Genomic DNA, 57,671 nt, shown 5'->3' with positions numbered 1-57,671 from the left:
TTCATACTTCGCAAAACTAGTACCGAAAGAATCTGCAAATGAATTCTTCGGATTCTATAATATCTTCGGTAAATTCGCAGCAATTATGGGTCCGGTATTAGTTGGTGTCACAACACAATTAACGGGAAAAACTAACGCTGGTGTCCTTAGTGTTATTGTCCTATTTATTATCGGGGGATTCCTATTAACTAGAGTGCCTGAAAATGATACGTCCGTTACGCCACCTAACCCTAAAACTAAAACAATATAAGAAAAAGATCCTCTTCACACAAGAAGAGGATCTTTTTCTTTATTTTTAACGATAACGCCTTACAATTAAAAACTCTATAGCTGGCTTTACAACTATAGCAGCGCATAACGCAAACAGAAGCGGTATGTTATGAAAATCAATCCATTTATTAAAACCTACCGATGCGAAAAACAAACCAAAAATTAATACAACTAGTACATAATATGTAACATTTGCACTTGTTTTTAATACATGTTTTTCTAAATCTTCGTTCTCCTCAGTTGCCCCTTCAACATTATGCGATACCAAACTTTTAAACATATAATGTAATGCGATACTACAAATAAATAGTGCATACCAGTTTACTTGAAGTTCAGTTAACCAATAGTAAAGTGCAAACGCTAGCGTACTTATAGCTACTAATGCCGTAACTAAAAGACTTATTTTCTCTTTCCCCAACAACTACTCCCCCTACAATTTATACAAAAATAGTTTATCGACAGTTGTTCCTAATACTTCGGCTAAACGGAATGCTAATGCTAAACTTGGGTCATATTTATTATTCTCAATTGCATTTATCGTCTGTCTTGATACGCTACACTTATCAGCTAATGCACCTTGTGAAATATTATTTTCAGTGCGTAATTCATAGATTTGATTTTTCACATTATTTCCCCTAACCTGTAAAATTATTTTTACAACATCAGTATATAGTTGGTACATATAGTTGTCAAAAAGTTGCCAAAGAAAAAGGGAGCAGATATCGCTCCCTTTCGATAATTATTTCGACACTAATAAAGTGAAACTTTAATCAAACGTTTGTTTAAAAAGAAATACGCCCGTATAAGGCGTATTTCTCATCAATCACCACCGCCGCCTCCATCGCAGCTACCTCCACTATCTCCGCCAAAAGATCCTCCGCAATCATGCGAATGACCACCATCATGTGAACTATTACTATCAGATCCAGCAAAGAAAAATGATGGTGATGAGGTGTTAGAAATATTATGTGCATTACTTTTTTTAGTAAGGTTTACTCTTCGGTTATTTGATTTAACTGATGCTGCAATCATCCAAATTAAAATACAAAATAGTAATGCTGCAATAACAAATCCCATATAAAAACCTCCCTTATTTTTCTAACAATTGAAGTACTCTCTCTATATTTTCAAGTGAAATAAAGCGAGATTCCCGAAGAATCTCCTTCCCTTCATGAAATAATAGAACTGTCGGCCCTGTAAATACTAAATATCGACCCGCAATCTCTTGCATGTCTTGTAGTAAAACCTCTACTTTCTTTACGTAATCATAATCCTCTAATACATAATTTACTTTCCTTAACATAACATCACAAACACCACAATTTTCCGTTTTTATAAACAGAAGTACTAATTGCTGTTCTTCAATATATGTCGCTAATTCTTCTACCGTTTGAAAATGATTCATCTTATCCCTCTTAACGTAATTTACGAAATACTTTATCTTGATACATACGAAATGCTGAATTGTCTTTAATCTTTCGCTTTTCCATTAACTGCTGAAAACGCAAAGTTTTTGCTGTTAATTCTTCTTGTAATTGTATTCTCTCAACCTCATCATAACAGCAAGCGATTAAATCCTCTATTTTTAATATATCTTTTTGCAATTCCATTTCTGGTGGAATCATACCCGCATTTTTCAATATTTTATAACTCATTCTTAATTCTGGAGGTACCATTGAAAGGTCTTCTAATTGTAGTGGTTTTCCTTTTCCCGGAATATTATTGAGATCTCCATTCCGTATTGCTTGACGAATTTTTTCTTCAGCAATATTCAAAAACACATCCACACCATTCCCTCCTTTACATATTTTTACTATTATTTTACATGAAATTGCAATTTTCTGCTACATTACGCAATAGCAAAGACACACAAGTTTTGGATTCTAAAATTAGTAGTAAAACAAATAATCGTTATGTAATTACTAATGTAGGATGGAGTGGCGAAATTCCTCCGGGTGGATCCGTTACAATCAGAGGCGCGGGAACAGGAAATCCTGCTGAACTTTTAAATGCAGTCATTAGTGAAAACTAAACGTAACCTTATTTAATTATTTCAATAAGGTTACGTTTAGGTTTTAACGTTAATTCCTAAATTCAAACTTTTAATTTTATAAAAAGTAAAAAAACAACATTCTAATAATCTATTATATTTATATTTAGTTTCTAATATGAAGTTTGTATGAAGCTCAGCTGAATTTTACATGAATTTCCTTTAATTGCTATTGTCTTCCCATACTAATCACATTATCCTTTACATATAGGAATAATTTTTATTCCACTTCAAACTATCTATATATATACAAAGAAAGATAGTGGCCTATTAGGGAAAGGCATCTAGTATTATTATAAATATAATCGCAGAAAAAGCACGCTTATAAGCGCACCATAAGAGTGCTTCTTCATACAATTCTCATGTAAGAGTTCTCGAAAATCATGTTAATTACAAAGAAAAGGCATTAGCTCATAAAAGCTAATGCCTTTTCTTTGTGATTATTTTTAAACGTTCCATTCTTCAATATTCCATACTTTTGTTATCCACGCTTTATAGAAAGAGGGCTCATGTGAAACAATTAAAACCGTACCTTTATATTGTTTTAACGCTTCCTGCAAAGCCATCTTAGTCTCTGTATCTAAATGGTTAGTTGGTTCATCTAAAATTAAAACATTGCTTTGAGTTACGATAAGTTCGCATAATCGTACTTTCGTTTGTTCCCCTCCACTTAATAAATGGATAGGTTTTAAAACATGATCTTCTTTCAATCCGCACTTTGCTAATGCTTGTCGGATTTCTTTTCTTGTCATATCTGGTCTCCCTGCCCATACTCTTTCTAGTGCAGTTATTTCTGAAGCGAATTCCTCTTGTGCAAAATAAGCTGGTTTTACCCGTTCACCAATAAAAACTGAACCGCTTAACGGCTTTATTTGTCCTAGTAATGTTTTTAACACTGTTGTTTTTCCAACCCCATTATGACCAACAATTGCAATCTTTTCCCCTTTTTTCACTTGAAAATCCAATTCTGGAAATAACGGTTCACCATAACCAATTTTCAATTTCTCTACCTGTAATATACGACTCACTGGCTCAGTATAAACATTAAAATCAAAACGCGCACGAGGTACATCGTTAACCTTTTCGACCTTTTGCATTTTCTCTAATACCTTCTCACGACTTTTTGCTTGTTTCGCTTTTCGAATTTTATTTTTTTGAATAAAGGTTTCTAAATGTGCAATTTCTTTTTGTTGTTTCGCATACGCCGCTTGTAATTGTTTCCTTTGTAATTGATAACTTTGCAAAAAGGCTTCATAATCTCCTACATAGCGCTTAACCTTTCGTTCTTCTAGATGATAAATAACATTCGTAATATTGTTCAAAAATGCCTCGTCGTGCGAAATGATAATATAAGCTTTTTCATACATTTTTAAATACGATTGCAACCATTCTATATGCGCTGTATCTAAATAGTTAGTTGGCTCATCTAATAATAAAACATCCGCTTTCTCTAAAAGGAGTTTTCCAAGTAATAACTTTGTCCGCTGACCACCACTTAACTTTGAAACATCCTTTTCCATCCCTATTTCAAACAAGCCTAAACCGGTTGCTACTTCTTCAATTTCTGTATGAATTTGATAAAAATTAGAACCTTCAAGTATCGTTTGTAGCTCGCCATACTTTACTAATAGCTTCCCTATCTCTTCCGTTGTAGCCATCTCTTCTGTAATTTTTAACATTTCACATTCAATCGCATACAAATTAGAAAATGCACTTTGCAAGTATTCTTCAATTGTTATACCTTCTTGTAAATCCATATGTTGCTGTAAAAAGCCAACCTTCACATGTGGAAACCATTCAATTTTCCCATCATCATGTATAAGCTCTCCTGTTAACAGGCGTAACAATGTTGATTTTCCAATTCCATTTTTCCCTACTAACCCAACATGTTCGCCCTTTAATAATCGAAAACATGCATTATATAAAATAGTTTTCTCACCATATGAATGGCTTACATTTTCTACTGTTAATATACTCATTTTATCTCTCTCCTCTACTTATAGTTCATAAGCTAAATAGAGAGAACAACAGTATAAAGCCTTATTTAGTTGTACATATAAAAATGGGTAAGGTGAATACACCTTACCCATTACAATTTATTATCGTAAAAAAGGATTAAGGTTCTTTACCTGCTGTCTTCAATTTAGCTTAATCTTTAAAAATGGGCAGACTTCTCCCATATCAAGCTAAAACCATTTGAAGAACAGTCGATAAAGTCATTTTATCCTTTCACTCCTTTTACATTTGTTATATTACGAGTATAAACTACTCTGTTATATTCTATTCGCTATTTTTCCTTTTGTTCCTTCTTATTCATTTCATGTTTTGCAAAAAAGCCTCTTAACAGTAATTATACTAAAACTGTTAAGAGGCTTTTTCTATTTTTTCATATAAGGAGCCAATACTCTTAAAATTTCTTCCTTATCTTTCTTTAACTCCAGAGATGTTAACATATCCATCGTTCGCGGTCGAGGTAATTTCACTTGTACCTCTCCAACAATTGATGCCGGTCTTTGAGATAAAATAAATACGCGATCAGAAAGCAAAATTGCCTCATCTAAGTCATGTGTAACCATAACAATTGTCTGCTTTTCTTGATGCCAAGAATTTAAAAGCCAACTGTGCACTTCCATTTTTGTAAATGCATCTAATTTTCCAAAAGGCTCATCGAGTAGCATAATTGGCTTTTCACATAAATATGTGCGAAGGAAACTAATTCTTTGACGCATTCCACCTGATAGCTCATCTGGATAATGATTTGCATATTCATCTAGCTCAAACTGCTTTAATGCTTCCATTCCTTCTGTCAGCCTTTGTTTTTTAGGCTTCCCTTCGATTTCTAATGGAAGAACTATATTTTGCAAAGCAGATCGCCACGGTAGTAATAAATCTTGTTGTGGCATATAACTAACAACATCTTGTTTTTTTACATGATTCTCGTTATAAAACACTTCTCCGTTCGTTGGTTGTTCAACACTCGCAATCATATTTAATAATGTGCTTTTTCCACAACCACTTGGGCCTACAAAGGAGACAAACTCTCCCTCTTGTATGGAAGCACTAATATTTGCTAATACATTCTTTCCATCGAAAGCTTTTACAATATCTTTTATTTGTAATCCACTCATTTTTCACTTGGAAGGAATTCATTTGTAAAAGCATCTTTTACATCAATTTTCTTTTTAATAACTTTGTTGTCATATAAGAAATTCATGTAATTCGTCCAAATCTCTTCCTTCTGTACTCCCCACGCTTTTGCATCATCTTGATACTTTGTACTTAACCACTTTTGACTTTCTTGTACTAATTCTTTATTCACATCTGGAACAGCTTTAATTAAAATATCAGCAGCTTCTTTCGGTTCTTTAATTGCAAAATTATAACCTTCCGTCGTTGCAGTCATAAACTTTTTCACAAAATCTTTATCTTGCTTCGTATGTTTTTCACTTGTAATAATGACAGGACTATAGAAATCGAGCGCTGGATCTAAGTCTTTCACCATAATTGTATTTAACTCTTTTCCTTGACGCTTCGCTTCAATTCCATCCCATCCATAATAAATCCATTCAAAGTCTGCATCACGACCGATTGATTTAAAGAAATCTGTTTGTCCAAGAATAATTTTTTCAACTTTATTAAAATCAGCTTGATGTTTATCCATAATTGTCTTTAACGTCGCTTCTTCTGCTGGTCCTCCCCAGCCACCATAACGTTTACCTTCAAAATCTTTCGCTGAAGCAATATTATCTTTCTTTAACGATGCAAAAGCAGATGTATTATGTTGAATAATTGCACCGACCGAAACAACAGGAATACCTTCAACGCGAGCCAATGTTACATTTTCTTGTGCACTTATCGCAAAATCCGCTTTTCCTGAAGCTATCATTTGTTCGGCCGTAACATTATCACCTGGTTGAATGATTTCTACATCTAACCCTTGTTTTTTATAATAATCTTTAGTCTTCGCCACATATAAACCAGTATGGTTTGTATTTGGGAACCAATCTAAAACGACTTTCACTTTCTTTTCTTTGCTTGTGCTCTCTTCTTTCTTCGCCGCATTACATCCGGCAACACCAACTGCTAATAATGCAGCTAACATAATTTTTAAACCTTTTTTCATTTTCTGCCGCCCTTTCTGTATATCCATGGTGCTGTTATTCTTGCCATAAATTCAACAATAAAGTACAGGAATAATGTCACCATGACGATAATCGCTGCAACACCAAATACACGAGCTGTTAAAAAGGATTTTGTCGCTCTTGTGAGCATAACACCTAACCCTTCACTCGCTCCAAGCCACTCCCCAATAATCGCTCCCATCACACTATATGTAACGGCAATTTTTAAACCTGAGAAAAAGTATGGAAGCACTGCTGGAAATTTCACTTTCTGATAAATTTGCCACTTTGTCGCCTTCATCGTTTGTAACAACTTCAGCATATTTTTATCTACCGTTTGGAAGCCTTCTAAAATGCTAAGCGCAATTGGGAAGAAACAAACAAGAATAACAACCATTACCTTTGGCAACATTCCGTACCCAAACCAAATAATAAATAATGGCGCGAGCACAACGATTGGAATTGTTTGCGAAATAACAAGCAACGGATTCATTAAAATCCGAAATAAAGGAATAACATCCATAATGATAGCAATGCTCGTTCCGAGTAATATCGCAAAAAACAATCCAATAACAACTTCTTGTAACGTTTGTATTGTGTTTGGTAATAATAAATCTTTCATTCCAATTAATTCTTGTACAATTGCAGAAGGCTTTGGTAAAATCCACGGCTCAATTTTAAATAACGAAACAGATCCTTCCCATATAGCAATGAGAAGGATAAGCCAAATTGTTGTAATTATTTTAGATCGCTTCTGGTTTTGCATATTCATCACGGTACTTCCAAACCTTTTCGTCAATCGTTACGCCCGTACTTGGACGATAGTGAATTTTAATAGAAGTGATAACTTCTTCTGCTCCAGCATCGACGCAAGCTTGTTGTGCACGTTTAACGACATCAAGAAGTACATCTAATTCTCCTTCCAGCGTTGTTTCCATTGCCCCTACTTCATAACGAACTCCCGATTGTTGTACAACTTCAATTGCTTTATCAACAACAGAATATACATCTTTTGTTTTCGCTTGCGGTACTACTGAAAATGACATTGTAACTTGTTGTGACATATTAAAATCCCCCTTATGAAATTAAATTTTAAAACAAGAAAAGGCTTTCCTACTGCGTAGGAAAGCCTTGTATGCAAGTTATTATAGAATAACATATGCTACATCACTTTAAGTAACTCCCTACGCTGGCATTATCCAGATCAGGTTGAGGGTCGATGTTTATTTACATCCTCTCAGCCAATTGGCTCCCCGGTCATTAATTCATTTTCATTGTAGCATGATTTATTTTATTGAACAAACAAAAGCATGCATAATCATTTCATTTAAATTTTAACTTTTAAATTCCCCAATTAACTCTTGTAACTCCTGTGAAAGCCAGCTTAAAGAAGTAGCTAATTCGGCAATATCTTGTACAGACATTTCCTGTTCTTTCATCCCCTCTTCAATATTACTACTACTATTCGCATACGTATTTGCGACATGTGATAGTTCATTTACAACACGAACAATATTTTGGCTATTTTGCAGTATATCACTTGAATTGCTAGAAACAGCTCTAACTTGATTTGTAACGGATTGTGCTGATTTTGAAATTTTTTCAAAGAAAGCACCACTACTTTGAACAAGTTTAATTCCAGATTCTACTTCTTTTGAACCTTTTTGCATTAAAACAACAGCTTCTTCCGTTTCATCTTGTGTTTCTCCTATTAATTTTGCTATATCTTTTGCTGATGCTTCCGTCTGCTCTGCTAATTTACGCACTTCATCAGCAACAACGGCAAATCCCCTTCCGGTTACCTCAGCACGTGAAGCTTCAATAGAAGCATTTAAAGCTAGCGAATTAGTTTGATTTGAAATACCTGTAATTACAGTTACAATATCACTAATTTCTTTCGATCTTGTTTCCAAAGAATAAATGATAGAAGATAAATCTTGTACTGCATTTTGTATTATGCTCATTTGATTAATCGCCTGTTCAATAACACCATTTCCTTTTACTGAATGATGCTCCATACCTTCAGACGCTGTCGCCATTTGTTTTGCAGCATTCGCTATCTCTTCCATCTTATCTTCCATTTCATATACAATACCTAAATACTGTTGTACTGAAATTTCTTGAGACTGAGCGCCAGCTCTTAACCCAACCATAGAACTTATGATTTCTTGAACTGCCATGCTATTCTCTTTCGTACTCACTGACAATTCTTGTGAAGATGAGGAAACCTGTTCTGCTGTCTGCTTCACTTTATCTATAATTCCTTTAAACTTCTCGATTGTATTATTAAAATAGGTATTAATAATACCAATATCATCTGCTCTTTCCTCTAATTTAATACTTAAATCTCCTTCCCCCACTTTGCGCAAGCCTTCACGTAAATCTCGCAATGGAGCAAGTGCGTTACGCACAATTAAGAATTGAATAACAGTTGCAATTAAAACAGAAATACAAATAAACATTAAACCTTGTATAATAAATTTTTTCTTTGTACTAGGAACAATAGAGGCATCTACATCAGCGGCAACAATTGCGACAATATTTTCTTCTCCATCTTTAATTGGCTCTAATATCGTTACCCATGATCCTAATTCGTCTTCATATACTTCTGTCATGTTTGCTTTTTTCGTGCTCATTACTTTATCATATGCTTTCATCCAACGATCTGGTTGTTTATAATAGTCTCCTGGCTTTACTTGAACAACATTTGCTAATCCTGTAGCCAAACCGACGATTTGTAACTCACCTTTTTCATTTGTTTTTGCTCCAACAACATACGTTTGTCCAACACTGTTCAATTCTTTCGTTACTTCATCTAATTGCTCTGTTAACTTCTCTCTCTTTTCTCTTTGTGCCGTTGGGTCTTTTTCAACATCTCTCACTATTTCTGCGTCTAATTTATGTAATACCGTATCTCCTGTTTCAAAAGAATGCCGTTCAAATAAAGACATCATACTATTTTGAAACATGTTAAAGCTTAACGCTCCCATAGTACCAACAAGCGTCAAAATAACTAATACAGTTAAAAATACATTTTTTTGAAGAAATGATATCTTGTGCCAATATCTTTTCATTAACATCACCTTTCTTAATTAACTTAATATAAAGTAAAACTATTAAAATATAAACCTTAATAAATGATAATCATTCTCATTTGCTTACAAATAAAAAAAGACCAATGTAAAAAGCATTGGTCAAGACCAACCCTATCCGTCCGGTAACTGGCTAGCTTAGCCTCTCGACCTTAGCCCCTGTAGTTTTGCGTCCTCATGTTTCCATCAGTTTGCCTTTCTCGCTGAACGAGTTGAACGATATGGGAGTTCTATGAGAATTAAAATATTCTCTTTCAAAGATTACAACATAAGCATTAAAATGTCCACTTATTTAGAGATATAAATATGAAGTTTTAATGTATTATTTTTTCGAAATAATTTAACAAAATGCGTGAATGTTACTTTTTTTGTGTTATATAATAAAAAATGTATATAATTCAAGGATTACTTCGAATAATTATTTAATTTTCATTCAAATTAAACTATTCGAATATATCTTAACTTACGAATTTCGGAGGTAGTTTATCATGTTTTGGCTACAATTTCTTACCTTACTACTCTGCATTTTTATTGGCGCACGCCTAGGTGGAGTTGGTTTAGGAGTAATGGGTGGAGTTGGTATGGCAATACTCGTTTTTGTCTTCCACTTACAACCTACAGCTCCTCCTATTGATGTAATGCTTATGATTTTAGCAGTAATTACAGCTGCCGGCGCCCTGCAAGCTGCTGGAGGAATGGATTATCTTGTCCACCTTGCCGAGAAAGCATTACGAAAAAATCCAAAGCGCATTACATTTTTTGCTCCTATTGTCACTTATTTATTTACGCTATGCGCAGGAACTGGTCACGTTGCTTATTCTGTACTTCCTGTTATCGCCGAAGTATCTCGTGAATCAGGAATTAGACCTGAACGACCGATGTCAATTGCCGTAATTGCTTCCCAGCAGGCAATTACAGCTAGTCCAATATCGGCTGCAACTGTTGCGCTTTTAGCAATGTTAGCCGACTATAAAATCACTTTATTAGATATTTTAAAAGTCAGTATCCCTTCTACCTTCATCGCTTGTATGGTAGCTGCATTCGTTGCTAGTAAAATGGGAAAGGAATTAAATGAAGACCCTGAATACTTGAAGCGATTAAAAGAAGGAATGATTCCTAAACTTGAAGAGAAAAAAGAGTTTGTAGGTACAAAGGGCGCGAAATTATCAGTTATCCTTTTCCTAGTCTCAACTTTCCTTGTTGTACTTCTCGGCTCATTTGAAACACTGCGTCCAGGGTGGATGGTGGATGGAAAATTAGTTCATCTTTCAATGCCAAACACAATTGAAATGGTTATGTTAACCATTGCTGCTCTTATTATTATTTTCTGTAAACCAAATGTGGAAAGCATTGTATCTGGTAACGTCTTTAAAGCAGGCGCAACAGCCGTTGTTGCCATTTTCGGTATCGCTTGGATGGGAGATACTTTCTTCAACGGTAACTTAAATATGATTCAAGGATCAATTCAACACTTAGTAACAAGTGCACCGTGGCTATTTGCTATCGCATTATTCATTCTATCTATCTTACTGTATAGCCAAGCAGCAACAGTTCGTGCATTAATACCACTCGGATTATCTCTTGGCATTCCACCAGCATTACTTATTGCGATGTTCCCTGCAGTAAATGGATACTTCTTCATTCCAAACTACGGAACAATCGTTGCTGCAATCAACTTTGATCGTACTGGTACAACTGGTATCGGTAAATATGTTTTAAATCATAGCTTTATGATTCCTGGCTTGATCGCAACCTTTACTTCTATCGGAATTGGGATGCTCTTAATTTCAATTATGTTTTAAAGAAAAAGCACAAACCTATGATTTTAAGGGGTTTGTGCTTTTTTAATCAAACGTTTGTTTAAATACTTTTAACCGTCCATTCTTCCATTATGTTCTTTAATATTTGTGTAAAATCCTCTGGGAAAAGATGACCTAAGCCTTCTCTCACAATTAATTTACAGTTCACATTATATTTCTCGAACATAGACATTAATTGAAGTGTGTTTTCATAAAATGGATCTTTATCTCCCGTGACAATATATCCTTTCACATTCGTTATATCATTTGATACGACAATCCTTTCAATTGCCTCTATATCTCGAATAGCAGGTATAACCGCAATAAACTTTTGAGTCGCTAACATATTCTTTAACGCTAACTCTATTGCTATATTCCCCCCTTGAGAAGCTCCAGCGATGATGATGTCTTCCAAGTTATATTTATCTGTAAAATCATTAAAACTTTTCATAGCATCTTTTATAGCTATATCATGATTATCCCAGCTATAAGAATTTATTCCATATATTTGTGAGGATTGAGAAAAACCTAACATATACTCACGTAGTATTTCTTCTTCACACCAATACGGTGCAAAATCATTTATGTTTGATCCTCTCCAATGTAAAGAAAATAGACCTGCCTTCGCTTTTTCATTTCCATAAGTAAATAACTTCGGATGAGCTGTTAACTGCTGTTTCTTAAAAATTTCTTCACATTTTTGTACTATCGTTTTAAAACCTATTTTATCTCGTAATCCCTTTAAATCCTCATCATATATGAGCGTATGTGGATTCCACCAAATTCCTTTTTGTAAAGCTTCGTTTAAAATAACAATTGCCTCTTCATACTTACCTTCTACCGAAAATGCACATGCTTCCCAAAAGCTCGTTTTATCTATTCTTTCAGGAAACTCTCTTTTTGCTTCATCTATGCATCTATAAATAGCATCAAATTCCCCTTTTTCAAATAAACGAAACAATTCATTTTGCAACTCTACAAACCTTTTCCGTTTCAAAAAACCCCCTCCCCTTCTCTAAATTATACCATCAGAAAAATCAGAAAATAAAAAAGATCATGTAGCATATTCATACTACAGGATCTTTTTTATAAGTTCTTATTTACTTCCTCATAAAAAGGCTTGTATAAATCATTTCAATCAATAACTTCTACAGCATACCCTTTCTTTTTTAAACCACTCAATACCTCTTCAATATGATTTCTATCTTTAGTTTCTAATGATAAGTGCAATTGCGCATATCCTGGAAATACCTTTGTACCAATTCGTTCTAAATATATATTTAATACATTCGCTTCAAAACTTGTTACAACCTCGAGTAAGCGTTGCAAATACCCTGGCTTATCTTTAATCGTTGTCGCAATATGAACGAAACGCCCTGCTTCAACCATTCCATGCTCAATAATACGTGAAATAAAGTTTACATCGACATTTCCACCGCTTAGTACGGATACGACCTTTTTTTCTCTTATTGGGATTTTTTGATAAAGCAAAGCAGCCAATGAACTCGCACCGGACCCTTCAACCAACAATTTATTCCGCTCAAGAAGCATTAACATCGTCCGAGCGATTTCCATTTCATCTACACAAAACACATCATCCACATAACGTTGTACAAGTTCAAAAGTTAAATCTCCTGGCCTTTTAACTGCAATTCCATCTGCCATGGTTGGCGCCGAATCTACCGTTATTACTTTCTTTTCCTCAAGTGATTGTTTCATTCCTGGACAAGCAAGTGTCTGCACACCATATATTTTTACTGATGGTTTTTGTTCTTTAATTGCCATCGCAACTCCTGCAATTAATCCCCCGCCTCCAATAGGACAAATAACAGCTTCTACGTCTTCAAGCTGTTGTAATATTTCCAATCCGACTGTCCCTTGACCCGCAATTACTGCTTCATCATCAAATGGATGTACAAATTTTGCTCCTGTCTTCTCTTTTAAATCTAGTGCGTAAGCTAATGCATCGTCAAATACATCACCTTGTAATTCCACATGAGCACCATACCTTTTCGTCGCAAGCACCTTACTTAACGGTGCACCTTTTGGCATTACAATCGTACAAGGAATACTGAGCATATTACTAGAATACGCAACCCCTTGTGCATGATTTCCAGCAGACGCCGCAACAACACCATTTTCTAAATCACCTTTCTCAAGAGAAACCATTTTATTATAAGAGCCACGTACTTTAAAGGAACCTGTCTTTTGTAAATTCTCAAGCTTTAAATAAACATCATTCTGTGATAATTCACTAAATGTGCTCGAATAATCTAGCGGTGTCATATGTACAATACCCTTCATTTTCTCATAAGCAGTTATAATATCCTGGAATACAATCATACCTTCGCCTCCGAAACAATATATGTTTATACATACTAGTTTAAGCGGCATATTTTGTTTTATACGACAAAAGATCACGTAGCATTTTATGCTACATGATCTTCTCTTACAAACTCTTATTTACTTCATCAGCTAATTTCTTCGTACTTTCATACGCAGAATCAGCTAAGCTAATTGCAGAAATAGCCGAAATACCATCCGCACCGGCATCTATAACAGAAGCTGTATTTTCAATTGTAATTCCGCCAATACCAACAATCGGTATTGTAATCTCATGTTCTCTAAAATACTTTAGCCCTTTCGTTCCTTGAACTGCTTTCGTATCTTTTTTCGTACTCGTTGGGAAAATAGGACCAACTCCTAAATAATCAGCTCCGTTTTCAATCGCCCAGCGTGCTTCTTCAATTGTATGTGTAGATACCCCAACAATTTTATCTCCCATTTTTTCACGAACAGATGTTATTCCTTCATCATCTTGTCCAACATGTACACCGTCTGCATCTAATTCAAGAGCTAATTCAACGTCATCATTCACAATAAACGGTACATTATACTCTTTGCAAAGTGTTTGTAGTTCTTTCGCAAAACGAATACGTTTCTCACCAGTTAAAGCCCCTTCTCCCTTTTCACGAAATTGAAAAAGTGTTATACCGCCTTCTAGTGCCTCTCTCAATACTTGCAGTGGCTCCTTCGTACAATTGTTACTACCCATAATAAAATATACTGGTAGTAATTTAGACATTTCATCCATTGTAATACGCGACATCTATTTCCCCTCCTTACTGTACAAATTCAATCTTTCCATACTTCTCAATATCCTCTGAAGTTGTATTCGCTAATTGATTTAAAAACTCAATTTGGAAGCTACCAGGTCCTTTTTCTACCGTTTTGGCTGCTGCCAGTTCCGCAGCTACTCCATAAAATGTTACTGCTGCGACAGCTGCCTTCACATAATCTTTTTCAACTGCTGCAAATGCTCCTATTACAGAAGTTAATAAACAGCCTGTTCCAGTAACTTTCGTTAAAATGCTATGGCCATTGCGAATAAGAACTACCCGCTCTCCATCTGTAATGATATCCTCTTTTCCAGTGATCACAGCAACTGTATTTAATTCATCCGCTGCCTGTTTTGCAATACTTACAACATTACCATTTCCAGTACCAGCGTCTACACCTTTGATTTCCCATTTTTCATTAATGACATTAGCTATTTCTGCTGCATTTCCACGAATTATCGCTAAATTTATTTCAGCTGGAATATGTCTCGCAACTTCTGTTCGATAAGAAGTTGCTCCTGCACCGACTGGATCAAACAATACCGGTACATCATTTGTATTTGCTGATTTACCAGCAAGTAACATCGCTTCTACCTCTTCAGGACGAAGTGTACCCATATTTAAAACAAGAGCTCCAGCAATACTAGCCATTTCTGCTACTTCTTCTTTTGCATATGCCATTACAGGCGATGCTCCTAATGCTAACAAACCGTTTGCTGTAAAGTTTGTTACAACGACATTTGTAATATTATGCACGAGTGGATTAGACTCTATTACCAGTTCCACTACTTTACTAATTTTTTGTACATTCATTCTATTCATCTCCTAACTTTAATGATGGGAGATACACAAAAAGACACTTTGCGTACGCAAAGTGTCTGAACATGTGCTTTTACACTCTCCCTACGCTGGCATTATCCAACAGGTTCAAATGGTCAATGACGGGTTAGTCATACTCTCAGTTTGCATCCGCAAACTCCCATGTGCTTTGTTATTCATCTACTTCAAAGTCTACTCTCATTCTAGTGAAATAACAAGTTCTTTACTTTCTTATACAGAAAGAGTGATAGGGAATACTATCACTCTTTTCATACTATTATTTTATAGCTTTTGATACTTCTTTCACCATTGCTGATACAGACTCAAGTCCGCCACCAGATAAGTACCAGTAGTTTGCATCAAGGTAAACTACGTTTTTGTTTTTCACAGCGTTTGTTTTACTTACCAGTTCATTTTCAACAACTTGCTTAGCAGAAGATTTCCCGCCAGTTACTACGCCTCTATCAATTACAAATAAGTAATCAGGGTTCTTCTCAAGGATGTACTCAAATGAAACTTTATTACCATGTGTATCTGCTTTAATTTCTGGGTCAACAGGAGTTACGCCAAACACATCATGAATAATACCGAAGCGGGATTGAGGGCCGTATGCACTTACTTGACCATCGTTCGCTAAAATAACTAAAGCTTTTTTATCGCTTTTCTTCGCTTTTTCATTTAATTCTGCCACGTCTTTTTCAACTGCTGCAATTTCTTTTTTCGCTTTATCTTCTTTACCGAAGATTTTTGCCAATGTTTCTGTGTTTTCTTTAAATGATTTCATGTATTCTTTTGTATCTTGTTCTACGTAAATTGTTGGAGCAATTTTTTCGAATTCTTTATATGAATCAGCTTGACGTCCAGAAATGATAATTAATTCCGGATTCATTTCATTGATTTTTTCGAAGTCTGGTTCTTTTAAACCACCAACGTTTTTATACTTTTTATCTTTATATTTAGAAAGGTATTCTGGTACACTCTTTTGCGGCACACCAGCCACGTCAACACCTAGTTTATCTAATGTATCTAATGAACCGAAGTCGAATACTACAACGTTTTTCGGATTCGTTTTAACTTTCGTTTCGCCTAATTTGTGCTTAATCGTAATTTCTTTTGATTTACTTTCACTTGCCTCGGTCTTCTTGTCAGTAGAGGCACTATTACTACATGCCACAGCGACAACAGCAAGCATGAAAGTTAATAATAGCATCGCTAATTTCTTCACTTCAATCACCTCAATAAAATTTTTAAAATTATTTAAATCGATAGCGCATTTACACCATCAAAAATAACTTCCTCTTATGAAAAATAAATACAAATGTTGTTTCCAGATATCTCTTCTATATGGATGTCCATATCATAAATATCTTTTAAAACAGCTTTATCAATAATTTCACTCGTTGGGCCTTCTTTCATTACTTTTCCATCTTTCAAAGCAACGATATGATCGGAATAACAAGAAGCAAAATTAATATCATGAATTACGATAACAACCGTTTTTCCAAGCTCTTCAACAAGTCGTCTCAGTACTTTCATAATTTGTACAGAATGTTTCATATCTAGATTATTCAGTGGCTCGTCCAATAAAATGTATTCTGTATTTTGAGCAATAACCATTGCGATATACGCTCTTTGCCTCTGCCCACCACTAAGTTGGTCTAAATACTTATGCTGGATGTCCTCAAGTTCCATATAGCGAATAGCTTCCTCAATATGGCTCCAGTCTTCCTTTGTCAGATTACCTTGTGAATATGGAAATCTACCGAAACTAACTAATTCTCGAATGCTAAGCCTTAAATTAATATGATTCGTTTGCTTTAAAATTGAGATTTTCTTAGCAAGTTCATCGCTCTTCCATTCCCCAATTTCTTTATCTTCAATGTAGATTTCACCAGCATCTTTTTTTAATAACCTACTAATCATAGAAAGAACCGTACTTTTCCCTGCTCCATTTGGACCAATAAAAGATGTGATCTTTCCTTTTGCTATTTTAATAGAGACATCTTCAACAACATTTTTATTACCATATTGCTTTGATATGTTTCTTACTTCTACCATGACTTGCTCTCCTTTAATAGAAGATAAATGAAGTACACGCCACCAACAAAGTTAACAATGACACTTAAAGTCGTGTTAAATTCAAACACTCTTTCAACAATCAATTGTCCTCCTACTAAGGCGATAATACTAATAAGGATAGAACCTATTATTAAATATTTGTGTTTGTATGTATGCAAACATTCACGTGCAACGTTTACTACAAGCAGTCCTAAAAATGTAATTGGTCCTACTAACGCTGTGGAAATAGATACTAAAATTGCAATTACAATTAAAAGCTTCTTCACGACTTTGTCATAATCTACTCCTAAATTAATTGCCTCATCTCTTCCGAGTGATAGTACATCTAATAATTTCAGCTCTTTATACACATAAGCAATAACTAATACAATTCCAATGATAGACGTTACAAGTAGCTCTGTTTTTACATTATTTACACTTGCAAACATTTTCCCTTGTACAATTTGGAACTCATTTGGATCAATGAGCACTTGCATAAAGGACGATAAACTTTGGAAGAATGTACCGAATATTAATCCGATTAAAAGTAGGAAGTAAATATTATTCCCTTCTCTTTTAAACAGAAACTTATAAAGAAATAGTGAGAAAATCACCATTAAACTTACTGATATAAGGAAGTTTACGTTTGTGTTCATCATCGTAAAATGTTGTGATCCAAATACAAACACAACAAACGTTTGAATAAACATATAAAGTGAATCTAAACCGATAACACTCGGTGTTAAAATACGGTTATTACTAATCGTTTGGAAGATCATTGACGAAAATGCAATCGCTCCGCCTGTTATGATCATCGCTAACAATTTCTTACCTCTTCTTGGTAAGGCATAATCTAACGTGTTCATATTTAAGTTAATAAATAAAAATATCCCAATGACTATAACTGACACAAGGGCTAGTAATCCCAAAATCATCTTATAATTTCTTTGTTTTCTAAGCTGCATATGCGTTTCTCCTCATCAATAAATAAAGGAAAATTCCGCTTCCGATTACTCCTACTGTAAGACCAATAGAAATCTCGTACGGATAAATTACGACCCGGCCAAGTATATCGCAAGCTAGTACGAAAACTGCTCCTAGCAAGGCAGTGTGTGGCAAACTATTTTTCAAATTATCTCCGCGGTAAATAGAAACAATATTCGGAATAATAAGCCCTAAAAATGGAATCATTCCTACAGTTAAAACAACTAACGCGGAAATTAAAGAAACGATAACAAGTCCAATATTTAGTACTCGATTATAATTCATCCCTAAATTTGCAGCAAAGTCTTCTCCCATTCCAGCAACGGTAAAGCGATTTGCATATAAAAAGGCGATGATTACAAGCGGGATACTTAAATATAAAATCTCATATCTTCCTTTCATAATCATTGAAAAATCACCTTGTAGCCAGGAATTGATATTTTGAATTAAGTCATATTTATAAGCAAAGAATGTTGTAACAGAACTAATAATGTTCCCAAACATAATTCCTACAAGTGGAATAAATATCGCATCCTTAAACTTAATTCTCTTTAAAATTTGCATAAATAAAAATGTACCAGCTAATGCAAAGACAAATGCAACAAGCATTTTCTCAAGAGGACTCGCTGTCGTAAATAACATTAACGACACTAACACCCCAAGCTTTGCACTATCCATCGTACCCGCAGTTGTCGGAGATACAAATTTATTTCTGCTCAATTGCTGCATAATTAAGCCACTTATACTTAAGCTCACACCAGCAACGATAATACTGATTAAACGTGGCAACCTACTAATGAATACAACCTGCATTTTATCTTGATCCCAATGCACAATATCCATGAGGCTTATATCTTTTACACCAATGAAAATAGAAGCAATCGATAAAACAATAAGCATAATAAACAAATATCTTTTTTTCATAGTTATTCATGGTGTAGATTATGTTCTGTCGCCATCATCTGATTTTAAACAGATTATAATCCTATCATTTTATCCCCCTCATCTATTTATAGAATGATAGAAATCATAACTCTTTTGGTAAAACCTTTTCTTGCCTTCTTATGGTTAAAATGAATTTCATTATCAATTAAGAACATAATTCATATGTATTAATCAACTTTCCCATATATTATTTTGGCAATATTTTGGCAACCTCCTTTAATGATAATGAAATTCATTTACAATGTCAACGTATACGCTCAAAAATCTGATATTTATATCAATCTTTTATTCATATACGTAAATCCCCCCTCATTCATTTAATCAGAAATATTTCAAACCTGTAGCATAACTGAATCCAGCAAAGATGTATGCTATATTTAACGTATGGAAATTTGAAAGGATGTTTTTAATATGGCAAAAAGTATTGTAATTGCTGAAAAGCCTTCTGTTGCACGTGATATCGCACGTGTACTGAAATGTGATAAAAAAGGAAACGGCTACCTTGAAGGTAGTAAATATATTGTTACTTGGGCTTTAGGCCATCTCGTTACATTAGCAGATCCAGAAAGCTATGATGTAAAATATAAAAAGTGGAATTTAGAAGATTTACCAATGCTACCTGAGCGTTTAAAACTAACGGTAATTAAACAAACAGGAAAACAATTTAACGCTGTGAAAAGCCAGCTACTTAGAAAAGATGTAAGTGAGATCATTATAGCTACAGACGCTGGCCGTGAAGGTGAATTAGTAGCGCGCTGGATTATCGATAAAGTTAAAATGAACAAACCGATTAAGCGTTTATGGATTTCATCGGTTACTGATAAAGCAATTAAAGATGGCTTCGCAAATTTAAAGCCTGGCAAAGCATACGACAATTTATACGCTTCAGCTGTCGCACGTTCAGAAGCTGACTGGTATATTGGTCTTAATGCGACTCGAGCATTAACTACCCGCTTTAATGCTCAACTAAATTGTGGTCGTGTCCAAACACCTACTGTAGCCATTATTGCTGGCCGTGAAGACGAAATAAAGAATTTTAAAGCTCAAACATACTACGGTATCGAAGCTCAAACAGCGGAGAGATTAAAGCTAACTTGGCAGGATATAAAAGGAAATAGTCGCAACTTTAATAAAGAAAAAATTGATGCACTTGTGAACAAAATCAGTAAACAAAATGCTACTGTTGTAGATATTGATAAAAAGCAAAAGAAGTCGTTCGCTCCTGGTCTTTACGATTTAACTGAACTACAACGTGATGCGAATAAAATCTTTGGTTACTCTGCAAAAGAAACATTAAACATTATGCAAAAACTATATGAGCAACATAAAGTTTTAACGTATCCTCGTACAGATTCACGCTACATTTCATCTGATATCGTCGGAACGCTTCCAGAGCGTCTCAAGGCATGTGGCGTCGGAGAATACCGTCCTTTAGCGCATAAAGTATTGCAAAAACCTGTAAAATCTAATAAATCATTTGTTGATGATAGTAAAGTAAGCGATCATCACGCAATTATCCCTACAGAAAGCTATGTAAATTTCTCAGCTTTCACAGATAAAGAACGTAAAATTTATGATTTAGTTGTGAAACGTTTCTTAGCAGTTTTATTCCCGGCCTTTGAATATGAACAACTAACATTACGTACAAGAATTGGTGACGAAACGTTCATCGCACGCGGAAAAACAATTTTAAATTCAGGTTGGAAAGAAGTATATGCGAATCGATTTGAAGATGACGATGCAGTAGACGATTTGAAAGAACAAATCTTACCTCGCATCGAAAAAGGCGATACATTAAACATAAAACTAATTGTCCAAACATCAGGTCAAACGAAAGCACCTGCACGTTTTAATGAAGCAACGTTACTTTCAGCGATGGAAAACCCAACAAAATACATGGATACGCAAAACAAACAACTTGCTGATACATTAAAATCAACTGGTGGATTAGGTACTGTAGCTACACGTGCGGATATCATCGATAAGCTCTTCAATTCATTCTTAATTGAAAAACGTGGTAAAGACATTCACATTACATCAAAAGGGCGTCAGTTACTTGATTTAGTGCCAGAAGAACTAAAATCTCCTACACTAACTGGTGAATGGGAGCAAAAGCTTGAGGCGATCGCAAAAGGTAAATTAAGAAAAGAAGTATTTATTTCAGAAATGAAAAACTATACGAAAGAAATTGTTGCTGAAATTAAATCGAGCGATAAAAAATATAAACACGACAATATCTCAACGAAGTCTTGTCCAGACTGCGGTAAATCAATGTTAGAAGTAAACGGTAAAAAAGGTAAAATGCTTGTATGCCAAGATCGCGAGTGTGGTCATCGTAAAAACGTATCCCGCACTACAAACGCACGCTGCCCTCAGTGTAAAAAGAAACTAGAACTACGTGGTGAGGGATCTGGCCAAATTTTCGCATGTAAATGTGGCTATCGGGAGAAACTTTCTACGTTCCAAGAAAGACGTAAGAAAGAATCTGGAAACAAAGCTGATAAACGTGACGTCCAAAAATATATGAAACACCAGCAGAAAGAAGAAGAACCATTAAACAATCCATTCGCAGAAGCATTAAAGAAATTAAAATTTGATTAAACCTATCTTTAAATACAAAAAGGTTCCTACCACTTTCGGTAGGAACCTTTTATTTTTAATGAATAATTTTACTTCCTTTTGCGTTCTCAACAAACTTTTCACTTGATTTGTTAATTGGTGTTTTTAGTAATATCGCAGCAACAACCATGACTACTACGAAAGCACTTAACACGAGTAAATCTCTAATTACTATATCCCAAAGCATTCCACCTACAGTTTCACGAATTGCACTAATTGCATATGTGAATGGTAAGAACGGATAAATTGCTTGGAAGAACGGTGGTGTCATTTGAATTGGGAATGTTCCGCCCGATCCTGCTACTTGCAGTACAAGTAAAATGATCGCCATCGATTTCCCAACGTTTCCGAAAATAGAAACGAGTGAGTATACGATACAAACAAATACTCCCCCAATAAATAAACTAAATAACACAAACCAGAATTTATCGACTACGTACGTACCGAGTAAGAATATATCCCCCATCGATACGATAAACGCTTGCGAAAGACCTATCGTTAAGAATGTTAATAAACGTCCGAAGTATATTTCATGGCTCTTATAATTCGCGCCCTCCTCATGTACTTCTACCGTTAATAATGAAACCATTAATAGTGCGCCTACCCATAATGCAAGCACTGTGTAGAATGGTGACATCGCTGAACCGTAGTTCGGCATCGCAAATAATTTATTCTCTTTTAAATTTACTGGATTTGCGAAGTAATCACTTTGCTTTTCAACATCATTTTTTAATAAGCGTATGATGTCTTTTATATCCTCTTCTGATTCAAAATCACGAATTTTATTTGCTAATTCTTTAATCTTTTTCTCAGTAGCTGGCATTTCAGCTTTAATGTCTACTAATTTCTTTTGACCATCTACTAAGCCTTTTGATGAATCTTCTAGTAATTTTTTAACATCTGGAAGCTTTTTGTTTGTCTCGTTTAAAATTTGAGATGTGTTTTTAGACATCTCTTTTGTACGGGCAATTGCTGTATTGAAGTTTGGTACAATTTCTGCATCATACGTCGATAATACATCTGCTAATTGAGCTGATCCGCCTTTCGCAGCATTGTTAATACTTTCAATTACATCTTTTGTAGGTTTCTGACCATTGTTAATAAGTGTAATTCCCTTATTCGTTGCATCTACACCTTTTTGTAAACTACTTTTCGCTTTATTTAACTTTGTGATTCCATTATTAAGGTTTTTATCACTATTCACATCTGCTAAAACCTTATTTGTGCTATCTAGAACCGGAATCATATCATCAATTAAACTGATGCCAGATTGGAATTGACCATTTAAGCTGTTTAAAGCTACTTTTGTTGAATCTAAGCCGTTAACACCTTTAGTTTGTATGTCTTCTTTTGCTTTTTGTAAATCTGCTTTAGCGCCTTCAAGGCCATTTTTTGCTTTATCGTATTCTGCCTTCACTTTGTCGTATTCTTCATTTAACTTATTACTCGCATCAGCTTTTGTCTGATCTATAGTACTCACTGCTTTTTGATAATCCGCTACAAATGTTTCATTATAATCTTTTTCAGCTTGAGTAATTAAACCATCTACAGCATTTAACTTTTGGTTAATCGAGTCTTTTACATCTTGTTTTACTTCCTGCCCTGTACTAATTAAATCACCAAGATGTTTAAAGCGATCATTTAAATCTTGCTGCCCATCTTTAATCGCTGTTAAGTGACTTACTCTTTTTCCGAAGAAGTCCTTACCAAAATCAGTTGTTGCATTATTTTGAAGTGTAGACATCATTGTAATAATGGAAGATAGATTATCAATATGTGTTTGATAATTTTTAGAAATAGTATCTATATTACTTTTCGCTTTTTCTGGATCAATATTACCATTTTCTAATCCGTCCATAACACTTTTCGCATATACATTTCCTGCACGAGCAGAATCGAATACATTATTCACCGTTTTATTAATATTTTGCGCAATATTTCTATAACCTTGATCGTTCAACTTCGGAAGGTCTGGCCTTGCTGGGAATTCAGGTAATCCATTCATTCCAGACAAGTCAGGGATATTTAAATCCACACCCGGATTCATTAAAAAGTCAGTAAATGCAGCTGCACTATCCATAACACCTTTTGCTGCTACTAAATCATTTCTTATCGTCCCTGGAGCATTTTTTAATGTTTGGTCTTGATTCGCAAAGAACTTATCTAAATTTGTTAATGCTTCCTGCCCATCGTTAATAACACTTTCCACAACCGGTAACTCTTTTTGTGCTACTTTCACAACATCTTCTGCTCGAGTTGCATCATCTAACGCCTTATCCATAAGTGTATTCATTTCTGGGAACTGCGCTTCTAACTTAAATACAAGATCTTTTACCTTCTCGATACTTGGTAAGTTAGTTTCTAAATCGATTCCAAGGTCATTGAAGATTTCAAAAATCTCGCCGTTTGCTGTTTTAACAAAGTTTTTACTAATTTCTTCAGTAAGACCTGATGCACCTTTAGCTGTAATCTTCGGTGCAATGGCATTCACCTTTTCATTTACGTAATACTCAATTTCCGGTTTCTCTGGATTTTCATTCAAGACTGTTGCAATCTTTTCAGAAAAATCTTTTGGAATAGTAATACTTGCGGAATAATCTCCACGCTCTACTCCATAAATTGCTTGCTTTTCATCGACAAACTTCCACCCAAAATTTTTGTCCTTCTTAAGTGAATCTACAATTTCTTTCCCGATGTTAATATCTTTCCCTCTTAAATTTGATCCAACATCTTGGTTAGAAACTGCAATTTGGATTCCTTTCGTATTTCCGTAAGGATCCCAAGAGGCTTTAATGTTAAACCATGCATATAACGATGGTAGAACCATCAAGCCTATTACAATAACAATTGCAGCCCAATGTTTGGCTACATTCCGTAAATCTGTCTTATAAATACGCCAAATCTGTTTCATATAAGCTATCACCTAATTATATATTTTTCCTTCTTTAGAAAATGATACATACATTTTGCAATTATATCACTTTCTACATCGTGGATTAAACGAAAATGCACTATTTTTTCCATTAATTTCTTTACTTACTTCATTATATAACGAAGTAAAAAAAGTATGCATACAAAATGACCAAATTAGTTTTACATTCAATAATAACAAATATATAGGAAATGTCATAAAAAGTACAAGTATTTTCTCTTGGAAATACTTGTATTCATCAAAAAAATCCTCACAGTTTTTCATTATCTGTGAGGATTTCTTCTATTATATATCTAATTGTACCTCTACACCGAAATGATCTGAAATTACATTTCGATTTGTACCGTTAAAAATAACTTTTGAAGAACTAACCGTTTTACTTTGGTTACATAATATTAGATCGATTCGTAAGTTTTGTTTATTTTCATCCCAACCAGCAATCTCACCTTGGACAGTTGTTCCTTCATCCTTCTCCATTGCTAGTTCATATGTGTCATATAAACCTTTTTTCATAATATACTCATAACCCTCTCCTTGCAGACGAGCGTTGTTATTAAAATCACCCATTAAGAAGGAGAGTTCATTGCTATCTACACGCTCTATTAAACGATCAACCTGGCCTTTGAATGATTCTTCTTCATCATTCCACCAACCGAGATGACAAGAGTAAAACGTTATATTCTTACCATTATAAGCAATTGTTGCACTTACAATTTTGCGTGTTTTCCAATACGCTGTATCCTTATTTTCTGAAATAAAGAACGTATCTTCTTTTACAACGTTATGCTTTGTTATAATTGCTAATCCTTCCTCGTACACATCATATCCAATATGAGAGAAGTCCCAAATAATATTGTACTCTTTTACATGTAAGGCTCTTAACTCTTCTAGTAGTAATAGTCCAAAATTATCTTTTTTCTTGTTACCGCATACATTTTCAGCTTGTATAGATTGACTTACTTCTTGCAATGCGATCACATCATAATCTTCTTCTTGAATTACTTTGGCAAGATACTTTATTTTTTCAATTTGATTCTCTTCTTGCCAAGAGTGACAATTTAAAGTTAGCAATTTCATATTATTACGCACCTAACATATCTTGAATGTCTGACTTTAATACGTCAGCTTTCGGGCCATATACTGCTTGTACACCTTTATCTTTTACGATAAGTCCTAAAGCACCATTTTGTTTCCACTGTGCTTCTGGCGCAACAACGTCTAAATTTTTTACTGTTACACGTAAACGTGTCATACAAGCATCTACGTCAGCAATATTATCTTTTCCCCCCAATAAATCAATAACTTTTGTTGCTAATGAACCATCCTGTACATTTCCTGTTCCTTCTGATGACTCATCTTCATTATCAATATAGTTACCTGCACGCCCTGGTGTTGGTAAATTGAATTTTTTAATTAAGAAGTTGAATAATGTAAAGTTAAGACCGAAGAACACTAATGAAACAATGACAAAGTTGATTAAATCTCTCGTTAAACCTGCATTGACCATCATTGGTGTACGTGTAATTAACTCAATAAATCCAAATGCATGAACACGTAAATGAATTAAATCCGCTAATGCGAATGCAAGTCCTGTTGTAATTGCATACACAACATATAATACTGGTGCAATAAACATGAACATGAATTCAATTGGTTCTGTAACACCTGTTAAGAATACCGCTAATGCTGCTGATAAGAACATCGGTTTATACTTTGCACGCTTATCTTTATCAACGTTACGGAACATTGCAAACGCAATACCCATTAATGCTGCTGTTGAACCGATAACTTGTCCAGCTTTGAAACGAGCTGGTACAACATTATTTAATAAATCATTATACGCTTTCGTGTCTCCATTTGCTAACAAGTTATTTAAATCTGTAATCCATGCAAGCCATAATGGATCCTGTCCTGCTACAACTTGTCCAACTTTTGAACCAGTTAACATCGTATATGTTCCGCCTAGCTCTGTGTAGTTCATCGGAATTGTTAACATATGATGTAATCCAAACGGTAATAATAAACGTTCTAATGTTCCATATACAAATGGTGCAATAACTGGTGCACTATCTTTAGATGCTGCAATCCAGCGACCAAATTCATTTAATCCACTTTGGATAAATGGCCATAAAAGTGATAATACAATCGCAGTAACTGTAGACCAAACAATTACAACGAATGGCACGAAGCGTTTTCCATTAAAGAATGCTAATGCCTGTGGTAGTTTATTATAGTTATAGTATTTGTTGTATAAAGTAGCCCCTAAGAAACCAGTAATAATCCCTACGAAAACTCCCATGTTTAATGCTGGTGCACCAAGTACAGAAGTGAAATAATCTTTTACAAGTAAATCTCCTGCTAAAAATGAAGAAACTGTCGCTTTTGAATCCGTTAACATTTGAGCGTTTACGCCAAATATAGCTCCTGTAATTCGATTTGTTAAGACGAATGCTAATAGTGCTGCAAATGCACCACCTGCGCGATCCTTCGCCCAAGATCCCCCAATTGCTACTGCAAATAAAATATGAAGATTTGTAATAATTGCCCAACCGATGTCTTCCATTACTCGAGCAATGGTATGAACTGCGTTAACATCCCCAGCAGACATCCCAATTAACTTACCGATGGAAATCATTAAACCAGCTGCTGGCATTACAGCTACAACAACTAGTAACGCTTTCCCGAACTTTTGCCAAAAATCAAAAGACGTAATTTTCATCTGTTCTTCCTCCCCTTTATTTATAACAACATAATGATTTAAATTATAATTTCTGTTTCTCTTATGAAAACGATTCCTCGTATTGCTTTATCTTTTTTTATTACGCAACCGTTTTCATAAATCTATTTTAATAAAAGCGTTTTCACATTGCAATAGAAATTTATTTTTTTTCATAAAAAAAGATGCTCAAGGAGCATCCTTTTTTATTATGAAATGCGATAAACCCTTGTTTCATAAGGTTTTAACGTAATTGTAGTTAATTGATCATGTTCGGCAACTTCATAGTTATTTAAGAGCAAACGTTTGCGTTCTAGTGCGAATGTACTCTCATTATATACAGCTTCCTGGTTCGAAATGTTACTAATTACAATTACTTTTTCACCCTGCAATGTACGTGTATACGCATAAATTTGCGAATCATCTTCTAAAAGTAAATCATACGTACCATAATTCAATACATCGTGCTTTTTTTTCAAGGCAATCATTTTTTTATAGAAATTGAAAATAGAGTCCTCTTCATTTTTCTGCTTTTCAACATTAATTTCCTTGTAGTTTGGATTCATCCCAAACCAAGGTGTTCCTGTTGTGAAGCCAGCATTATTTTCAGCATTCCACTGCATAGGTGTACGTGAATTATCACGGCAAGAAGCCCATATAATTTCCATCATATCTTGATGAGATACTCCTTCTGCAATTTTCTCGCGATATAAATTTTTAATTGCTACATCATCATAATCTTCAATATTTTGGAATTGAACATTCGTCATACCAATTTCTTGTCCTTGATAAATAAACGGTGTACCGTGCATAAAGAAATACATCGCTCCTAAAGCTGTTGCACTTTCACGCCAATATTCTTTATCATTTCCCCAAGTAGACACAATACGTGGCTTATCATGATTCTCAATGTATAAAGCATTCCAGCCCTTATTTTCTAAACCTTTTTGCCACTTTGTTAATACTTTTTTCAACTCAACAACATCAAGATCTTTCTTCTTTTCTGCATCCCATAAGCTTAAATGCTCAAATTGGAATACCATATTGAATTTACCGTTCTCTTCTCCAACCCAAAGATCAGCATCTTCAACTTTCACACCATTTGCTTCTCCAACAGTCATAATATCGTATTTAGCAAATGTGTTTTCTTTTAATTCTTCTAGTAATGGCTGAATACCATTGACATTCATATGTTTGTCAAAGGAAGGCACATACTTTAACCCTTTTGGGTTTGGCATATCCTTTAAACCATCTTCTTTTTTTATGTGGCTAATCGCATCGACGCGGAAACCATCAATACCTTTATCAAGCCACCAATTAACAGTATCATATAAAACTTCACGAACTTCTTTATTCTCCCAGTTCAAATCTGGTTGTTTACGCGAGAATAAATGTAAATAATATTGCTCTGTCACTTCATCATATTCCCATGCAGAACCATTAAAGATACTTTCCCAATTGTTTGGTTCCACGCCATCTTTACCATCACGCCAAATATACCAATCACGCTTCGGATTGTCTTTAGAAGAACGTGATTCAATAAACCACGGATGTTCATCACTCGTATGATTAATAACTAAATCAATAATAAGCTTCATATCACGCTTATGAACTTCATCTAGTAAAGCATCAAAATCTTCCATCGTACCAAACTCATCCATAATATCTTGATAATCACTAATATCATAACCATTATCATCATTAGGTGACTTATACATTGGACAAATCCAAATTACATCTATACCTAAATCTTTTAAATAATCCAGTTTTGCAATAATACCTTGTAAATCTCCAATGCCATCACCATTTGAATCCATAAAGCTTCGTGGATAAATTTGATAAGCAACTGCTTCTTTCCACCATGTCTTATTCATAGTCATTCTCTCCTTTTGCATCCCATCGGAAAATTTATGCAAACGTTTTCGTAACACTATCATAACAAAATATGAATAGTTTGCAACTGTTTTCATTGAACTCTATGTAGATTCCTTATTCTTATGCTTTATTTATTTCTCACAAAGGAAAATCTCATTCCTCACCTACTCTTGTCCACACACGTTACATACGCTTTTCATATATTAATAAAAAGCACTGTTTATTTTAGAAAGGAGTGATAAATTGAAACAAACAAAATTAACAGGTCGTATCGTTGTTCCCTCAGATCCTGACTACGACGTAGCCCGAATAAATTTAAATTTAAGTATTCCAAAACTCCCTTGTATTATTGTTTTTTGCCAAAATAAAAATGATGTGTGTAACGCCTTAAAATGGGCACGTGAACGTCATATACCGTTTCGCTTAAGAAGCGGACGTCATAGCTATGAAAATTTTTCTCTTTTAAATAGAGGACTTATTATTGATGTGAGTGAAATGCATCGCATTACTGTTAATACAGATAAATTAACAGCAACAATTGAAGCTGGTGCAAATCTTGGCACTGTTTATAAAGAGCTTTGGAATTATGGTGTTACAATACCGGCTGGTACAAGTGCAAGCGTTGGAATTGTTGGATTAACACTTGGCGGTGGCATCGGTATGCTTTCACGCTTATTTGGATTAACATGTGATCAATTAGTAGAAGTTGAAATGGTACAAGCGTGCGGAAAATTTGGCGCAAAACTCATTCGTGCAAACGAGCAAGAAAACTCTAACTTATTTTGGACATGCTGTGGTGGTGGTGGTGGAAACCTCGGAATTGTTACATCCTTAACTTTTCGAGTACATCCTATAAAAAATGTATCAATCTTCTCAATCACATGGGAATGGCAAGACTTTATCGCTGCCTTTCAAGCTTGGCAAAACTGGGCGCCTTATATAGACGAACGTCTCACTTCATCAATTGAATTATTTGCAAAGCAACGAAATAAAATCGAAGCACAAGGTGAGTTTGTTGGCTCTCCCTCTGAACTCCATTCCTTATTATCTCCTCTTCTTGAAACTGGTAGCCCCTCTCTCTTTATAGATGAAGTTCCTTATATAAAGGCTGTTGAATTCTTTAACAGCGGTAACATCCCTGAAAAATTCAAGCGCTCCGGTTCCTACGTATATAAACCTATTCCTCTTAAAGGCATTCAAATTATGCAATATTTTCTTTCTCATGCACCAAATAAAGATGCGAGTATTTGGCATCAATCGCTCATAGGTGCTGTTGAAAATATTTCACCTACTGAAACAGCTTATTTCCATCGCAAAGCAATTATTGCTCAAGAATACATTACCTCTTGGAAATGCGATGATGGAGAAAATCAAAATATACGCTGGGTTAAAGGTTTAAGAGAAAGCTTAGATCCTTATACACTAGGTGACTATGTCAATTGGCCCGATATCGACATTAAGAATTGGCAAACTAGTTATTATGGCTCTAACTTTCAAAGATTGCGTAAAGTGAAAACCTTATATGACCCTTGCAACGTTTTTCACTTTCAACAAAGCATTCCCCCTTTTTACATTGAAAACCGTTCAATTGTTCGTTTCAAATCAGCTGCTTGCTTCTCTAAATCTTTTAATAATTGATCAATTACTACCATATTTTTAGACTGTTGTAGTGTCACACGTGCCACTTCTTGTGACCCAGCTGACGTTTCCTCAGCAATTGCTGCTACAGCCTTTGTTTGTGCTCCCGTTTGATGAATATGACTCACTTGTTCATTCATATAACTACTAATTTGCTTGGTTGCATCGGCGACTTCCATAATACTTGATGACATTTCTTTTAAAATTAATTCTGTAGCTTCTCCGCGTTTCGCCTCTTCCTTAGCTGTTTTCACTTGCTCGGTCATTTTCATGGCGACTTGTTGCACTTCTTCCTGCATATTCCGTAATAGTTGCGATATGTTTCTGGCAGAATGATCACTTTCATCAGCAAGTTTGCGTACTTCTTCTGCTACAACTGCAAAGCCTTTTCCATGTTCTCCTGCACGAGCCGCCTCAATAGAAGCGTTTAATGCTAATAAATTTGTTTGGCTAACAATCTCACTTACCACAGAAACTATTTGTTCCACTTGTTTCATTCGTTCTTCTAACTTCTGTACATTTTGCATCGAATCTTCATTTTCTTTCGCCAATGTTTGAATACCTTGAATTAAAGAGGTAAAGACACGTGTACTTTGTCCTAAAGCTTGAACCATTTCTGAAGACAACTCGTCAGACTGTTTAGCTTTTTCTTCTACTTCACTCGCAATAGAAGCCGTTGTATCAACGGCAGAAACAATCGCCTGAATTGATGCTGCTGATTGCTCAGCACCAGAAGAAATCTCTGCAAGGGTTTCAGACACACCTTGTGCTTGCTTAGTCGCTTCGCCTGTTTGTTTTCTAATTTGCTGAACTTGATTATTTGTATACGAAAATGTAGTATCAATATTTTTTACCATGCCCCTTAAGTTTCCTAACATCATATTAAATGCAACACTTAAAGATTTAATCTCATCATCTGTATTTGGCAATGGGACATCTTCACGAATATCACCATCAGCCGCTTTCCTTGCAGCTTCCTCTAACTTTCGAAGTGGTTTAATTAAAAATATTGCTGCCCCATATGCTAAAATTCCAGACCATACTACACCTAATAACATAACGATAATATTATAAACAGTTTGACTTACATAACTTTGAAAATAATCATATATAACGTAAATAAAAAATAAACTTGTTGAATATGTAATTAAAGCTAAAACTGTAGTAAATAGCATAAGCTGTATACGCAAGCCAAAGGAAAATGTTTTCCTTTCTTTTTCCATCTCTTCTTTCCCCCTTCTTATAAGCAATATAAGTACTACCTATATATTATTATCCATATTTTCGTTATAGAAAGATATAGGGATTTTAAAAATCATTATTTCCTTGAATATCAAATCCACCGAAAAAAATAAAGGATTCTGACAATTTATGACTAATAACAGAAATAAGGGGCAACATTTGTAAAATATATTTTTGACTGGAGGTTTTGTATGATTCAAGTTCAAAATCTAGTAAAATCATTTGGCTCACTTGATGTTTTAAAAGGAATTGATTTAGAAGTAAAAGAAAAAGAAGTTGTTGTTTTAATTGGTGCCAGTGGTTCCGGAAAAAGTACATTACTTCGCTGTCTTAACTTTTTAGAAATGTACGATGAAGGTGAAATTCACCTTCAGGGTGAACGAATTGATCCAAAGCATTCAAATTTAAACAAAGTCCGTGAAAATGTCGGTATGGTTTTTCAGCACTTTAACCTCTTTCCTCATATGACCTCACTAGAAAACATCATAGAAGCACCTATTCATGTTAAAAAATTAAATGCAACAGAAGCTAAAAATGCGGGAAAGCATCTACTCGAAAAAGTTGGTTTACAAGATAAAGCGGATGTAACACCTCACCTACTTTCTGGTGGTCAAAAGCAGCGTGTTGCAATCGCACGAGCGCTTGCAATGAATCCGAAAATTATGTTATTCGATGAACCCACCTCAGCCTTAGATCCTGAACTTGTTGGAGAAGTGTTACAAGTTATGAAAGAACTTGCAGAAGAAGGAATGACAATGGTCATTGTCACTCATGAAATGAATTTTGCAAGAGATGTAGCGGATCGCGTCATTTTTATGGATGATGGAAAAATTGTAGAAGATGCTCCGCCAGAGCAATTTTTTTCAGCTCCATCAAATGAACGTGCAAAACAATTTTTACGCAATGTTTTATAAGACGAAACTACTACCTTATACATGAAGAAATACATTCATACGAGTAATATGTGACCACCAAAATAAAATATCCCCGTAACATATTTGAGACTACTCGTATGTGCATGATTAATATATAGGAGGGGTTTTTATGAGAAAAAGATTACTAACAATTATTGCGAGTATTACACTATGTACATCCTTCATACTTGGAGCCTGTAGTAAGGAAAGTTCTACTACTTCATCTAACGGTGAAAAGGAATTTCGTTACGCGATGAGTGGCTTATACAAACCTTTTAACTATAAAGAAAATGACGGGAAACTTGTCGGTTTTGATGTAGAAATAGGTGAAGCTCTCGCAAAAAAGATGGGAATGAAACCTGTTCCTGTTACAAATCCTTGGGAAACATTGATTCAAGGCCTACAATCAAAAAAATATGATGTGATATTAGGAAGTATGGCAATCACAGAAGAACGATTAAAAGCCGTAAATTTCTCAAATCCATATTATCGCTCTGGTGCACAAATTTTTGTAGCTAAAAAGAATACATCTATCTCTTCTCCAGAGGACTTGAAGGGTAAGAAAATTGGTGTTGTAAAGGCTAGTACCTTTAAAAGCCTTGTTGCAAAATATACAGATCAAATTACAGAGTACGATAGTGATATTACCGCACTCATGGACCTAGAGCCTGGACGTGTTGACGCAGTAATCACTGATCAAATGGTCGGCCTACGTATGATAAAAGAAGGTAAATCAAATATAAAAGAAGCTGGCAAACCGTTGAACCTTGATGAAATGGGAATTGCTATTCGTAAAGACAATAAAGACATGGTCGAAAAGGTAAATAAAGCGCTAGATGAAATCATTAAAGACGGTACGTACGAAAAGATTAGTAAGAAATGGTTTGGACGTAATATTCTTGGAGAAGAGGCAAAAACAAAGTAAGTTAGCTATTCAATGATTCCATAAATCATGCCCCACTTTTCATGTGGGGCATTTCATTCCCTACTAAAATCCATACAATATGAGGTGACACATATGTTTGAAATTTTTATTTCTACCTATCCTACACTCTTAAAGGCTACTATTGTCACATTACAATTAACATTAACATCCCTATTACTAGGTTCACTAATTGGATTACTATTCGCTTTCTTTCGAATCTCTAACAATAAGGTTTTAAATAGTATTGCTCATGTATACATCGCCATTATTCGTGGTACACCTTTAATTGTTCAAATCGCAATTCTCTATTTTGGGATTACATCTGTTGTTGTTTTTACCCCTTTTTGGGCAGGAGCAATTGCTTTAGCAATTCATAATGGGGCATATATTACAGAAATTTTCCGCGGATCGATTCAATCCGTTGACCGGGGACAATTGGAAGCTGCTCGCTCTTTAGGCATGCCTTATCCTTTAGCGATGCGCCGTATTATCTTACCGCAAGCATTTCGCCTATCTCTTCCTCCTCTAGGGAATCAATTTATTATTGGATTGAAAGATTCTTCCCTTGTTGCTTACGTAGGGATGTCCGAATTATGGGGATCAGGTTTATCGATTGCCGCAGGTAACTTCCAACAATTAGATACATATATCATTGTTGGTGTATACTATCTCGCACTTGTTCTTCTATTTACTTATCTTGTTAGTCTTCTAGAAAAACGACTACAACGAAAAGAAAATAACTCTGTCCACGTCAATACAAAGAACAAGAAAGAAGTTTCTTTATAATAAAAAGCAAGCTCCAAGAGAGCTTGCTTTTTCACTTTAAAATATATCTAATTTTATTGATTTACCTTTTTAATAGCCTCTTTTTCCTCTATATGTTCCTCACGATATGAAATATTATGAGGGTCTAGTCCATTTCCTAAAGAACCGTAGAAATGTTCTTTATGAGGATCAATTAACTCACTTCCTTGATAGTACACACGTGGTGTATTCCAAAGCGCTGCCAATGCTTTTGTCATTGGCATTTCGTGATAACGTTCCGGCCACATTTCTTTAATTTTCTCTTTTACTAACGGATAGTATTTAGAGCTCATAGCAGGAAACAGATGATGTTCTGTATGATATGAGAAATTGAAATGTAAAACGTCTACCCAGCGCGGCACTGTTACTGATAAACAGTTTGCTAATGGATCATTTACTGGAACAATTGGATTTAAGCGATGATTTGTTGCGATATATGCCATTACAATAAAGTTAGCAATTAACAACGGAATCACGTACGCAAATAACCACTTTGCAGGTCCCATAATAAACAATAGACTAATCCAAACCGTCCAAGGCAAAAGAAGTTGAAGCCATACAGATTTTTGATTGGATGACTTAAATTCCTTAATAAAATGAAAGAACATTCGAGTCGAATGCAATGTAAATTGAATTGTTAGTGACAGAAAACTAAAGAATGAACGAACATGAAGAGGCATGTGATATACCCAGCTCAAAAATTTACTCTTTTTAAGTTTCTCAAGTGTCGGCCATGCATCTGGATCATTCTCTTCATGCTGTGTGTGAACATGATGCGTTGCATTATGCCACTTTCTCCAAAGTTTTGGACCAGTTGATAATGGCATAAATGCAATCGCACCTAAAAAATCACGAAGCCATGCCTTTCTTACAACCGTTCCATGTAAAATTTCATGTCCTAAAAATCCAAGTGAAGCAAAACATAGTCCAAGAACAATTGCAATTCCTAGATTTGCCCACACATTCAATTCAAATACACCAATCGTTATTAACCCCGCCAATGCCACAAGTAAATAAGCCAGTCCACCAAATAAACGAGTAGGAACTGGTTTAAATGCTTTTTTTGGCAAATGTGGTGATACACGCGCTGCATACCACCCAAACGTATGAAGCTCCTTCATCCTTTTGCCCCTTTCTTATGCCGCGCCCTGCGCAACTTGCATATATCAATTCTTGCTTCCAGATTGATTTTACTAGGCGATCCAAAAAGCATTTATCATAAGGAAAATATACTCACTCTATCGTCACTTATTTTTCGCTTTTATTATCAATGAAAAACATTTCTCTCTTTACTCTCTATCAACCTTTCCACATGATGAATCATAACAATAGACTTTCTATATTGTCAACAACTTTTATGACCTAGTAATAAAAGTTGGTTATATTTTTATAATTATACCTTATTTCAATAAAGAGAAAGTATAGGTTTTATAAGGATTTATCCGTTATATATATAAATATACTTAAAAGCTACAAACTCTATCTCACTCAAGAACTCTCTACGTATTAACAAATACGATCACTTGAATTTAGTTTTATATAAAGCATGCCTCTTCATAATAATCCCCGAAAATAATTATTTTAGAATAATTATATCTTTCGTTCATGAAAATTAAAATCCTTCAAAAATAGCACACATGAATTCCATATAATATGGAGATATTAAAAGGAAAATTGTTCTAAATCAGGAGGTTTTCGTAATGACAGATGACACATTTCCACAATTGCCATCATCCTATTGGATTAAATCCACTCAGTTTCCTACTTTTCCTCATTTATCCGAAAATATAAAGACAGATGTTGCTGTCATCGGTGCTGGTATTACAGGTATTACCACTGCCTATTTACTCGCTAAAGAAGGATTGAAAGTTGTTTTAATTGATTCTGGCTCTATTTTAAATGGAACAACTGGACATACAACTGCAAAAGTAACAGCACAACATGATCTTATTTATGACGAATTAATAAATCATTTTGGTGTTGAAAAAGCTCGGCTTTACTACGAATCAAATAATAAAGCTCTACAATTTATAAGCGAGACTGTGCAAGCATATAAAATTGACTGTAATTTCACAAATGAAGATTCCTATTTATATACAACTACTAATAATGGATTACGAAATTTAACGAAAGAATATGAAGCCTATCAAAAATTAAATATTCCTTGTGACTATGTTCAATCCCTACCCCTACCTATTCCAGTACAATCAGCACTTGTAATGAAAAATCAAGCGCAATTCCATCCTCTCCTTTATTTAAAAACACTTTTAGAAAAGTTTGTGGAAATGGGTGGAACAGTTTATGAACAAACAACAGCGTTAGATATTGAAAAAGGGATTTATCCACAAGTAATTACAAAGAGTGGTCACCGCATCACTTGTGGATATGTCGTCTCTTGCTCACATTTCCCTTTTTATGATGCTAATAGCTTTTTCTTTACGCGAATGTATGCAGAACGTTCCTATGCTCTTGCTATAAAAGCGAAAACAAATTATCCAGGAGGCATGTATTTAAGTATTGATGATCCAAAACGCTCCTTACGCTATATAACAGACAATGGTGAACAACTAATTTTAATCGGTGGAGAAAGCCATAAAACAGGACAAGGGATTAATACGATGCTTCATTATGAAGCACTATATTCCTTTGCTGAAGCTACTTTTGGAGTAGATGAAGTTCCTTATAGATGGTCTGCACAAGACTTAATTACTTTAGATAAACTCCCTTATATCGGACATATTAATGAAAGTAATCCAAATATATTTGTTGCAACAGGATATCGTAAATGGGGTATGACAACTGGAACTGCAGCAGCTCATTTACTAAAAGATTCAATCACAAAAATTCACAACCCTTATAAAGAACTTTTTGTACCATCACGCTTCCACTCGAACCCGGACATACAGTCATTCCTTACACAGAACATTGATGTTGCTAAACATTTAATTGAAGGAAAAATTGAAATTGCTTTACGTAAACCAGAAGATCTTGAAGTTGGTGAAGGATCTGTTGTACGTGTCAACGGTAAACGCGCAGGTGCCTATAAAGACAAAGAAGGAGAATTACATATTGTCGATACAACTTGTACGCACCTCGGCTGTGAAGTTGAATGGAATAACGGTGATTGCACTTGGGATTGTCCTTGCCATGGATCTCGCTTTTCAATTGATGGGGACGTTATCGAAGGTCCAGCAGATCAGCCATTGAAACGAGTTGATAACGAGTAAAAAATAAAGAAGTTCAACGGAAATCCCGTTGAACTTCTTTATTTTTATGAAGATTTTTCAGATAATTTTCGACATGAGAAGGAAAATATTAATATTCAACAAAATAATATATTAATTTACAAAAAAGAGGTGAATACTATGCAACCTTCTGCTCCACCTCATCTAGAATCTACAAAAACTACCTTTTCAAGCTCTATTACAAAACTTGTTGTTTTTATTTGTTGGCTAGCCATTCTAGCTGACGGATATGATTTAGGTATTTACGGTGCCGTCCTACCAAAGCTCCTAGAGGACAATAGCTGGGCACTATCACCAGCTCACGCTGGAACAATTGCCAGCTATGCTTTATTTGGGATGTTTATTGGTGCTATTCTAGTTGGAACCATTACAGATCTAATTGGACGAAAATGGACACTCATATGCTGTCTAGCCCTTTTTTCTATTACAATGGGCTTAGCTGCAATTGCTCCTTCTCCGGAATTATTCGGGTTATCTCGATTTATCGGAGGAATTGGATTGGGTGGTGTTATCCCAACAGCTTCGGCACTTACTGTTGAGTATTCACCCCAAAAGCGACAATCTTTTATTTATGCAATTATGTTTACCGGCTATCCTTTAGGTATCGTACTAGGCGCCATTTTGTCCATGTTTATGTTAGAAAATTTCGGATGGAGAATTATGGTTGGCATCGGAATGATTCCGCTACTTCTCATTCCTTTCATTGTTCGTTATTTACCTGAGTCCATTCAATTTTTGCTGTCACGTAATCGGCAAGAAGAAGCGAAACAAATTCATGATCGTTTTCAAATTGAATTACATGTAAGAAAAGAAATTCCTCAAACATCATCTAATATACAAAAGAAAAACGGATTCCTTACATTATTCTCAAAAGAATACATGAAAGCAACTCTACTTTTCTGGACCACTTATATAATGGGAATGTTTTTAATATACGGTTTAAACACTTGGTTACCACAGATGATGCGCCAAGCAGGATATCCACTTGGATCTAGTTTATCATTTCTACTTATGCTAAACATTACTGCAGCTATCGGTGCATTATGTGCTGGGGCAATCGCGGATCGTATAGGAGCCAAAATTGTTATCAGCATCTCCTATCTTATGGCGGCCATATGTATCGGACTATTAACAATTAAACCATCCATTACAATCATTTATCTTTTAATTGGTCTTGCTGGAATTGGATCAGTCGGTATTACTCAAATATTAAATGCGTATGTAACACAATACTTCCCATCGCATATCCGAGCTACCTCTTTAGGCTGGGGACTTGGCCTTGGACGAATTGGCGCAATCGCCGGTCCGGTTCTTGTTGGTATTATTATGACAATGCAATATGACCTGGCATGGAATTTTTACTTATTCTCATTTGCAGGTCTTATCGCAGCTATCTCTGTTTTCTTTATTCCTACAAACAAAAAAAGAGCATAAACTTACTTGTGCTCTTTTTTGTATACTTCAAACAACATATTTCGAAATAATGTATTTAAACTTTCAATATCGATGCCTAGTCCCTTTTCAATCCCTTTCACGTATTGCTGATAATAATCAATTTGTTCTTCTAAAAATTGATTTAACACATTAATTTTTAGACCAATATCCAATTCAGTACCCGCTTTTTTCTTTATTAGCAACTTTTCAATTTCATTCAATACAATAGGCTCTACTGATAGTTCCGTAATTAACCGGTCAAATTCTACTGGGGGCAATGTGCCTTTCTCTTCTAACCATTTACAGGCTAAAATAGGACGTAATACGTAAAAGTACTTTTTCAACTTTACATTTTCACTTTGTAAAAATTCACGATAGTTTTTTGAAGCCATATGTAAGTAATGATATATTGTTGATTTCGGATCAAAATCCTTTTCACTCATTTGCTGAAGTTGTTCTGGAAGGTTAGAGTTCTTCGAATAAAAAATCGGTGATCGAATCCATTCAAGTAACGCTGGATTTGACTTTGCAAATAGTTGCAATGCCTTTTTAATATCCCAGCCACTTATGTCTAAATCATCACTAATTGGATATTCAATTACATCACGTTTATCATGAATTGATAAATACCAATCTACAGGACGTATATAGACAAACCTAACATCATAATCACTGTCTTTCGACGGAAATCCCCACGCCCTGCTCCCTGATTCTACAGCAAATAAAATTTTCACATCATTCTCTTTTTCAATTCTTTCTAATTCTAATTCAATTTTCCCTTTCATTTCATACCCTCCCTATTTTTTGATCATTTCCCTGGAAATTCGACAAATATACTTCTAATTTTACTACATACTAAAATAGCTGTCAGAAAATTCCCGACAGCCTAACAAAACACTTATTTATTCTTTTTAATTACAGCAACTGCAATTCGTTCAATCTCTTTTTGAATTTCTTCTTTATATGCATCAACTTTTGAAAAATCCATAGCAGCAATATAAATTCGTTCTAATTTATCACGAACTGATTTTGCCTTTGCTAAGAAAGACATCGCCTCATTCATTTTTGTTTTATACTGAATTGAAACGTCGCGAATTTCCTTAGCATACTTCTCATCTGTCCCTGGTGTAACAATGAGATCATACATATCAATAATTTCATCACCTTCACGACTTGGAAAATATTCATGCGGTGCTGTGCTATCAAAAATTGCAAATCCTAGTTCCCTTACAATAATCATATCGAGACTATTTGGATCAAATCCACAATGATACACTTCTACTTCAAAACCTTTTTCTTCTGCTGCCTTGGCTAATTTTTTAAGCATCGTTGATTTCCCGGAACCTGGGCGACCTTTTATAAAATAGCGATGCGGCAGTCCTTCTGTTAAATTAGGAACGAAATCAACCGCTCCCTTCGGTGTAGCAGCCCCTAAAAAACGGTGTTTCACAATCGATTTATCTCCACTTTTATCTGCAAATAGTTTCTGTATAAGCTGATCTGTTAATTCGTTTGCTTTATTAAAATCAATGTTATTAATATATATTTTCTCCCACTCATCATGTATAACTAACGCTTCTTTAAAACATCCATAAGCTGCTTGAAAGGCTTTACTTGCTTCTGAAACGAATCGTTCAATCTCTAATTTCTGCTTTCTTAATTTATTTGAGTCCCAAGCAACCCCTAAATTTATATACTCTTCTACAACTCCAGGCATTTTCGGCTCAATAACGTGTGGCGATGTCCCATCGACAATTCCTACATTTAACTTCGGAATAATTACACCGTCAACTGACTTATTGTCAGAAGAACAATGTAAAAATTCAATATTATATCCTTTTTCAGTCCATTCACGCCCAATTACTTTTATTAAAGAAGACTTCCCTGTTCCTGGACCGCCTTTTAAAATAAACAACCTATCTAGCCCTTTTAAACTCTCTTCATACAAGCTATAAAATCCTCTAGCTGTATTTCCACCAGCAAAATAGTTCAATACATTCCCTGTCACTGCACCCACCCCTTCGCAGCATTCTACTTACATAAGCTACAATATGCGAGATACTTTATTTGGGTGAATACCTATTTTGTATTGCACTAAAAAAGGAAATGAATTACAATTAAATAAACAAAAAATTCCGAACCTTAAAACTAAATATACCTTTATCAAGAGAGGCAGAGGGACCGGCCCTTTGAAGCCCAGCAACCTCAGTTTATAAAAACTGAATAGGTGCTAATTCCTGCAAAATGCTTTGCATTTTGGAAGATAAAACTTAACTACTGTATGTAAAGCTCATCTTTCTTGATTATGGAAGATGAGCTTTTTATTATTTTAAAAACATATATTGGAGGTATTTAGGATGAAAGTAATTGACCTATCACAAACGTTTGAAAACAATATGTCTCAATTTCCTGGAACACCAAAAATCCAACTACAAGCAATTACAAGTGTTGAAGAGACAGGATATCAAGTTACAGATTTTCATTCTGTCGTTCATGTCGGCACGCATTGCGATGCTCCTGCGCATTTTATTTCTGGTGCAACAACAATTGATCGATTACCCCTTGATCAATTTGTAGGCGAAGCTGTTCTTATCGATGTAACTCATGTTCAAGAACGAAAGTTGCCTAAGGAAGTACTAAATACTACCGACATAAAGGAAGGAGATATTGTTATTTTCCATTCCAATCTATCTAATAAATGGAACACGGAATCTTATGCGAAAGAAGCATTTTATCTTTCCGAAGAATTAGCTGAAGAACTAGTTAAATTAAAAATAAAATCTGTCGGTTTAGATTTTATTTCTCCTGATGAAGTAACTACAGAAACATCGCCTATTCATCACATATTACTAGGGAATAACATTTATTTAATTGAAAACTTAACAAATCTAGATTCCATTAAAACGAAGCGCTTCTTTTTCTCAGCAGCACCTTTAAAAATTAAAAATAGTGATGGTGCTTTTGCCAGAGCATTTGCCGTTATTTTTTAAAATAAGAACTACTTGAGGACAACAAAAAAAGCAAAGATCACTTTTGACCTTTGCTTCTATATTTTTTATTTAAATTAAGAAAGAATTGTTCCACCCGTGGACGTACCCAAGCTAAATAATCTTTATCTTTCTTCTTTGTACAAGCTATCTCTTCTCCATCTACCATTCCGACAAGTTCTAGCTCTAACAGTTGCCTCGTGAATGCTAACATATTTACTTCTTCTGCCGGATACTCTTCTTTTAATTTCTCCTCAATTTCTCCCAATAAAAAACCGTCACGCATCATCGCTAGTGCATCAATCCAAAGTGGCGGCATTTCATATTTTTCTCCTGTAATCGTATCTTTTACAATATAATTCTTTTGCTCTTTTCGAAATTGAATCGTGTGTAAACATACAGTCGAATTTAATGTTAATTCCATCATACCACCCCTTTCATCATATCTGCATAGAAAAAAGGATGCGCGTGCACCCCTTCTTTTCTTTTCATAACACTACCGAACCGTTACACGAGCTCAAAGCTTCATGTCGATATTTTCCTCCATTATAAACGAAGTGTTTTATAAAAAAAACCCTTCTTGAAACATTTTATAAAATGTTTATATTTACACAACAAGAGCACTTTTCTGAAAAATTTTTTCTTCTAATGCACTACGCTGTTGGTAAATAAATTTTCACTTTCGTTCCTACGCCCATACTACTTTGAATTACGATACTCCCTTGATGTTCTTCAATAATTTTATATGTAATCATTAACCCAAGACCCGTACCATTCTCCTTTGTTGTATAGAATGCCTTTCCGATTTTCTCTATTTTCTCATTCTCTATACCAAAACCTTGATCTTCGACAGAAATACACAAATTATCTCCAGCTTTTTTGAATGCACGAATATGAATGTCTCCACCTTCTGGCATCGATTCTATTCCATTTTTAATAATGTTTAACAACACTTGTTTTAATTGCTTATCATCGCCATTTATAGCTGGTAAATTTCCATCTACTTGCAAGTGGAATTTCACTTTATATTGAGCCGCATAACTTTCCATTAACTGTACAACATATAAAAGGATTTCTCGTATATTACACCATTCATAATTAATCGGTTTCGGTTTTCCCAATAACATCAATTCACTAACAAACCCGTTAATCCTCTCAATTTCTTGTAGCATAATCTCATAGCTCATCACATCAGCAGGGTTTCTTTCTTTTTGGATTTGTGTAAATCCTTTTAGAGCTGTTAATGGATTTCGAATTTCATGAGCAATTGTTGTAGACATAGTCCCAATTACAGCTAAATTTTCGGTCTCTTTCATAATGTTCATCATCTCAACAACTGTTCTTACATAAGACTGAAATCGTTTTAACAAAGAATGTGAAATAATAGAAAAGAATACACATAAAACAAGCGGAATCACAACTTTTATATCTTGTAATACCAACGTAAAAAATACATATTTTCCAATTACACTAAAGGAAACTAAATAAAAATATTTTCTATTCACAAAAATCGGTGCAAATAAAATTAATAGTATTTCAACCATATTTCCGTTTTCAAAAACACGATCACTGTGTAGATAAATCATTAGGTTATTAATAAGATCAGTAAGCATGTACCCAATTAAAAATAAATATTTTACAAAATAAACATACCCTTGTTTTTGAAGATATATTGAAATAGGAAATAAAGATATTACTAATATATATACACCTATCCCCATGCCACCTTCTGGCCAACCTATCATTGCCTCATTAATATCCATAGCAGGATAAACAAAATAATAGATAACGTCATATAAAAAGAATATAATATAGAATAATAATAAAAATACTTTTAAAGCTTCTCTTTCTTCATAAACCAAGCTTTTGAATTTGTTCATATAAAAACTCCTCTTGATCAATACCCCAAAAATATTTCAAATTTTATCCCTTTAAATTATAATTATGAAATTGCTTTCAGGGCAATATGTAACCTTCTAATACTAAAAGGAAGGAGATACAACTCCTTCCTTTTCAGTCACAATTTATAGCCATCTTACCCTATCATGTAGCAGTTCATCTGTAAAATTATTATGCCCTATTACAAAATCTTTCATATAAAAATGTAAATATTCCCCATACTTACTTTCAGTATTTAATAATAATTCTTCTACATAATAAGCACCTTGTCCAAAAGTATCTAAGAGTAAACTACACAAGCCAGCATAAATCCCACATCCTACTTGGAAGTAAGTTGCATTTGTTTTATATTTTTGAAAGACTTGGCTACTATTCATTACATTATACATGTATGTCTCGCTATTTTCATAAACAAGTAACACACCAACTAAATCACAGGATTCCAAAGATTCTTTATACAAAAAGATCCCGTATTAAGATACATTTCTGTATATCTTAATACGGGATCTTTTCATAAATTTAATCTTCGTCTTTAACATCCATATCTTCCGGAATTGGCTCGTTTAATATTTCTTCCACTAACTGTTTATATTTCTCCATTTGTTCTAAATGTGTATTAAATTGTTCTTTATTTAATAAATATTGCTCCCCATCGAACAACGCACGAATTTTCTTTTGCTGAATTAAATCTTCAACATACGATTTTGGTAAATTCAAATATTCTGCAGCCTCTTCTATCGTTATATACAATGTGTTCATTCCTTTATAGTTTTTTCATATATATACTGTATCTTACTTTATTTTTGTAAACAAATAAAAAAGATTTTGTAAATACAAATCAAAAAGCAGGTAGATGCATTCCATATATTGTATAATAATATAGTAAGTATTTTTTTAAATATATAATGGTATTACCCATTTACACAAAGGAGAGTTAACTTATGGCTACTCATCACATCATTACAATGTTAGAAAAAACATTACGAGTTGAAACAGAAAACACAATTTCTCATCTATCTAAGTCTTTATCCGATCGTATTCTTTCACAAAGTGCAGCAGTACATGAAAATAATTGCTACCATACGATTGGTGAATGGTACAAAAATCATTTCATATTCCAACAAGATGATTTCCTTTGGGCTAAATACGCTTTCTATGACGCATATTGTGAGGCTATAAAAAAACAAGGTCATCTTACAAAACGTGTTCGTCAAATATTAGAATCATTAGCTCGAAAACATGGAAAACAATATATTGCTTCTATACAAAATATGCCCTTCCCTAATGAACAGGCAAAAGGGACAGCATAATTTGATATTGACCAGCACAAATCAAGCATAGATTCATTGTTTTCAAGAAAGATTTACAAATAAAACGTTCAAGTCTTTGTATTCCCATTTTACAGAAATACATTCATATGACATGAACTAATGAAAACGGTGTCATGATAATGATTGAAAATATAGTAAACAGGAAAACCCCCATTTACACCTCTTATTCATAGAAATAGAGATGTAAATGGGGGTATACTTGGATCCTTTCTTATTTCATCATCTGCTTAATCAATTCTCGATTTCTCTTCTTAAATACTTCATTATGCGAAGAAACCATTCCGTACTCACTTGCATCTGGTTGAATAAATTGTTTCGCTTTATTCACAGCATTTCCAGCATCTTGGAACGCCCCAGCTATTAAATGTAATTTCCCTTCATGCTTTAAAATATCTCCAGCAGCATATAATCCATCTACCGAGGACTCACTATTTGCATTCCCTGCAATATAATAATTATCAACAATAGCAACATCTAACTCACTATTTTCTAATAATGTTATATCGCGTTCATATCCATGATTAATAATAACTTCATCTATAGATAAATGAGAAACCTCTCCAGTTTCATGATTCGTTAATTCTACATACTCAATTGCCTCATGACTATCGCTAGCAATTAATTTTGTAATTGATGTATTAAAGAAACATTCTGCTGAACTGTTCATAAGTTGTTTTACTTGTGCTTCATGGCCAGATAATGATTCTTTTCTATATGTTAAATAAACTTTTTTTACGATTGGTTCTAATTCATTCGCCCAATCAATTGCAGAGTTCCCCCCACCTGAAATAATTACCGTTTTATCTTTGAAACGCTTTAAAGATTTAACTGTATAATTTAAATTTGAGACTTCGAATCTCTCAGCACCTTCAATTGATAACTTTTGTGGCTTCAATATACCACTCCCAGTTGCGACGATCACTGTTTTTGAAAAATGTTCTTCTCCAGTGCTTGTTTTTAATGTAAAAATGCCATCCTGATTACGAATAATCGATTCTATTTTTGTATTCAATACAACTTCTGGTTGGAATGTTAATCCTTGTTGTACAAGTTGTTCAATTAATTTTTCACCAGTAACTGGTAACAATCCGCCAATATCCCAAATCATTTTTTCTGGATACACATGTATTTTTCCACCTAACTGTGGTTGAAATTCTATTATTTTTGTTTTCATCTCTCTTAGTCCACTATAAAAAGCTGAATAAAGCCCTGCAGGTCCTCCGCCTATCACGGTTACATCAAACAATTCTTCTTGATTCACTCATGCTCACTCCTCAGCTACTAATCATTGATTATCATTCTCAATAAAATATAACTTGTTTTTATGAATTTTACAATCAAAATTACTATTGACAATACATCTATATACAATTATATTATTTAAAGAATCGATAGTGATAATCATTATCAACTTGTTAATTATTAGCAAGTTGTAGATTGCATCTTCTTTCATTAATTATGGTGAACACTCTATAGTGAAATATCAAATTCAAGATTGTTAATAAGAATTTTGTATTACCACCAGCTTTTCAAAAAATCAAAGTTAAACAAATTATTATGTATTACATATCATCTATCAAAAGGAGCAAGACGATGAAAAAATTATTCATTTCACTAACAGTTCTGTTCGTCCTTGTTATGAGTGCTTGTAGTAATGGCTCTACAGACAAAAAGGGCGATGCAAAAGGTAACAAATCAGAAACAATTACATACCAATCTGAAAATGGTAAAGTAGAAGTTCCAGCAAACCCACAGCGTGTTGTTGTCCTATCATCATTTGCTGGTAACGTAATGTCACTAGGGGTTAATCTTGTTGGGGTAGATTCATGGTCTAAACAAAACCCACGCTTTGATAGCAAACTTAAAAACGTCGCTGAAGTATCAGATGAGAATGTTGAAAAGATCGCAGAATTAAATCCAGACTTAATCATTGGTTTATCAAATACTAAAAATGTCGATAAGTTAAAGAAAATCGCTCCTACTGTAACATTTAAATATGGAAAAGTTGATTACTTAACACAACATTTAGAAATCGGTAAGTTATTAAACAAAGAAAAAGAAGCAAAAACTTGGGTTGATGATTTCAAGAAGCGCGCACAAACGGCTGGAAAAGAAATTAAAGCGAAGATCGGTGAAGATGCGACCGTTTCTGTTGTTGAAAACTTCAACAAACAGCTTTATGTATATGGCGATAACTGGGGCCGTGGAACAGAAATTCTTTACCAAGAAATGAAATTAAAAATGCCTGAAAAAGTAAAAGAAAAGGCATTAAAAGAAGGTTACTACGCATTATCTACTGAGGTATTACCTGAGTTTGCTGGTGATTACTTAATCGTAAGTAAAAACAAAGATACTGATAACTCATTCCAAGAGACAGAATCATATAAAAACATTCCAGCAGTAAAAAATAATCGTGTATTTGAAGCAAACATGATGGAATTCTATTTTAATGATCCACTTACATTAGACTTCCAATTAGATTTCTTCAAGAAAAGCTTTCTCGGTCAATAATACAACAATGAGGAATTCTTAAATTAAGAATTCCTCTTCCTTTATTCTATGAAAAGAAAAGATGTGAAATTGATGACAAAAGAGCAAGACAATCTACGTTCCACCGCTTTTACGTACAAATTAATTTTGAGCGTTATTGCATTCTTTCTTATTTTTATGGTGGCAATGGTATTCGGTGCTGCAGATACTTCTATAAAAGATGTATGGTTAGCACTCACTTCCTCTGCTAAAGGAGACAAGCTATCTATTCTTCGCGAAATACGTTTACCACGTGAAGTTGCTGCTATTTTTGTAGGAGCTGGACTCGCTGTTTCTGGTGCAATTATGCAAGGCTTAACACGAAATCCTCTTGCTGATCCTGGATTACTCGGCCTAACTGGTGGTGCAAATGCTGCGCTTGCACTCACACTCGCTTTCAATCCTTCCATTAGCTACCTTTACTTAACGTTAGCTTGCTTTATCGGTGCTGCAATTGGCGCTATTATGGTATTTGGAATTGGCATGGTGAAAAAGGGCGGACTTTCTCCCCTTCGAATTGTATTAGCTGGTGCTGCTGTTTCAGCATTCCTAATCGCCATTTCAGAAGGTATTGGCATTTACTTTAAAATTTCACAAGATGTATCACTTTGGACGGCCGGAGGCGTAATTGGAACGACTTGGAGCCAATTAAAAATTATTATTCCGGTTATTTCGATAAGTATCTTTATCGCTATTTTACTTGCAAAGAAATTGACGGTCCTCAGTTTCAGTGAAGAAGTTGCCATTGGACTCGGTCAAAAAATTATCGTCATTAAAACGATTTTATTTATCATTATTATCTTGCTTGCTGGTGCTTCTGTAGCGCTTGTCGGGAATATGGCATTTATCGGCTTAATGATACCGCATATGGTTCGTCCAATCGTTGGGCCAGACTACCGTTTTGTCATACCGATGTCAGCAATCGCTGGTGCTTCCTTTATGCTACTCGCAGATACAATTGGGCGTACAATTAACGCTCCGTACGAAACACCAGTTGCTGCAATTGTCGCTATTGTAGGATTACCAGTCTTCCTATTTATTGTTCGTAAAGGGGGAAGAACGTTCTCATGATGCAACAATCTATTATAAAGAAACAACGTCTTATCATACTTGCATTACTTATACTTACTATCACAACCATTGTGATCGGAATGGGACTCGGTTCTGCCTCTCTCTCCTATGACAGATTAATCCCAACACTTATGGGACAAGGTACATTTAAAGAGGAATTCGTTTTATATTCTTTAAGACTACCTAGAATCGTCATTACATTATTAGCTGGTATGGCACTCGCTTTATCAGGTGCTATATTACAAGGTATTACTCGAAACGATTTAGCTGAACCCGGTATTCTTGGAATCAACTCTGGTGCTGGTGTTGCAGTTGCAGTTTTCTTCTTATACTTCCCGATAGATGTAGGTTCATTTCTTTATCTACTACCAGTCGTTGGATTTATCGGTGCTTTTCTGACAGCTTGTCTCATTTACGTATTTTCATACAGTAAAACAGAAGGACTTCAGCCAATACGATTAACATTAACAGGTATCGGTTTTGCCTTTGCACTATCTGGAACAATGATTGTACTAATCTCATCAGCAGATCGTATGAAAGTAGACTTTATTTCAAAATGGATTGCCGGAAACATTTGGGGAGATGACTGGACATTTGTTTTAGCAATGCTTCCATGGCTAATCGTATTAATCCCATTTGTCTTCTATAAAGCAAACCGATTAAACATCCTTGCATTAAACGAACCAATAGCAATTGGAGTCGGTATCGAAATTGAAAAAGAACGAAGATACTTATTAATTGCTGCCGTTGCGCTTGCTGCCGCAGCCGTTTCCGTAACAGGAGGAATTAGCTTTATCGGACTTATGGCTCCTCACATCGCCAAATCTTTAGTAGGCCCAAGACATCAAATCTTCATGCCAATCGCCATTTTAATAGGCGGATGGCTATTACTATTAGCAGACACAATTGGACGAAATATCGTTGAACCTAACGGTATCCCAGCAGGTATTGTTGTTGCTTTAATTGGTGCTCCTTACTTTATGTATTTGTTGCTTAAGAAAGCATAAAAAACACCCTCAAGAGTGAAATCTTGAGGGTGTTTTCATTTCATTCTACTGCTGCCCATACCCTTCAAACTTCTTCGCCAAATTCTCCATCTCATCTTCTGGCAATAACTTCGGTTCTCCAACACTTTTCGTTTGATAATAAATTTGAGCACAAAACTCAATCTCTTCCGCAACAGTAAATGCCATTTTTATATTATTTGCACCAGCAATTAAACCATGATTTGCAAGTAACACGGCACGACGATCAATCATGCCTTCAAAAGCAGCATCCGCTAATTGCTTCGTACCAAATGTTTCATACGGCGCACAACGAACATTCGGGCCTGCAAAAGCAATTAAGTATGACACGGCAGGAAGCTCCCATCCTAATGATGCAATCGTCTTCGCATAAGGAGAATGTGTATGCACAAGCGCATTTATGTCTTCACGCTTTCTATAATAAATAAGGTGCATATCTAATTCACTTGATGGTTTTCTCTCTCCTTCTACCACTTCACCATCTAAGTTCAATATAACTACATCTTCAGGCTTTGTTTCATAATAATCTAAACCACTTGGGCTAATCGCAACAAGACCTTGTTCACGATTGAAGATACTAATATTACCGCCCGTCCCCTTTGTTAAACCGCTAGAAATCATTTTCTTTCCATACGCTACAATTTCTTCTCTTTCCTTTTGTAATAACATATACATCCCCCTAAGTATGAAGCTTATGATGACTGACTTTTTAAATCTATCTACTTATTGAAATAGCTGTTTTAAGTTCTCCGTAAACGGTGCTTTCACAATCCCTTTTTCCGTAATAATCGCTGTTACATTTTCATGTGGCGTGACATCAAATGCCGGATTATATACTTTACTTTCTTTCGGAGCCGAATATTGTCCGAAACGATTAATCACTTCAGAAGCATCTCTTTCTTCGATTGGAATTTCTTTTCCTGTCGATGTTTTCAAATCAATCGTCGGTGTTGGCGCTGCTACATAAAAAGGAATGTTGTAGTATTTAGCTAAAATAGATACGCCTAATGTTCCAATTTTATTTGCTACATCACCGTTTGCTGCTACTCGGTCACATCCAACAATTACCGCATCAATCTTCCCTTGTGACATGACCATGGCCGCCATATTATCCGTAATGACTGTTACATCAATTCCCGCTCGCTGCAGTTCTAATGCTGTTAACGTTGAACCTTGTAATCTAGGGCGTGTTTCATCCGAATAAATTTTCAAGTTCCATCCTTTTTCTTTCGCTAAGTACATTGGCGCTGTCGCAGTACCATACTTAGTCGTCGCTAAAGCACCTGCATTACAATGCGTTAATACTCCCATTCCATCTTGGAATAATGTTAATGAATGTTCTCCAATTTGGCGGTTAATTTCTTCATCTTCTCTATGAATTTCTTTTGCCTCTTCTAATAATCTATCTTTCAACTGGGCGATTGATAAGTGAGCATTTTCTGTCGCCACATTCTCCATTCTTTCAAGTGCCCAAAATAAGTTTACTGCCGTCGGTCTTGATGTTGCCAAATATGCACATACCTTTTTTACTACCTCTAGAAATTCTTCCCCCGTACTTTGAGTAACTTCCTTTATCCCTAAATACACGCCATAAGCTGCTGAAACACCAATCGCCGGTGCACCGCGTACTTTCATTACTTGAATTGCATCCCATACACTTTCAGCTGTTTTAAAAGATTCATAGACAACTTCATTCGGTAATAACGTTTGATCTAATAAAACTAAAGCATCATCTTTCCACTGAATTGGTATTAATTGCTCTTCCATCATTTTCTCCCCTTACTTCGCATAGTGCATTGACTGTTCTTTTAACGTTTCTACAAAGCTTGTACCTGTTCTATATTGATTCGCTCGTAAAATAAACTCCCTCGCTACTTGAAGACAAATTCGCTCCGCTCTAGCACGTGCTTCCTCATTCTCAATACAAGTAATATCCTTTACTTTCGCTAACCCAACAATACGGCGAATTAACTCAAGACCTGTCACTGCAGCCGTATCCTCTAATACAGATTGTAAATAAACTTCGTTGAATCCTTCTTCCTTCGCCATAATCTCTGTCACATGAATATTCCAAGCATCTAAAAACTTCTTCTTAAATAAATCAATTACCTCTATCATTGTAGATTGTAACCAATCCATATACGTATCTTTCTCAGCTCCAGACGACATGGTCGCATCTGCATTCACCCAAGCAAACATTAAATTCGCCATTACATTCCCAACGTCATATCCCATAGGTCCATAAAAGGCAAACTCAGGATCAATAATCTTTGTGGAATCACTTTTCACAAAAACAGAACCAGTATGTAAATCACCATGAAGCAATGCCTGTGCATTCGTCATAAAAGAAAATTTAAGCTTTGCTACTTCCATACGAAGCTCTTTATCACTATAAATATACTCTCTAATCCATCCCTCATTTAATGGAAATAACTCATTACGCTTATTATGATTTGTAAATGGCTCAGAGTATACGAGATCTTCTGTAATCTCGCATAACTCAGGATTTATATAATTCTTCACAAGCTCCTTCTTCTCTTTATGATTCATTACAACATCCGATGTTAATAAAAGTGTATTTACCATAAAGGTAGTTAAATCGTCAGCAAGCCTCGGAAATATTTGGTGATTTATAAGTGCTGTACGTAATATTGTGTGATCTGATAAGTCTTCCATCACACAGCAATTCATCACACTATCAAACAAATACACCGTTGGAACAAGTCTAGGTGCTAATTTTCCCTCCAACTGCAAAACATTAGATTCAATACGAATACGATTTGTCGACAATTTAAACTCATCTGAAATACGAGCTGTATCCCCAGCCTGCTTTACGATAACGGAATTATTACTCTCCTCATCCCAAACACGAAACACATAATTTAAATTGCCATCACCGATTTCTTTACACTGTAACCCCTTTGCGACCTCAAACTTAGATAATTTCTCTTTCACATATGCAATCACATCTTTAGCTTCCATTAAAAAATACTTCGTAAACTTAGACATGGTTTCCCCTCCACACTAATTGTAAGCGTTTTCTAAAAGCTATAAAAAAATAATAGGGTGAAAATTTTTATCCTATTATATACATTCTTCTTTTTAAAAGGCATATCTAGGTTTTATTATATCTCGTTAATACCTTGAGTCAATGTTTCTAATTATCATTGCACTATACTGCTTAATTATATATTTAAGATGACAAAAATTGTTCAAAAAGATTCCGATTCATTTTATTTTATTTATTGCGTAATTCTTTGTAAAATAAAAGTAAGCAGTTCCTTTTCAAATGCACAACTTCTAAGAAATATTTCCTTCCTAAGAATTTATACTTACACTATATTTCTAAACTACATACTAATCTTTCATCTACTCTTTTAAAATGAATACTCTAAAAATTACCGTTCAATTCCCTAGCAGCTTTAATTGAGAATAAATATTAATTAAATTGGAATAAAGTTGCTTTATTCTCTTGACAAAATAACCACTTCTATATGATAATTAATATTGAATTAGAATTATTATAGTTAATTAAAAAATATATTTTATGAGCAAACTAATTTCCGATGCTCAAAACCAACATTTAGGAGGAATTTTAATATGTTATTAATCGGCACAGAAGTAAAACCGTTTAAAGCTAATGCTTACCATAATGGAGAATTTATCCAAGTTACTGATGAAAGTTTAAAAGGAAAATGGAGCGTAGTTTGTTTCTACCCTGCAGACTTCACATTCGTTTGTCCAACTGAACTTGAAGACTTACAAAATCAATATGCAACACTTAAAGAACTAGGCGTTGAAGTATACTCTGTATCTACAGACACTCACTTCACACATAAAGCATGGCATGATAGCTCAGAAACTATCGGCAAAATCGAATACATTATGATTGGTGACCCAACTCGCACAATCACTAGCAACTTCAACGTTTTAATGGAAGAAGAAGGTCTTGCTGCTCGTGGTACATTCATCATCGATCCAGACGGCGTTATCCAATCTATGGAAATCAACGCTGACGGTATCGGCCGTGATGCAAGCATTCTTGTTAACAAAATTAAAGCAGCTCAATACGTACGTAACAACCCAGGTGAAGTTTGCCCGGCTAAATGGCAAGAGGGTTCTGCAACACTTAAACCAAGCCTTGACCTTGTAGGCAAAATCTAAGGAGTTCGATCAAAATGATACTAGATGCAGATATAAAAACACAACTATCCCAATACCTTCAGTTAATGGAGAACGATATTTTACTTAAAGTTAGCGCAGGAGACGATAACGTATCTAAAGATATGTTATCTCTAGTAGATGAATTAGCTACTATGTCATCTAAGATTACAGTAGAAAAAGTTGAACTAGAGAGAACACCAAGCTTTAGCGTAAATCGCCCTGGTGAAGACACTGGTGTATTATTCGCTGGTATTCCATTAGGACACGAATTCACTTCATTAGTGTTAGCTTTACTACAAGTGAGTGGACGCGCTCCAAAAGTTGAACAAAAATTAATTGATCAAATAAAAAACATTCAAGGCGAATATCATTTTGAATCTTATATCAGCCTAAGTTGTCACAACTGTCCTGATGTTGTACAAGCTCTTAACGTAATGAGCGTTCTAAACTCTGGTATTACACATACTATGATTGACGGCGCTGCATTCAAAGAGGAAGTAGAAAGTAAAGACATTATGGCAGTACCAACTGTTTATCTAAATGGTGAATCTTTCGGAAGTGGTCGTATGACACTTGAAGAAATTCTAGCTAAAATGGGTAACGGTCCAGATGCATCAGAGCTTTCTGATAAAGATCCGTACGATGTTCTTGTTGTTGGTGGCGGCCCAGCTGGTGCAAGTGCAGCAATTTATGCAGCACGTAAAGGCATCCGCACTGGTATCGTTGCTGAGCGCTTCGGTGGTCAAGTAATGGATACTATGGGTATTGAGAACTTCATCAGCGTAAAACGCACTGAAGGTCCTAAGCTAGTAGCAAGCCTTGAAGAGCACGTAAAAGAATACGACATCGATGTAATGAATCTACAACGTGCGAAACGTTTAGAGAAAAAAGAACTTATTGAAGTGGAACTTGAAAACGGCGCTATTCTGAAAAGTAAGAGCGTAATCGTTTCAACAGGTGCTCGCTGGCGTAACGTTGGCGTACCAGGTGAAGCTGAGTTCAAAAACAAAGGTGTAGCATACTGCCCACACTGTGACGGTCCATTATTCATCGGAAAAGATGTAGCGGTTATTGGTGGAGGTAACTCTGGTATTGAAGCAGCTATCGACTTAGCAGGTATTGTTAAGCACGTAACTGTTCTTGAATTCATGCCAGAATTAAAAGCTGATGCTGTATTACAAGAGCGTCTTAACAGCCTACCTAACGTAACTGTTCTGAAAAACGTTCAAACGAAAGAAATTACTGGTACTGACAAAGTAAACGGTATTTCTTACATCGATCGTGAAACTGAAGAAGTTCACCATGTTGAATTACAAGGTGTATTCGTTCAAATCGGTCTTGTGCCAAACACAGACTGGTTAGGTGACACTGTTGAACGCGCTCGCGGTGAAATCGTAACAGATAAGCACGGTGCTACAAATGTACCAGGAGTGTTTGCTGCAGGTGACTGTACAAATAATCCATACAAACAAATTATCATCTCTATGGGTTCAGGAGCGAATGCAGCTTTAGGTGCATTTGATTACTTAATCCGTAACTAATTATAGAGACGTGATTTTTAAAAAGCAGGTGCCTTGGCACCTGCTTTTTTTATAATCCTAATGTATAAACTAAAAATCTCTCATTCCCATTCTTCTCATAAGCACCCTGCAACCTTACTTCCCTCTTCAGCTCAAACGCAGTCTGGTTCTCTAAGAAGAAAATATAATCTTCAGAAGGATAATATAAAATAATATCCACTTCTCTCTCCGTTTCTTCTACCGAAAGCAAAATGTTATTCACTACGTTCATAAACACTTGTACTGAAAACGGATTAAAGAAGTAAAATCGGTTATCACGCGGATCAATCTCATATTCTTGTGCTAAACAACATCCAAATTGGATTTTATCTTTACTGTTTCTTACCTTCTTTGCATAACGCTCAAGGTTTTCCATCGCTTCTTTATAAAATTCTTCATTCATTTCAATTCCAACAGCTGAAGCACCGCACTTATGATGCATGTAAAAATTCAATCTTCCTTTTCCGCATCCAAAGTCTACAATTCGATCGCAACTTTTAATCTCGTATTGATTCAACAGTTCCTCTAATCCACTATATGGTGTCGGCTCATAACGGTGGTAATGTAAAGATTTATTAAAACCTTTTTGCTCTCCGACAGTTTTTATATGTAATACAGCGTCGTAATATTGTTCGTTCATTTGTTTTCTCCTACTAAGAAATTATATTTACTATTATACACCACAGAAAAAGCCTGATTTTTCATCAGGCTTTCAGCAATTGAAATATATCGACTTATCGACAAAACAAGAACTTTCTAGCCCCTGTTTTCTAATACTTTCAACACAGTTTGCTTTAATATCTCTACTCCATCCATGATACAGCTATGATCAAACTTCATATACGGATGGTGTAATCCCGGTTGTAGATTTGCCCCTAGTCCTAGCATAACTGCTTTTAAATGCGGTCTTTTCACTGTATAGTAATGGAAATCATCGCTTCCCGTCGTATACAGAGGTCCCGTACATCCCTCTTCCCCATATACTTCAAGAATACCTTTACGCATAAAGCGTTCAGCTTCTTCTGATACCTCTGCTCCTGGCGCAAGGTCAATCCACTCATAAGAAATTTTGGATCCCATTGATTCAGTAGACGTAATTACGTGCTCAATTTTTTGTTTCAACTCATCTAGTAATATATTATTTTCTGCCCTTACATCTAAACTAAAATGACCGTTTCCTGGAATGATATTTAAATTATCACCACCAGCTTGGCATCTCGTCATCTTAACAGAATGCGATGTTTGCGGTGGTAACCATATATTTTTCAATCCAATATTAATCATTGAAATAACGTCAATTGCGTTTATACCTTGATGTGGGCGTGCTCCATGTGCATCCTCTCCATGAATCGTACCTTCTAAAAAACCTGCTGCTCCGTGACGAATAGATGGTGCCGCTTGTTTCAAAGGCAATTCCTCAATCGGTCTTAAATGAACACCAAATAGGAAATCAGCATCATCCACAGCACCTTTCTCTACCATCTTTAAAGCACCATTTCCTTTTT

General features: G+C 35.0%; 53 protein-coding genes, 1 pseudogene and 4 riboswitches (2 of these 58 cut by a window edge). Of the genes and pseudogenes, 17 read left to right on the top strand and 37 right to left on the bottom strand.

Features of this window, described 5'->3' with window-relative positions; translation table 11 throughout:
- Positions 1-250, top strand: the 3' end of a protein-coding gene (locus ACTFQM_RS24520) for an MFS transporter (protein WP_327909970.1). The gene continues 1,034 nt to the left of window position 1, outside the view; the window shows 250 of its 1,284 coding nt (coding positions 1,035-1,284); its start codon lies off the left edge, out of view; the stop codon is at positions 248-250.
- 45 nt (positions 251-295) lie between these two features.
- Here ACTFQM_RS24520 and ACTFQM_RS24515 read toward each other — a convergent pair whose 3' ends face one another.
- The 5 genes from ACTFQM_RS24515 to ACTFQM_RS24495 form a co-directional block, all read right to left on the bottom strand.
- A complete protein-coding gene (locus ACTFQM_RS24515) occupies positions 296-688 on the bottom strand; it encodes a hypothetical protein (protein ID WP_440036644.1) in 393 nt (130 codons plus the stop codon).
- Positions 689-700: 12 nt separating this feature from the next.
- Entirely contained in the window at positions 701-952 is a 252-nt protein-coding gene (locus ACTFQM_RS24510; protein WP_440036643.1) for a helix-turn-helix transcriptional regulator, read from the bottom strand.
- A 137-nt stretch (positions 953-1,089) separates the two neighbouring features.
- A complete protein-coding gene (locus ACTFQM_RS24505; RefSeq protein WP_440036641.1) occupies positions 1,090-1,347 on the bottom strand; it encodes a hypothetical protein in 258 nt (85 codons plus the stop codon).
- A gap of 13 nt (positions 1,348-1,360) precedes the next feature.
- The gene (locus ACTFQM_RS24500; RefSeq protein WP_440036640.1) at positions 1,361-1,675 is read right to left on the bottom strand and encodes a thioredoxin family protein; all 315 of its coding nucleotides are present in this window, start codon (positions 1,673-1,675) and stop codon (positions 1,361-1,363) included.
- 10 nt (positions 1,676-1,685) lie between these two features.
- Positions 1,686-2,057 (bottom strand): DUF1992 domain-containing protein, encoded by a 372-nt coding sequence (locus ACTFQM_RS24495; RefSeq protein ID WP_440036639.1) that lies wholly within the window; start codon positions 2,055-2,057, stop codon positions 1,686-1,688.
- Between the two features lie 89 nt (positions 2,058-2,146).
- Between ACTFQM_RS24495 and ACTFQM_RS24490 the strand changes: the two genes are divergently transcribed.
- Positions 2,147-2,302, top strand: coding sequence for a hypothetical protein (locus ACTFQM_RS24490; RefSeq protein ID WP_440036654.1), 156 nt, complete (start codon positions 2,147-2,149; stop codon positions 2,300-2,302).
- A gap of 464 nt (positions 2,303-2,766) precedes the next feature.
- Here the strand turns inward: ACTFQM_RS24490 and ACTFQM_RS24485 are convergent, their stop codons facing one another.
- From ACTFQM_RS24485 to ACTFQM_RS24460, 6 genes are all read right to left on the bottom strand, one after another.
- Complete coding sequence (locus ACTFQM_RS24485) at positions 2,767-4,299, bottom strand: ABC-F family ATP-binding cassette domain-containing protein (RefSeq protein ID WP_440036638.1); 1,533 nt, start codon at positions 4,297-4,299, stop codon at positions 2,767-2,769.
- A 399-nt stretch (positions 4,300-4,698) separates the two neighbouring features.
- Positions 4,699-5,448, bottom strand: coding sequence for an ABC transporter ATP-binding protein (locus ACTFQM_RS24480; protein WP_440036637.1), 750 nt, complete (start codon positions 5,446-5,448; stop codon positions 4,699-4,701).
- Positions 5,445-6,443 (bottom strand): ABC transporter substrate-binding protein, encoded by a 999-nt coding sequence (locus ACTFQM_RS24475; protein WP_002174683.1) that lies wholly within the window; start codon positions 6,441-6,443, stop codon positions 5,445-5,447. Before ACTFQM_RS24475 ends, ACTFQM_RS24480 begins: the two co-directional genes overlap by 4 nt.
- On the bottom strand, positions 6,440-7,213 hold the full coding sequence (locus ACTFQM_RS24470; protein WP_002174682.1) for an ABC transporter permease: 774 nt from the start codon (positions 7,211-7,213) through the stop codon (positions 6,440-6,442). The genes ACTFQM_RS24475 and ACTFQM_RS24470 overlap by 4 nt, the downstream gene beginning before the upstream one ends.
- Positions 7,185-7,505, bottom strand: a complete 321-nt coding sequence (locus ACTFQM_RS24465; RefSeq protein WP_000082906.1) for an MTH1187 family thiamine-binding protein — start codon at positions 7,503-7,505, stop codon at positions 7,185-7,187. Before ACTFQM_RS24465 ends, ACTFQM_RS24470 begins: the two co-directional genes overlap by 29 nt.
- 100 nt (positions 7,506-7,605) lie before the next feature.
- Positions 7,606-7,707: riboswitch (TPP riboswitch) on the bottom strand.
- Between the two features lie 68 nt (positions 7,708-7,775).
- The gene (locus ACTFQM_RS24460; RefSeq protein ID WP_440036636.1) at positions 7,776-9,515 is read right to left on the bottom strand and encodes a methyl-accepting chemotaxis protein; all 1,740 of its coding nucleotides are present in this window, start codon (positions 9,513-9,515) and stop codon (positions 7,776-7,778) included.
- Between the two features lie 139 nt (positions 9,516-9,654).
- A riboswitch (cyclic di-GMP riboswitch) is annotated at positions 9,655-9,739 on the bottom strand.
- A 282-nt stretch (positions 9,740-10,021) separates the two neighbouring features.
- On the opposite strand from ACTFQM_RS24460, the gene ACTFQM_RS24455 reads away from it, so the two are divergent.
- Positions 10,022-11,335: an anaerobic C4-dicarboxylate transporter family protein gene (locus ACTFQM_RS24455; RefSeq protein WP_002174679.1), complete on the top strand. Its 1,314-nt coding sequence runs from the start codon at positions 10,022-10,024 to the stop codon at positions 11,333-11,335.
- Between the two features lie 58 nt (positions 11,336-11,393).
- On the opposite strand, the gene ACTFQM_RS24450 is transcribed toward ACTFQM_RS24455, so the two are convergent.
- The 8 genes from ACTFQM_RS24450 to ACTFQM_RS24415 all read right to left on the bottom strand — a co-directional run bounded on the left by ACTFQM_RS24450 (position 11,394) and on the right by ACTFQM_RS24415 (position 19,236).
- On the bottom strand, positions 11,394-12,329 hold the full coding sequence (locus ACTFQM_RS24450) for a DUF3089 domain-containing protein (RefSeq protein ID WP_440036634.1): 936 nt from the start codon (positions 12,327-12,329) through the stop codon (positions 11,394-11,396).
- A 137-nt stretch (positions 12,330-12,466) separates the two neighbouring features.
- Positions 12,467-13,675: a threonine ammonia-lyase gene (gene ilvA / locus ACTFQM_RS24445; RefSeq protein WP_327903436.1), complete on the bottom strand. Its 1,209-nt coding sequence runs from the start codon at positions 13,673-13,675 to the stop codon at positions 12,467-12,469.
- A gap of 106 nt (positions 13,676-13,781) precedes the next feature.
- Entirely contained in the window at positions 13,782-14,441 is a 660-nt protein-coding gene (thiE, locus tag ACTFQM_RS24440; protein WP_440036632.1) for a thiamine phosphate synthase, read from the bottom strand.
- A gap of 13 nt (positions 14,442-14,454) precedes the next feature.
- Positions 14,455-15,264 (bottom strand): hydroxyethylthiazole kinase, encoded by an 810-nt coding sequence (thiM, locus tag ACTFQM_RS24435; protein WP_440036631.1) that lies wholly within the window; start codon positions 15,262-15,264, stop codon positions 14,455-14,457.
- Between the two features lie 70 nt (positions 15,265-15,334).
- A riboswitch (TPP riboswitch) is annotated at positions 15,335-15,444 on the bottom strand.
- A gap of 103 nt (positions 15,445-15,547) precedes the next feature.
- Entirely contained in the window at positions 15,548-16,495 is a 948-nt protein-coding gene (locus ACTFQM_RS24430; RefSeq protein WP_002174675.1) for a siderophore ABC transporter substrate-binding protein, read from the bottom strand.
- Between the two features lie 74 nt (positions 16,496-16,569).
- Positions 16,570-17,328 (bottom strand): iron ABC transporter ATP-binding protein, encoded by a 759-nt coding sequence (locus ACTFQM_RS24425; RefSeq protein ID WP_002174674.1) that lies wholly within the window; start codon positions 17,326-17,328, stop codon positions 16,570-16,572.
- Positions 17,322-18,293 carry an iron chelate uptake ABC transporter family permease subunit gene (locus ACTFQM_RS24420; protein WP_440036629.1) on the bottom strand — a complete coding sequence of 324 codons (972 nt, stop codon included), beginning with the start codon at positions 18,291-18,293 and terminating at the stop codon, positions 17,322-17,324. Before ACTFQM_RS24420 ends, ACTFQM_RS24425 begins: the two co-directional genes overlap by 7 nt.
- Entirely contained in the window at positions 18,283-19,236 is a 954-nt protein-coding gene (locus tag ACTFQM_RS24415) for an ABC transporter permease (protein WP_033719739.1), read from the bottom strand. Before ACTFQM_RS24415 ends, ACTFQM_RS24420 begins: the two co-directional genes overlap by 11 nt.
- A 432-nt stretch (positions 19,237-19,668) precedes the next feature.
- Between ACTFQM_RS24415 and ACTFQM_RS24410 the strand changes: the two genes are divergently transcribed.
- Complete coding sequence (locus ACTFQM_RS24410) at positions 19,669-21,858, top strand: DNA topoisomerase III (protein ID WP_440036627.1); 2,190 nt, start codon at positions 19,669-19,671, stop codon at positions 21,856-21,858.
- Between the two features lie 55 nt (positions 21,859-21,913).
- Here the strand turns inward: ACTFQM_RS24410 and ACTFQM_RS24405 are convergent, their stop codons facing one another.
- From ACTFQM_RS24405 to ACTFQM_RS24390, 4 genes are all read right to left on the bottom strand, one after another.
- A complete protein-coding gene (locus ACTFQM_RS24405) occupies positions 21,914-24,787 on the bottom strand; it encodes a YhgE/Pip family protein (RefSeq protein ID WP_440036625.1) in 2,874 nt (957 codons plus the stop codon).
- A gap of 306 nt (positions 24,788-25,093) precedes the next feature.
- Positions 25,094-25,885 carry an endonuclease/exonuclease/phosphatase family protein gene (locus ACTFQM_RS24400; protein ID WP_440036624.1) on the bottom strand — a complete coding sequence of 264 codons (792 nt, stop codon included), beginning with the start codon at positions 25,883-25,885 and terminating at the stop codon, positions 25,094-25,096.
- Positions 25,886-25,889: 4 nt separating this feature from the next.
- Positions 25,890-27,527, bottom strand: a complete 1,638-nt coding sequence (locus ACTFQM_RS24395) for a PTS transporter subunit IIBC (RefSeq protein WP_440036622.1) — start codon at positions 27,525-27,527, stop codon at positions 25,890-25,892.
- Between the two features lie 206 nt (positions 27,528-27,733).
- Complete coding sequence (locus tag ACTFQM_RS24390) at positions 27,734-29,398, bottom strand: glycoside hydrolase family 13 protein (RefSeq protein ID WP_440036621.1); 1,665 nt, start codon at positions 29,396-29,398, stop codon at positions 27,734-27,736.
- 244 nt (positions 29,399-29,642) lie between these two features.
- Between ACTFQM_RS24390 and ACTFQM_RS24385 the strand changes: the two genes are divergently transcribed.
- On the top strand, positions 29,643-31,037 hold the full coding sequence (locus tag ACTFQM_RS24385) for an FAD-binding oxidoreductase (protein ID WP_440036619.1): 1,395 nt from the start codon (positions 29,643-29,645) through the stop codon (positions 31,035-31,037).
- Here the strand turns inward: ACTFQM_RS24385 and ACTFQM_RS24380 are convergent.
- A complete protein-coding gene (locus ACTFQM_RS24380) occupies positions 30,968-32,260 on the bottom strand; it encodes a methyl-accepting chemotaxis protein (RefSeq protein ID WP_440036618.1) in 1,293 nt (430 codons plus the stop codon). The genes ACTFQM_RS24385 and ACTFQM_RS24380 overlap by 70 nt on opposite strands.
- 210 nt (positions 32,261-32,470) lie before the next feature.
- Here ACTFQM_RS24380 and ACTFQM_RS24375 point away from each other — a divergent pair, with 210 nt between their 5' ends.
- From ACTFQM_RS24375 to ACTFQM_RS24365, 3 genes are all read left to right on the top strand, one after another.
- Positions 32,471-33,193: an amino acid ABC transporter ATP-binding protein gene (locus tag ACTFQM_RS24375; RefSeq protein ID WP_440036617.1), complete on the top strand. Its 723-nt coding sequence runs from the start codon at positions 32,471-32,473 to the stop codon at positions 33,191-33,193.
- 130 nt (positions 33,194-33,323) lie between these two features.
- The gene (locus tag ACTFQM_RS24370) at positions 33,324-34,118 is read left to right on the top strand and encodes an ABC transporter substrate-binding protein (RefSeq protein ID WP_440036616.1); all 795 of its coding nucleotides are present in this window, start codon (positions 33,324-33,326) and stop codon (positions 34,116-34,118) included.
- Between the two features lie 93 nt (positions 34,119-34,211).
- Positions 34,212-34,904 (top strand): amino acid ABC transporter permease, encoded by a 693-nt coding sequence (locus ACTFQM_RS24365; protein ID WP_025150541.1) that lies wholly within the window; start codon positions 34,212-34,214, stop codon positions 34,902-34,904.
- A gap of 53 nt (positions 34,905-34,957) precedes the next feature.
- Here ACTFQM_RS24365 and ACTFQM_RS24360 read toward each other — a convergent pair whose 3' ends face one another.
- On the bottom strand, positions 34,958-36,043 hold the full coding sequence (locus ACTFQM_RS24360; RefSeq protein WP_025150542.1) for a fatty acid desaturase family protein: 1,086 nt from the start codon (positions 36,041-36,043) through the stop codon (positions 34,958-34,960).
- A 579-nt stretch (positions 36,044-36,622) separates the two neighbouring features.
- On the opposite strand from ACTFQM_RS24360, the gene ACTFQM_RS24355 reads away from it, so the two are divergent.
- On the top strand, positions 36,623-38,149 hold the full coding sequence (locus ACTFQM_RS24355; protein WP_002174660.1) for an FAD-dependent oxidoreductase: 1,527 nt from the start codon (positions 36,623-36,625) through the stop codon (positions 38,147-38,149).
- A 138-nt stretch (positions 38,150-38,287) separates the two neighbouring features.
- The gene (locus ACTFQM_RS24350; protein ID WP_440036614.1) at positions 38,288-39,601 is read left to right on the top strand and encodes an MFS transporter; all 1,314 of its coding nucleotides are present in this window, start codon (positions 38,288-38,290) and stop codon (positions 39,599-39,601) included.
- A gap of 2 nt (positions 39,602-39,603) precedes the next feature.
- On the opposite strand, the gene ACTFQM_RS24345 is transcribed toward ACTFQM_RS24350, so the two are convergent.
- Together ACTFQM_RS24345 and ACTFQM_RS24340 are read right to left on the bottom strand one after the other, a co-directional pair.
- On the bottom strand, positions 39,604-40,386 hold the full coding sequence (locus ACTFQM_RS24345; protein WP_440036612.1) for a nucleotidyltransferase domain-containing protein: 783 nt from the start codon (positions 40,384-40,386) through the stop codon (positions 39,604-39,606).
- A 113-nt stretch (positions 40,387-40,499) separates the two neighbouring features.
- Entirely contained in the window at positions 40,500-41,618 is a 1,119-nt protein-coding gene (locus ACTFQM_RS24340; RefSeq protein ID WP_440036611.1) for a PRK06851 family protein, read from the bottom strand.
- 140 nt (positions 41,619-41,758) lie between these two features.
- A riboswitch (SAM riboswitch) is annotated at positions 41,759-41,871 on the top strand.
- Positions 41,872-41,958: 87 nt separating this feature from the next.
- Here ACTFQM_RS24340 and ACTFQM_RS24335 point away from each other — a divergent pair.
- Positions 41,959-42,591 carry a cyclase family protein gene (locus ACTFQM_RS24335; RefSeq protein ID WP_242273786.1) on the top strand — a complete coding sequence of 211 codons (633 nt, stop codon included), beginning with the start codon at positions 41,959-41,961 and terminating at the stop codon, positions 42,589-42,591.
- A 37-nt stretch (positions 42,592-42,628) separates the two neighbouring features.
- Here the strand turns inward: ACTFQM_RS24335 and ACTFQM_RS24330 are convergent, their stop codons facing one another.
- The 4 genes and pseudogenes from ACTFQM_RS24330 to ACTFQM_RS24315 all read right to left on the bottom strand — a co-directional run bounded on the left by ACTFQM_RS24330 (position 42,629) and on the right by ACTFQM_RS24315 (position 45,246).
- Positions 42,629-43,012, bottom strand: coding sequence for a hypothetical protein (locus ACTFQM_RS24330; protein ID WP_265623252.1), 384 nt, complete (start codon positions 43,010-43,012; stop codon positions 42,629-42,631).
- A gap of 229 nt (positions 43,013-43,241) precedes the next feature.
- On the bottom strand, positions 43,242-44,468 hold the full coding sequence (locus tag ACTFQM_RS24325) for an ATP-binding protein (protein WP_440036610.1): 1,227 nt from the start codon (positions 44,466-44,468) through the stop codon (positions 43,242-43,244).
- 144 nt (positions 44,469-44,612) lie between these two features.
- Positions 44,613-44,924: pseudogene (locus ACTFQM_RS24320) on the bottom strand (S-adenosylmethionine decarboxylase related protein); the annotation flags it as partial.
- A gap of 82 nt (positions 44,925-45,006) precedes the next feature.
- Positions 45,007-45,246 (bottom strand): helix-turn-helix domain-containing protein, encoded by a 240-nt coding sequence (locus ACTFQM_RS24315; protein ID WP_029953170.1) that lies wholly within the window; start codon positions 45,244-45,246, stop codon positions 45,007-45,009.
- Between the two features lie 182 nt (positions 45,247-45,428).
- On the opposite strand from ACTFQM_RS24315, the gene ACTFQM_RS24310 reads away from it, so the two are divergent.
- Positions 45,429-45,797 carry a hypothetical protein gene (locus tag ACTFQM_RS24310; RefSeq protein ID WP_440036609.1) on the top strand — a complete coding sequence of 123 codons (369 nt, stop codon included), beginning with the start codon at positions 45,429-45,431 and terminating at the stop codon, positions 45,795-45,797.
- A gap of 232 nt (positions 45,798-46,029) precedes the next feature.
- Here the strand turns inward: ACTFQM_RS24310 and ACTFQM_RS24305 are convergent, their stop codons facing one another.
- Positions 46,030-47,079: an NAD(P)/FAD-dependent oxidoreductase gene (locus ACTFQM_RS24305; protein ID WP_440036607.1), complete on the bottom strand. Its 1,050-nt coding sequence runs from the start codon at positions 47,077-47,079 to the stop codon at positions 46,030-46,032.
- Positions 47,080-47,411: 332 nt separating this feature from the next.
- Between ACTFQM_RS24305 and ACTFQM_RS24300 the strand changes: the two genes are divergently transcribed.
- The 3 genes from ACTFQM_RS24300 to ACTFQM_RS24290 are packed head-to-tail and all read left to right on the top strand — an operon-like array spanning position 47,412 to position 50,425.
- Positions 47,412-48,329: an iron-hydroxamate ABC transporter substrate-binding protein gene (locus tag ACTFQM_RS24300; RefSeq protein ID WP_440036605.1), complete on the top strand. Its 918-nt coding sequence runs from the start codon at positions 47,412-47,414 to the stop codon at positions 48,327-48,329.
- Positions 48,330-48,377: 48 nt separating this feature from the next.
- Positions 48,378-49,418 carry a FecCD family ABC transporter permease gene (locus ACTFQM_RS24295; protein ID WP_327915883.1) on the top strand — a complete coding sequence of 347 codons (1,041 nt, stop codon included), beginning with the start codon at positions 48,378-48,380 and terminating at the stop codon, positions 49,416-49,418.
- Positions 49,418-50,425, top strand: coding sequence for a FecCD family ABC transporter permease (locus ACTFQM_RS24290; protein WP_440036652.1), 1,008 nt, complete (start codon positions 49,418-49,420; stop codon positions 50,423-50,425). The genes ACTFQM_RS24295 and ACTFQM_RS24290 overlap by 1 nt, the downstream gene beginning before the upstream one ends.
- Before the next feature lie 45 nt (positions 50,426-50,470).
- Here ACTFQM_RS24290 and ACTFQM_RS24285 read toward each other — a convergent pair whose 3' ends face one another.
- The 3 genes from ACTFQM_RS24285 to mtnK are packed head-to-tail and all read right to left on the bottom strand — an operon-like array spanning position 50,471 to position 53,452.
- On the bottom strand, positions 50,471-51,112 hold the full coding sequence (locus ACTFQM_RS24285; protein WP_098519472.1) for an L-fuculose-phosphate aldolase: 642 nt from the start codon (positions 51,110-51,112) through the stop codon (positions 50,471-50,473).
- A 54-nt stretch (positions 51,113-51,166) separates the two neighbouring features.
- The gene (gene mtnA, locus ACTFQM_RS24280; RefSeq protein WP_440036603.1) at positions 51,167-52,210 is read right to left on the bottom strand and encodes an S-methyl-5-thioribose-1-phosphate isomerase; all 1,044 of its coding nucleotides are present in this window, start codon (positions 52,208-52,210) and stop codon (positions 51,167-51,169) included.
- A gap of 12 nt (positions 52,211-52,222) precedes the next feature.
- The gene (gene mtnK, locus ACTFQM_RS24275) at positions 52,223-53,452 is read right to left on the bottom strand and encodes an S-methyl-5-thioribose kinase (protein ID WP_440036601.1); all 1,230 of its coding nucleotides are present in this window, start codon (positions 53,450-53,452) and stop codon (positions 52,223-52,225) included.
- Between the two features lie 591 nt (positions 53,453-54,043).
- On the opposite strand from mtnK, the gene ahpC reads away from it, so the two are divergent.
- Positions 54,044-54,607 (top strand): alkyl hydroperoxide reductase subunit C, encoded by a 564-nt coding sequence (gene ahpC, locus ACTFQM_RS24270; RefSeq protein WP_000924421.1) that lies wholly within the window; start codon positions 54,044-54,046, stop codon positions 54,605-54,607.
- A gap of 14 nt (positions 54,608-54,621) precedes the next feature.
- Complete coding sequence (ahpF, locus tag ACTFQM_RS24265; protein WP_440036600.1) at positions 54,622-56,148, top strand: alkyl hydroperoxide reductase subunit F; 1,527 nt, start codon at positions 54,622-54,624, stop codon at positions 56,146-56,148.
- Between the two features lie 49 nt (positions 56,149-56,197).
- Here the strand turns inward: ahpF and ACTFQM_RS24260 are convergent, their stop codons facing one another.
- Together ACTFQM_RS24260 and ACTFQM_RS24255 are read right to left on the bottom strand one after the other, a co-directional pair.
- Entirely contained in the window at positions 56,198-56,806 is a 609-nt protein-coding gene (locus tag ACTFQM_RS24260) for an SAM-dependent methyltransferase (protein ID WP_440036599.1), read from the bottom strand.
- A 116-nt stretch (positions 56,807-56,922) separates the two neighbouring features.
- Positions 56,923-57,671, bottom strand: the 3' portion of a protein-coding gene (locus tag ACTFQM_RS24255) for a M20 peptidase aminoacylase family protein (RefSeq protein ID WP_002174649.1). The gene runs 367 nt beyond the window's last position; only the last 749 of its 1,116 coding nucleotides appear in the window; the start codon falls outside the window, past its right edge; its stop codon occupies positions 56,923-56,925.

Origin of the sequence: Bacillus cereus group sp. MYBK30-2, assembly GCF_051915945.1 — a bacterium.
Lineage (GTDB): Bacteria > Bacillota > Bacilli > Bacillales > Bacillaceae_G > Bacillus_A > Bacillus_A paramycoides.
Note: the sequence above shows the minus strand (reverse complement) of the source record. Positions and strands in the feature narration are given on the sequence as shown.

Excerpts from the sequence above, each read along its gene's own strand:
- ACTFQM_RS24510 (WP_440036643.1), bottom strand. The coding sequence starts at position 952 with ATGTACCAACTATATACTGATGTTGTAAAAATAATTTTACAGGTTAGG.
- ACTFQM_RS24505 (WP_440036641.1), bottom strand. The coding sequence starts at position 1,347 with ATGGGATTTGTTATTGCAGCATTACTATTTTGTATTTTAATTTGGATG.
- ACTFQM_RS24500 (WP_440036640.1), bottom strand. The coding sequence starts at position 1,675 with ATGAATCATTTTCAAACGGTAGAAGAATTAGCGACATATATTGAAGAA.
- ACTFQM_RS24485 (WP_440036638.1), bottom strand. The coding sequence starts at position 4,299 with ATGAGTATATTAACAGTAGAAAATGTAAGCCATTCATATGGTGAGAAA.
- ACTFQM_RS24480 (WP_440036637.1), bottom strand. The coding sequence starts at position 5,448 with ATGAGTGGATTACAAATAAAAGATATTGTAAAAGCTTTCGATGGAAAG.
- ACTFQM_RS24475 (WP_002174683.1), bottom strand. The coding sequence starts at position 6,443 with ATGAAAAAAGGTTTAAAAATTATGTTAGCTGCATTATTAGCAGTTGGT.
- ACTFQM_RS24470 (WP_002174682.1), bottom strand. The coding sequence starts at position 7,213 with ATGAATATGCAAAACCAGAAGCGATCTAAAATAATTACAACAATTTGG.
- ACTFQM_RS24465 (WP_000082906.1), bottom strand. The coding sequence starts at position 7,505 with ATGTCACAACAAGTTACAATGTCATTTTCAGTAGTACCGCAAGCGAAA.
- ACTFQM_RS24460 (WP_440036636.1), bottom strand. The coding sequence starts at position 9,515 with ATGAAAAGATATTGGCACAAGATATCATTTCTTCAAAAAAATGTATTT.
- ACTFQM_RS24455 (WP_002174679.1), top strand. The coding sequence starts at position 10,022 with ATGTTTTGGCTACAATTTCTTACCTTACTACTCTGCATTTTTATTGGC.
- ilvA (WP_327903436.1), bottom strand. The coding sequence starts at position 13,675 with ATGATTGTATTCCAGGATATTATAACTGCTTATGAGAAAATGAAGGGT.
- thiE (WP_440036632.1), bottom strand. The coding sequence starts at position 14,441 with ATGTCGCGTATTACAATGGATGAAATGTCTAAATTACTACCAGTATAT.
- thiM (WP_440036631.1), bottom strand. The coding sequence starts at position 15,264 with ATGAATGTACAAAAAATTAGTAAAGTAGTGGAACTGGTAATAGAGTCT.
- ACTFQM_RS24425 (WP_002174674.1), bottom strand. The coding sequence starts at position 17,328 with ATGGTAGAAGTAAGAAACATATCAAAGCAATATGGTAATAAAAATGTT.
- ACTFQM_RS24420 (WP_440036629.1), bottom strand. The coding sequence starts at position 18,293 with ATGCAGCTTAGAAAACAAAGAAATTATAAGATGATTTTGGGATTACTA.
- ACTFQM_RS24415 (WP_033719739.1), bottom strand. The coding sequence starts at position 19,236 with ATGAAAAAAAGATATTTGTTTATTATGCTTATTGTTTTATCGATTGCT.
- ACTFQM_RS24410 (WP_440036627.1), top strand. The coding sequence starts at position 19,669 with ATGGCAAAAAGTATTGTAATTGCTGAAAAGCCTTCTGTTGCACGTGAT.
- ACTFQM_RS24405 (WP_440036625.1), bottom strand. The coding sequence starts at position 24,787 with ATGAAACAGATTTGGCGTATTTATAAGACAGATTTACGGAATGTAGCC.
- ACTFQM_RS24400 (WP_440036624.1), bottom strand. The coding sequence starts at position 25,885 with ATGAAATTGCTAACTTTAAATTGTCACTCTTGGCAAGAAGAGAATCAA.
- ACTFQM_RS24395 (WP_440036622.1), bottom strand. The coding sequence starts at position 27,527 with ATGAAAATTACGTCTTTTGATTTTTGGCAAAAGTTCGGGAAAGCGTTA.
- ACTFQM_RS24390 (WP_440036621.1), bottom strand. The coding sequence starts at position 29,398 with ATGAATAAGACATGGTGGAAAGAAGCAGTTGCTTATCAAATTTATCCA.
- ACTFQM_RS24380 (WP_440036618.1), bottom strand. The coding sequence starts at position 32,260 with ATGGAAAAAGAAAGGAAAACATTTTCCTTTGGCTTGCGTATACAGCTT.
- ACTFQM_RS24375 (WP_440036617.1), top strand. The coding sequence starts at position 32,471 with ATGATTCAAGTTCAAAATCTAGTAAAATCATTTGGCTCACTTGATGTT.
- ACTFQM_RS24370 (WP_440036616.1), top strand. The coding sequence starts at position 33,324 with ATGAGAAAAAGATTACTAACAATTATTGCGAGTATTACACTATGTACA.
- ACTFQM_RS24365 (WP_025150541.1), top strand. The coding sequence starts at position 34,212 with ATGTTTGAAATTTTTATTTCTACCTATCCTACACTCTTAAAGGCTACT.
- ACTFQM_RS24360 (WP_025150542.1), bottom strand. The coding sequence starts at position 36,043 with ATGAAGGAGCTTCATACGTTTGGGTGGTATGCAGCGCGTGTATCACCA.
- ACTFQM_RS24355 (WP_002174660.1), top strand. The coding sequence starts at position 36,623 with ATGACAGATGACACATTTCCACAATTGCCATCATCCTATTGGATTAAA.
- ACTFQM_RS24350 (WP_440036614.1), top strand. The coding sequence starts at position 38,288 with ATGCAACCTTCTGCTCCACCTCATCTAGAATCTACAAAAACTACCTTT.
- ACTFQM_RS24345 (WP_440036612.1), bottom strand. The coding sequence starts at position 40,386 with ATGAAAGGGAAAATTGAATTAGAATTAGAAAGAATTGAAAAAGAGAAT.
- ACTFQM_RS24335 (WP_242273786.1), top strand. The coding sequence starts at position 41,959 with ATGAAAGTAATTGACCTATCACAAACGTTTGAAAACAATATGTCTCAA.
- ACTFQM_RS24330 (WP_265623252.1), bottom strand. The coding sequence starts at position 43,012 with ATGGAATTAACATTAAATTCGACTGTATGTTTACACACGATTCAATTT.
- ACTFQM_RS24325 (WP_440036610.1), bottom strand. The coding sequence starts at position 44,468 with ATGAACAAATTCAAAAGCTTGGTTTATGAAGAAAGAGAAGCTTTAAAA.
- ACTFQM_RS24315 (WP_029953170.1), bottom strand. The coding sequence starts at position 45,246 with ATGAACACATTGTATATAACGATAGAAGAGGCTGCAGAATATTTGAAT.
- ACTFQM_RS24310 (WP_440036609.1), top strand. The coding sequence starts at position 45,429 with ATGGCTACTCATCACATCATTACAATGTTAGAAAAAACATTACGAGTT.
- ACTFQM_RS24300 (WP_440036605.1), top strand. The coding sequence starts at position 47,412 with ATGAAAAAATTATTCATTTCACTAACAGTTCTGTTCGTCCTTGTTATG.
- ACTFQM_RS24295 (WP_327915883.1), top strand. The coding sequence starts at position 48,378 with ATGAAAAGAAAAGATGTGAAATTGATGACAAAAGAGCAAGACAATCTA.
- ACTFQM_RS24290 (WP_440036652.1), top strand. The coding sequence starts at position 49,418 with ATGCAACAATCTATTATAAAGAAACAACGTCTTATCATACTTGCATTA.
- ACTFQM_RS24285 (WP_098519472.1), bottom strand. The coding sequence starts at position 51,112 with ATGTTATTACAAAAGGAAAGAGAAGAAATTGTAGCGTATGGAAAGAAA.
- mtnA (WP_440036603.1), bottom strand. The coding sequence starts at position 52,210 with ATGGAAGAGCAATTAATACCAATTCAGTGGAAAGATGATGCTTTAGTT.
- mtnK (WP_440036601.1), bottom strand. The coding sequence starts at position 53,452 with ATGTCTAAGTTTACGAAGTATTTTTTAATGGAAGCTAAAGATGTGATT.
- ahpC (WP_000924421.1), top strand. The coding sequence starts at position 54,044 with ATGTTATTAATCGGCACAGAAGTAAAACCGTTTAAAGCTAATGCTTAC.
- ahpF (WP_440036600.1), top strand. The coding sequence starts at position 54,622 with ATGATACTAGATGCAGATATAAAAACACAACTATCCCAATACCTTCAG.
- ACTFQM_RS24260 (WP_440036599.1), bottom strand. The coding sequence starts at position 56,806 with ATGAACGAACAATATTACGACGCTGTATTACATATAAAAACTGTCGGA.